A 45,299-nucleotide genomic window follows, 5' to 3' on the forward strand; every position below is an offset into this window, starting at 1 on the left:
CTTTAAATTAAACAGTGTGGATTACCTTTTGAAGCCAGTTACTTTTGATAGTCTTTATGATGCGCTTAAGAAGTATGAAAGCATGAAAGAATCTTTTGGTAAACAATCTATAAAAAGCATTGAGGAACTAAGTGCTGCATTGGCAAATATTCAAAAAGATTACAAGACTAGGTTCATGGTAAAGGTCGGAGAGAAGTTGAAATCTTTCAGAGCCGAAAGTATAGAACTTTTTTACTCAGAAGGAAGAGATGTTTTCATTTTATTGAATGAAGGAAAAAGGTACATTATCGATTATAAAATGGAAGAACTACAAGATCTTTTGGATCCGAAGCAATTTTATCGCATCAGTCGCTCTTTTATTGTAAATATTAATGCAATAAATGATGTATTGGTGCATTCAAATTCTCGCTTAAAAGTGGTTTTAAACGCAGAGTGCGATAAAGAGCTAATCGTTAGTAGAGAAAAGGTAGGTAGTTTTAAAAATTGGTTTAGCGGTAGTTGATTAAAGTTGTTTGATAATTAGTTGCTTTTTTTTGTGAATGATTATTCCCAACATCCACCCCCAAATTAAATAACACAATAGATAATACCCGCTTCCAGAAAATTTTACTCCAGTAAAAAAGCCAAGTAATAAGAGCAGTAGACCAATGATGCCACCAACTATTATGCCTTTGGTGGCATTAAAGTTGGTGATTCGAAATCCTATAAGCAGTGCTGCAGCCATTGAAAAGATGAATAAACAGGTCCAATCTATCATGAGTATTTTATTACGGAAACTAGTCCATGGTATTGCAAGTTCCTCGGCGAGGTAACTGGTAAATACAAATCCATATAGAAGACTCGTTAGAGTAATACTTGCTAGAGCTCCTCCAATTATTATGCGTATTGTTTTCTTTTTCATTATTTAAAAGATTCAAATCGATAGGCCTTTGCCTTTCCATTTACGATTATTCCTAAAACACGCTCTTTGGGATGTAATCTATCATCGGCAAAGTTGATTGGGAAATTAATGGTAGAGTTAGTTGGATAACTTCCATAAGGATTAATATCGTAGCTTCGGTTATGGCCTGTATTTGTAGAAAGAATTCTCCCGGCTGAGGATATTAGTGACCATGTCTCTAAAGAAGTTTCCAATACAAACAGATTGTCAGTTTTTGATTCGATAAGATCACCTTGTACACATGTTTGAAGCATTTGACTCCAATTGGAAGAAGTTTGTCTATCGTAAGGTACTACATTGCTATTGTACAAAAAACCTGATACACCATAGGTAGTAATTGAGCCATTGATAAGTCTGTTCCAAACAGTGGCAGTTCCGGTAAGGGGACAAAATACTACAGAGAAATAATTGTCACCAATTTCATCATTTACAATCTCATGCCAATTCAATATGGCATGGGGATAAGCTCTATAGGTATTATCCATACAAACACCAATTATCAATCCTTTTTCTCCAATTACATTAAGGAAAGTATCATCTTTGGGTTCATTAAATTCAGGAGAATCAATAGCAGGAATTGCATCACGTAAGGCTCCTACGTACACTTTTTCTCTGGGAATTAACCAACCGTCACTACCAGTAACTGATTCTCCTTCATTTTGAACAGGAAGATTGCTTTCGAAAATCTCCAGGCCAGGAAAGAAAGTTCCCCAAGAGAACCAATATCCAATGTATGCATTCATAGGTGTAAGTTGCTTCCCTTGATTTGGCCCACTTAAGGCGGTGCCAAATATATTGTATCTACTACCTTCATCATCTTGCATAATTGTTGGTAATTCACCATCTATAACTTCAAAATTCATTTCATTGCCGTCAAGTTCAGTTTTATAGGCGACCATAAAATTCCAACCTTCAGATCCGATTACAACAAAGTTTTCCTCCTCAAAACTATCGTTTATCAGGTTGATAGCATAAGATGTTGGATTAGTAGGAGGATTGTTATCATTATTTGGAGGATTATCTGCGCCTATGTCATCGCTTGAATTACTGCATGATATTATTGTCAATATAAGAATCAGGCTTAAATTTTTAAAAAGAGCTTTCATGATATGTATTTGTTTAGAATTGCTATTTTACATTTATTACATAGTTAATGCCGATGTTTGCACGGTAGCTTGTAACCAGTTGAGTGCCTTCAACATTATTACGAATAGGGATTTCAAACTTAGAGTGCAATTTTACCTTAGGAGAGACTTGTATTTCAAGGTTTGGCACCAAATACATCCAAGTGCCTCCGGTATTAGGAAAGTCACTTCCGTTATTTTCATCTTTTTGAGTGTGCCGTAGTTTGTATTGAATTCCACCATTTAGAATGGTATTTCCAATTAAAAAACTATCCGAAAGTCCAACGTTTAGAACCATTTCGTTTCCAAACCTATATTTCTGACCACCATCGTATCTTCCAACTTCGAAGCTGTAACGATAGCTCAATAGGGAATATAAGCTTAGGGTGGGACGAAGCAATCCATAATATGAGTATGAAATAGCCCCTATACCGTCCCATGAACCCGTCCCAACTTGCAAATCAGGGGGAAGTAGTATGTCAAATTCATTATCGCGTTTGTATACTGTCCCTGTTGGAAATTTTGGTCCGGCTGCTATTAAAACTTGATGCTTCTTACTTTGATGGAGTGTATACTGGCCAAGAAGTACGATATCACCAATACCACTTGCCGACTGTGTTGTATTGCCAAAATTTGAAAACACAGTTTGTTCTTGCCATACATATGGAAGTATGCTGGTAACTGTCCATTTATTTGTAATTGGATAGCTCAATCTAAGTAAAGTACTTCTTGTTATTCTTTCTCTATTTGCATCATCCAATTTGGAACTGCCGGCATAAAGTTTATCCATTTTGTTGTAGTCGTATGAAAAATCAACTATTAATGTATTTTCTGAATAGGATTTTATACCTAAACTACTTGATAATGGAGCGCCACCTGTACAACAAGCTTGAGAAAAAGATTTGTTTTGTACGATTATCAGACTGATAAGAAGTAATGACAAAGTTGTTATTGTGTTTACATTCATGGTGATATTTATTTATCAATCCTAAATTACGATAAGGCTAATGATTAAAATGTCAGCAGAATGACATTATAGCATTTTACAAGTACTATACAATGCTAAATGGTATTTGTAATATTCATTAATTAGATTAATTTTAAATAAGAATTTAATATTAATAAATAATATTAGTTGTTATGAGAAAATTAATTAGAACTGCAGGTTTAGGACTTGTATTTGTATTGTTTTTAATTGTTGGAAATCAGAAAAATACTTTTGCACATTGCGAGGTGCCATGTGGTATTTATGCCGATTCAGTTCGTGTTGTATTGATGAGTGAGCATATAACTACCATCGAGAAGAGTATGAAGAAAATTGTAGCATTATCAGCTGAAGAGAACGTGAATTACAATCAATTGGTTCGCTGGGTAAATAACAAAGAAGAGCATGCTAAGAAATTACAGGAGATTGCTACTCAATACTTCATGTTTCAGCGTGTAAAGCTTACTGATGATGCTGAAAAAATGAAAAAGAATCAGAAATTATTGGCGAAACTTCATGAAATTTGTGTTTATGCGATGAAAGCGAAACAGACTACCGATTTAAATGTGATTAAGAAATTGAACAATTCGGTTCATGACTTTTCACACTTGTATTTCGGTCCAGGAAAACATCACCACCATCATCATTAAGAATCAAAAATATTGCAGCCCTTTCATAAGGAATGAGAGGGCTGAATTCAATTACAAAATCAAAAAGCAATTTATAAAATGAATAACTCAATTTGGTGTTTCGAGAATGTAAATCTATTTCAAATTCTATGTCCACATAAATTAAAGCAATATCAAAAAGATCATTTTGAGGGATTTAAAAAAGGAGATGTTATTTACTTCCCTGATGATTCTTCCAAATCCATTTTTATGGTGAGTAAAGGGAAAGTTAAAATTGTTTCCTATAGTGATGAAGGTGAAGAAATTGTGAAAGCGATTTTAGGTAAAGGAGAGATTTTTGGAGAGAAAGCTTTATTGGGAGAAGAGAAAAGAGATGACTATGCATTGGCTTGTACTGAACCTACCGAGCTTTGCCCAATGAGACTTCCCGATATGTATGAATTGATGCGTCAGAATGAAAAGTTTGGTTTGTCGATTTATAAGTTAATAGGGTATAGAATTAAGAAGATGGAACGCAGGTTCGAAGCCCTTTTGCATAAAGATGTAAAGACTCGTTTGTGTGAATTCCTTAAAGAAATGGCAAATGAGAATGGAATTGAGAGTGGTTCAGAGGTAATTGTGAATCATTTTCTGACACAAAAAGACTTTGCAGATTTAATTGGAACAAAAAGAGAAACAGTAACCAGATTGTTTAATGAATTGAAACAGGATGGGATAATAGATTATACCAGAAAAGAAATTCGTATACGAGGTGTAGAAAATCTATAAAAAACCAACTTTCTGTCCTTTATGTGATGCAGCTTACATTTTTTGGATTGCGAAGGAAGTACTTTTGAATTAAAGTATTAATCCAAAAATTGTTCGATATGAGAAATTTACTATTATTTGCAGCTGCAAGTCTATTTCTATTTTCAGCTTGCGACGACGACGATAATGATGTGATGGTTCAGGATAAACTAAATCTTAATATTACAGGATTAGAAGATTTAGGAGATGACTATGCCTACGAAGGATGGCTTATTGTTAACGGGAAAGCAATTTCGGCTGGTATCTTTAATGTGAATGAATCAGGAGCCCTATCACAAACATCATTTCCCATTAATTCGGCTGATTTAAGTAATGCAGCAGCCTATGTATTAACGATTGAACCAAGTCCAGATAATGATCCGGCACCATCGAATATTCATATTCTTGCGGGTGATTTTTCAGGTTCAAAAGCGACATTATCGGTTGGACATTCCTCAGCACTAGGTTCAGATTTTTCAAGCTCGACAGGAAGTTACATTTTAGCAACTCCTACCGATGGAGCTGATAGTAATGAGAAGAGTGGAGTTTGGTGGCTTGATCCTTCGGGCGGACCAGGAGCAGGTTTATCTTTACCAACTTTGCCATCGGGTTGGAAATACGAAGGTTGGGCAGTAATTGATGGTGTTCCTGTTACCACAGGTAAATTTACTTCCGTTTCTGGTGCTGATGATAGTGCTCCATTTAGCGGAAATCAAGCGGGACCTCCATTCCCAGGCGAAGATTTTCTTATGAATGCGCCAACAGGAGTGATATTTCCAACAGATTTGGCAGGCAAAACAGTTGTTATTTCAGTAGAGCCAGAGCCAGATAACAGTGCAGCTCCATTTTTACTAAAGCCATTAGTAGGTATGGTACCAGCAGATGCTGATGATCATACACTTTACGACATGAGCAATAACTCACAAGCAACAAATCCTACAGGAAACGTAACAAGATAAAAAAGACTGATTAAGCTGGATAATATTTCAGATTAAAGCAACTATAAAAACAATAAGCTCGATTGGGGCTTATTGTTTTTCTTTGCATTCAAGTTGTAAGTAAGCACCAAACACCTTATTCTGATTAAAACTCACCAAAGGCAAATACCCTTCAAACCATTTGCCATCTTTCCATTTCAATGGATGATTCTTTGCCATTTCTTTATGGAACTGGTCAAAAGTAGATTTTGGTTGAAAATGTACTTTGAATATTCCTTTGGTCTCAGCGTGTAAATGCTCGTCAAGTTTAAGGGCAAGAATACCCATATTGTATCTCAAATTGATTTCAAGACAGGGTTGAAGTTTCATTTCTCCATACTGATCTCTAAAGAGCATACAATCAATACCCAAATAGCCATAGTAGTTTTGCGCAACACCACAGGTAATCAAAGCTTCCTTCAAGTCTTCCGATAGCTGTTGCATCTTATCATCAGAAAGAAATTCTTTTATTTCTGTAGGCATTCCACCTATTATATTACCATCGTACTGACCATTGCTGTTGGTAGCAAAGAAACCATTACCGATATAATTCACCTCACCTTTGGCATCAATGTAAAATTGAAGAGAGAAATCATATTTTTTATCCAACAAGGGTTCAACCATAACATAGCCCTGAATACCCAAGGTTCCATTGATCCACTGTATGATGGAATCATTTAAATGAGATTGACGAAGTACCTGCAGACCTCTACCCGAAGAACTCCAGGGAGCTTTAATTACAATTTGCTTCCACTGATTAATCAACTTTTCTATCTCAGAAACAGAAGTACATATTGTTGCAATTTGTTCTTTTTCGATATAGAGAGAATTGTTGGTATGATCCAGAAAAAAGTTCAAAACTTCCAATGCCTTTTTACGACTGTACAAATCTTTGTGATTCGCTTGCCATTCAGCATTGGGGCGATTCTTAAACTCTTGCTGACAAGAATCTTTCAGGTGTTTGAAAATGTGATGAATTCTTGGACTCCATCCCCAAGGTTCCAAACTCTCTTTGGCAGATTTTACAAACTCTTTATCCTGTATTGATGATTCGAACAGTTTGAATTCTGGCAAAGAAATACCAGCTTCCTTCATAACAGTTATAAATTCCTGATCAGGCAACTGATTGATCAAAACCACATCTTTTTCATCGGCAAAATGCATGGGCAAAACATCCAAATCCTTCTCAAATCGCGAAAGCGTTTTATTGGGCATATAGCTTGCTGTACCATTGGCAATGGCAATTTCGCATGTTGGGTTGTAGATAAATATTTTAGGAAGTATTTCGCTGCTCATGTTTAGATTCTTGGTTTTGATGAGGCAAAAGTAGCGCAAATCAACATATATTTGTCATTCGAGTAGAATTTTTACAAACATTAATTTATGATATTTCCTAAGCCTCTTGTTCATGGCAAATTCCTTCGCCGATACAAAAGATTTTTAACAGATATGGAACTGGATAATGGAGAAGTTGTGATTGCACATACCTCAAATTCCGGCAGTATGAAATCTTGCCTCGAGGAAGGAGCAGAGGTATACCTCACTCATGTTAATGATCCCAAACGCAAAACCAAGTATACCTGGGAGATGATCAGGATCAATGGAGCTTGGGTGGGTATCAATACTGCGGTTCCCAATGTGTTGGTGTACGAAGCTGTGCTGAATCAGGAGATAGAAGCATTAAAGGGGTATACTATCGTAAAGCGAGAAGTAAAATTCGAGGATAGCCGTTTTGATGTATTTGCCAGCAATGAGGATGAAGAATGTTTTATAGAGGTGAAGAACGTGAGCTTAAAGGATGGAAAATATGCTCGTTTCCCTGATGCCGTAACCACTAGAGGCAAGAAACATCTGGAAACTTTAATGAGAGTAAAAGCAGAAGGCAAACGCGCTGTAATGGTGTATGTAATTCAACGCAGCAATGTAGAAATCTTCACCCCGGCCTTTGATATCGATCCTGATTATGCAGCGACACTAAAAAAAGCTTACGAGAGCGGAGTAGAGGTGTATCCGATTCGTGCTGCTGTAAGTCCTGAGAAAATTGAATTGGCAGAAATTCTTCCTTTTCAGTTATCAGTGAGCATATGAAAGTTTGCACATACTAAAGTCCCCCTTTCAGGGGGGATTTAGGGAGGTGTTTTGACATTTTTTCTACATTTGCAAAAAATAGCAAAGGAAATGAACGAAATGGCAAGAGAAGGATTGGCAAAGTACCGCCAATTAAGAGATGAGGTAAGTGAATTGAGTGAGAAACTGGCCAATCTGCATAAAGATCAGATGGCATGTAAAAAAGCTTGTTCGGAGTGTTGTATGAATTTTCAGGTTTTGCCAGTGGAGTATTTTGCAATTTTGGATGAATTGAAGCAGAATCCTCCTGCACAATGCCGGGAACTTGACGATGAGGCAGAGGAATGTAATTTCCAGATTAATGATTTGTGTCAGATTTATGCATCTCGTCCGTTTATTTGTCGAACTCATGGGCTTCCGCTATTGTTTATGAATCAGGAAGGCGATGCCTGGGAGTTATCGGCTTGTCCGCTAAACTTTACTGATTTTGATGACTTTCATGCAGAGAATACCTATCCTCAGGATACCTACAATAGCAAAATCTTCATGATTAATCAAGAGTTTATCAAGCATTACGAGGCCGAACAATTCGGAGAGTTTGATTTGATTCCTGTTAATCGATTGGTAGCGGATTTGAAGAAATAAAGGGGTTTAAAGAAAAGTTTCGCGCAAAGAGCGCTAAGATTAAACATTTGATCTATGCGCTTTTTTGTTTTTAATATTCAGGTTCAAATATGCAGCAGCCAAAGTCCCCATCTTAGGGGGATTCAGAGGGTGTTGTATTTATGGGTTATGAGCTAAGGATTTTTTTCCATTCTAAAGTGAAATTAGAAATTTCAAGTTTGACAAACCTCAAATTACAAATCTGAGGTAGCTTGAGCCTTTCACGAAAAGAACTCAGCTTATTATACAAATAACTTGAAAATACAGGCAGTTAATTCAACTGCGGGTTCTTTGCTTTTCCTGATAAAAGAAGAAGAAGCACTACGATTGCCACACCAATGTATCCCGCAAGGAAATAATTGCCGGTAAGCGTATAAATTCTGCTAAAGAACAAAGGAGCAATTGCGCTGGCAAAAACAATAAGCGACATGGATAATCCGCTAATGGCACCCAAATGCTTTCGGCCAAAAAATCGAGGCCAGGTTAGCGATGCCAATACTGCAAATAAGCCTCCCATAACACCATTGCCGAATATTAAAATGTAATATCCCATAGGATAATTTAGAATTGCCACACCAAGTGCCGATAGCAAACATCCAAGTAAATACACCAATAAAAGCTTTTGCAATCGAGTATAATCGCTAAGAATGTTGCCAACAAAGGCTGTGATGATAGATACGATAGATGTTGGTATAAATACGCTTAGGGCTTTTTGTTCGGAATAACCACATGAATCGAAAATAGAGATCACATTAAATGTAAAACCTGTAACAAAGAAAGCGCTAAAGCATAAGGCAAGGGCAAAAATCCAGAATACCCATGTGCTGCGAGCTTCGGGTAAGGTATAGTCTCTTTTGGGGGTAAAAGAAGTGTTGTTTTTCGATTTTGCTTCAAGTACTTTTCCATCGGGAATTAAACCACATTCTTCAGGATTATCTCGGTAAACGATAAAGGCAAAAACCACGAACAAAAGTGTTAAGATTGCCAATATCTGGTATGCGGTTCTCCAATCGAATTCACCAATTAACATGGCGATAAACAAAGGTGCTACTGCAAAACCAAAGGATTGTATGGCACTGGAAATGCTATTGGCCAACCCTCTGCGTTTGTCGAACCATTTCATAATAAGGTTGCGCGAAGCAAGGGTTAATACCCCTTGTCCCGAAAAGCGCAATAGAAAGAAGAAGATGGATACCATTGCGAATGAAACCACAGAGTATTTAATGCTGAAGGTTTTTGACAAGCCGCTTGCTATACCTGTTGAAGCTGAAAACAGCATGAGTGTAATGGCAAGGGTTAATGCTGCGATAATGGCAGTAAATCTTGCTCCGAATTTGTCGTATATTTTACCAGCATAGGTCAATATGGTCGAGCTTGCCACGGTTCCGATTAAATAAGCAGTACTTAATGCATCTCTGTTTAATTGTAATTCGTCAATTAAATAATCGGTAAAGACAGAAACACCAATGGTTTGTCCGGGAATGCTGCAAAGTACACCAATGGTACCGGCAGCCATACTTATCCATCCGTAGAAAAATGGGATTTTTGCAGGTGCAAAAGGAAAATTCGGATTTCTTTTCATTCAAGTTTTGGTTGATAGCTATTGACCTGCAAAGGTAGTCGATTTTGTTTATCTTGTTAATTAAAATTAAATAACAGATTATTAACAGTTCACAAAAGAATTACTCTCTATTTTGATCCGCGAAAATTAAAAACCAATTAAAATGGAAAATTTAGGAAAATTACTACTTAGAGTAAGTGTTGCAGGTTTAATGTTGCCTCACGGTATTCACAAATTAATGAACGGAATTGGTGGTGTAAAATATTTGTTGGGACAGGCTGGTATGCCACAGTTTTTGTCCTATGGAGTTTATATTGGTGAAATTGTAGCTCCAATTTTAATGATATTGGGTTTGTACACCAGAGTTTCAGGACTATTGATTTCATTTACCATATTGGTAGCTACTGCGGCGGCTCATGCTCACGAAATATTTAAATTTACCGAGTATGGTGGCTTGGTTATAGAGTTAAATGCACTTTATATATTTGCCGCACTGGCTGTAGCACTTATCGGACCAGGTAAATTCCGATTGGGAAATCAGAGAGGATTCTGGAAAGAATAGTGATCAGTTAGCAGTTAGCAGTTATCGGTTATCGGTGTTGATTTGATATTATTTTTATCTTGCTGAGAAATATAGTGATATGAGTATTTTAGCTTATTAACAGATAATTTGAAAACAAAGAAGTTTGCCTGAAGGGCAAAAATATGAATAGCCCAGGGTAAAGAAGTGAAGGGACTGCTACCCTGGCTTAATTGTTTATAGCACAAATCGTCGCACTTAATGTCCTTAATTATTGAGATTTTATTGTTGCGACGAGAATAAATTATTGATTACTTCTTTTTTGGATTTAGGGGGTAATCATAGAAATTAACAATAGATTAAGAAATAGAACTCGAAATACATTGTACATTTGTACTTGTACTTCGAGTTTTTTTTATGATCAGACATTTTACTCGCTTTTTTCAGCGAGAACAACAATATTCAGCAGTAGGAAAAGATCTATTTAAATTGGCCATTCCAATTATTGGATCTTATTTATTGCATACAGCTTATAATCTTACCGATATGATATGGGTAGGATCATTGGGAAGTAATGCTGTAGCGGCGGTAGGATCGGCAGGTTTCTTTCTGCACCTGGGCTGGGCAATGGCTTCCATAGTTACGGTTGGAGCCAATATTAAGATTTCACATTCGGTAGGAGCAAAGGATGAGGAGGGAGCAGGTAGGTTTGCTACCTCGGCACTTTGGGGAATTGGAATTATTGCCGCCATATTTTCAATCATTTTCTGGGCATTTCCCGATAAATTTATCAATTTCTTTCAGATGCAGGATCCAGAGGTGAACGAAATGGCCACCTCTTATTTGGTGATTAGTACATTTGGCGTGATATTAAGTTATGCCAATCTCTTATTTATTAGCATGTTTAATGCTCATTCGGAAACCAAAATTTCTTTTAAAGCCAGTTTAATTGGAACTGCGGCCAATATCGTACTCGATCCCATATTGATTTTTGCTTTGTCGCTTGGTGTTGATGGAGCAGCATATGCAACCATTATAGGTCGCAGCTTAAGCTTGATTTATTTCTTTGTGATATACAAGAAAACTGCAAATATTAATTTCAGAGGACTATTGCCTAACCTGGACAAGTTTAAAACCATATTTGCTGTTGGAACACCAGCTGCCATTCAGAGAATATCATTTTCCATTATCTATATCTTTTTGGCAAGAATTATTGCAGAATGGGGACCTAATGCCATTGCCGTGCAAAAGATTGGAGTGCAGATAGAATCCATTACCTTTATGATTGTAGGAGGCTTTATGCAGGCAGTTACCATTATGGTAGGACAGAGCTATGGTGCTAAAAATCTGACCAAAGTTCCCAATATTTACAGGGCTGGTTGGAGAATGTCATTTGCTGTGGGATCGGTAACTACAATTATTTTTCTATTGTTGCCTGAAACCTTATTCTCCATATTTGTTCCTGAACAGGAAAGTATATTAATGGGTAAGGAATATTTAATGATTTTAGCAGTTTCTCAGCTGTTTATGTGCCTGGAGATGATTAATGCTGGGGTGTTTAATGGTTTGGGAAAAACAAATATATCGGCAGCCGTAAGCGTTGTTTTTACAACTTTACGTTTGCCGGGAGCATACTTCCTGGGTTTCTATACATTCTTAAGCTTAAATGGTGTATGGTGGAGTATTACAGGAAGTAGTATATTGAAGGGAATTGTAATGTATTTGCTGCTTAGGGCATATATGAAAAAAGATACTTTTGGAAAAATTTAATGGTATGAATCATTTAATCAATAATATTACAAAAACATTGACTTGCCCAGGTATTAAAGCAAGTATTACGGATGGTTTATTTGGAATCGAAAAAGAGAACGTTCGTGTTGATGAGATGGGGAAAATGGCCAATACGCCACATCCCGGGATTTTAGGCGATAAGTTTCGTCATCCATTTATTACTACTGATTTTTCTGAGAGTCAGGTGGAAATGATTACCCCACCATTGAAGAGTATTGCAGAGGTACATGGTTTCCTGGAAACACTAAACGATGTGATTTCGGAGAATTTAGGAGAGGAATTGTTATGGCCGCAAAGTTTGCCTCCATTATTGCCTGATGAGGAAGAAATTCCGATTGCAAAGTTTGGAGAAGAAGGAGTGCATAAGGAAAAATACAGAGAAGAACTGGCTATTAGGTATGGAAAAGAAAGACAGATGTTGACTGGAATTCATTTCAATTTTTCTTTATCAGATCGATTGGAACGAAAGCTTTGTAAAGCCATTAATTGGCAAGGAAATCAAACTAATTTTCGAGAGGTAGTGTATTTGAAAATGGTTCGCAACTTTATGCGTTACCGTTGGCTTTTGGTTTGGTTGTTTGGCGAAAGCCCGGAAGCTGACCCATCATTAAAGATGAAATCCTTGCGTACCGGCGAAAAAATGAGAATGGGCTGTAGAAAAGCGGTATCAATTCGTACCAGCTCAACGGGCTATAGAAATGCAGAGGAGTATTTTGTTGATTTCAACAGTCTGCTGTTGTTTAAAGAATCGATGAAGAACCTTGTTGGTTCTGGTAAACTACTTTTAGATGAGGAATTGTACCTGCCAATCCGTTTGAAATTTGCGAACGATGGCAAGAGTATCTCGCATCTTGAAGTTCGAATTCTTGATTTGGATCCTTTCGAAAAGTCGGGTGTATCAAAAAACAGGTTGTACTTTATTCATCTGTTTATGCTGTATTGTTTGTTCAAAGAGGAAGAGAATACTTACAGCGAAGCAGAGCAAAAAATAGCTGCAAAAAATCACGATTGGGTGGCTTGCAGTGGTATGAATCCTGATCTTTTGTTGAAAGATTTCGATGGAAATATGCTGAAGATTGAGGAAATGCTTCAAAATATCCTGTTTGAGGTCAAAGATTTTGCAAAAGCATCAGGAATTATTGATAATGAATGTTATCGACTGGCTTTGGAGGAAACCGAAGGTTTAATCCTTGATCCAGACACCCGTTCTTCGCTAAAGGTAAAGCAGCAAATAGAAGAGGAAGGCTTTATTAATTTCCATTTAAAGCTTGCAAAAAAATACAAAACCGAAAGTGAGATGAGTGGCTTCCGTTTTCACGGATTTGAAGACTTGGAATTGTCTTCTCAGCTGTTAATGAAAGCTGCATTGCGCCGTGGTGTGGAATTTAAAATTTTAGATCGAAGCGAGAATTTTATCAGCCTGCACAGAGGGGATAAAACCGAATATGTAATGCAGGCCACACGAACATCATTAGACAATTATTCAAGTGTTCTGATGATGGAAAACAAGTTGGTTACAAAGAAGATTCTGGAAAAATCGGATATTCGTGTTCCTGGTGGTTTGGATTATCGTGACGTGAGAGAAGCACAATCGGATTTTGATTTGTTTGAAGGAAAAGGAATTGTGATCAAACCCAAATCAACCAATTTTGGCTTGGGAATTACAATCTTGAAAGAAAATAATAGCGAAGAGGTATACAAACGCGCTGTTGAGATCGCTTTCGAGCATGACAATAGTATTTTGATAGAGGAATTCGTTTCCGGAAAGGAATATCGATTCTTTGTAATTAACGAACAAGTTACAGGTATTCTTCATCGTGTACCAGCCAATGTTAGAGGCGATGGGAGTAGTTCAATAAAACAATTGGTTGAGGAAAAGAATAAGGATTCATTGCGTGGTAGAGGATACCGAACACCTTTGGAAAAAATCAGACTGGAGGAAGCAGAAGCAATGTTTTTACAGGATCAGAGCTTGGATTTTGATAGCGTTCCTGCAAAAGATGAAATGGTATACCTGAGAGAGAATTCCAATATCAGCACAGGAGGCGATAGCATCGATTTTACAGATGATATTCATCTTTCCTATAAGGAAATTGCGGCAAAATCAGCAAAGGCTTTGGGTGTTAGAATTACAGGTTTGGATATGATGATTGAAGACATCACAAAACCAGCAACAAAAGACAACTATGCCATTATTGAAATGAATTTCAATCCGGCAATTCATATTCATTGTTATCCATACCAAGGGGAGAATCGCAAGTTGAACGAAAAAATATTGGATGCATTGGGTTTTTAAGTAAATTCAGGCAATAAATCTCAATTTGAACCCTTCTCTGCATGAACAAAACGAAATACATCCTTAAAAGTTTGTGGTATTATCGCAAGCAGCATTTGGCTGTTTTGCTAGGAACAATTGTTAGTACAGCCGTATTAACCGGAGCGCTAATTGTAGGCGATTCTGTAAGAAACAGCCTGCATGAATTGGTGAACCTACGTTTGGGCAAAGTAGAATATGCCATGACAACTGGCGATCGTTTTGTGCGTGCCGAATTGGCAAATGAAATTGCAAATGATCTGGATGCATATGTGGTTCCTCTTATACAGACTGATGGCATAGCTGTTCAGCCAGAGAGCAACACGAGAATCAATAACATTCAAGTTTATGGTGTTGATGCTTCTTTCAACAATTTATCCGATACGCAGCTTTACAATTTAAAAGCAGATGAAGCCTGTTTGAGTGCAAATCTTGCTGAAAGAATGAATGTAAAGCAAGGTGATACTTTCTTGTTGCGCTTAAAGAAGGCCAGTGTAATTCCTGCCAATGCGCCTTTTGTATCCGATGAAGATCAGAATGTTGCCTTAAGACTAAAGGTAAAGGCCATTTGTGATGATTTACAATTGGGTAGGTTTAGCTTAAAGAGCAATCAGGTTGCGCCTTACAACATATTTCTTTCAAGAAAATACTTAGCGAAAGAGTTGGAATTGGAATCGGTAGCCAATTTGATTTTAGTTGCTTCTAAAGGTGTAAAAGAGCTGGATTTACAACAATTGCAGGAAAGCTTATCCACAAACTGGAAACTGGAAGATGCCAGCTTGAAAATTCAAGATGTAAAAGGAAGCTCGCAAATAGAATTGATATCCGATCGAGTTTTTATTGATACTCCAATTACTGATTTGGTTCATGAAATTTCGGGTAAGAAAGAATATGTGTTGAGCTATTTTGTGAATAACTTAGGTGTAAATGATAAGGAAACGCCATATTCTTTTATTACTTCAGTTGATACATGTCAAATTAAAGAAAATGAAATTATTATTAACTCTTGGTTGGCCGATGATTTAAATGCTAAACTTAGCGATACACTTCAAATTAAATACTACAGAATTGGAGCTTTAAGGCAATTGGTTGAGGAGTCCAGAGCATTTATCATCAAGGATATTCTTCCAATTACTGATTCGCATTGGGATCAATCCATGATGCCATCATTTCCAGGTTTAACAGATGCTGGCTCATGTAGTGAATGGGAGGCAGGTGTTCCGGTTGATTTTTCAAAAATCAGACCGAAGGATGAAGATTACTGGAAAAAGTACAAAGGAACTCCTAAGGCTTATATTTCATCGAATACAGCCATTAACTTATGGAGTAACAAATACGGGACTTATACTGCTGTAAGGTTTGATACAAAAGATGATATCAGATCGAAAGTTCAGGAGCTGGTTACACCAGATGTATTGAATGTTGGATTTGAAGATGTTAGAAATGAAGGAAAAAGAGCAGCCAGTAACATGGTAGATTTTGGAGGTCTATTCCTAAGTTTAAGCTTCTTTATTATCGCGGCAGCAATTTTGCTTACTGTTTTAATCTATTCTTTGAACCTGGATAACAGGAATGAAGAAACAGGGATTCTTCTTGGTATAGGTTTTAGCAAGTCGAAAATCATTGCCATTCGAATTTACGAATCTATCATTACCGTAATTCTTGGTGGCATTTTAGGTGTATTGTTGGGCATCATTTACAACAAGTTGATCTTATCCGCATTGAATTCTGTTTGGCAAGACGTGGTACGAACCAATATGCTGGGAGTTCATTTGGATAGGAGTACATTGACAATTGGTTTTGCTTCAGGTGTGATCATTGCTATCATATGCATTGTATTTGTAACCCGAAAAAAGGTGAAGCAATCGGTTGTTGAGCTGATCAAAGATGTTCATCAAGAGAATCTTGCAGATAAAAGGTCAACTTACTCCATTTGTATCGCTTTGTTTTCATTATTGGTGAGTATTACCATTATAGCATATGCATTCTCATCTTCGCTGGAACAGAATGCCGAGTTATTGTTATCAGCAGGAGGTCTGTTTTTAGTATCTTTTTCTGCATTTGTGCATTATTATTTGAATAGGTTCAGTACAAAATTCAGCAAGCAAACTCCAAGTATAAAAGACTTATCGGTTAAAAATGCTGCGCGAAATGTAAAGCGCAGTCTGGCAATAGTTGTTTTGTTGGCATTGGGGACATTTTCGGTTTTAATCACCGGAGCGAATCGCAAAACATTTCAGGATTCGGAAAATTCCAATCAATCGGGAACAGGTGGATATGAATATTGGATTGAGGCTACGCTTCCTATTCTAAATGATTTAAATACAAGTGAGGGCCAGGAAAAAGTTGGATTCTGGGAAGGAGATTTGGATGAATCAGTAAGCTTTGTGCAGTTTAGAGCATTGGAAGGAGATGATGCGAGTTGCTTGAATTTGAATCAGGTAAGTAAACCAAGAATATTGGGATTTAATACTGCGGATTTTGAAGATAGAAAGTCCTTTAGTTTTGCAAAGTTACTTCCTGAGGTTGATAAAGAGAATCCTTGGAGTGCATTAAATCAAAACTTTGGTGAAGATGTGATACCTGCCGTTGCAGATCAGACTGTGATATTGTGGGGCTTGAAAAAAGCAGTAGGAGATACTTTGGTTTACCAGAACGAATATGGAAAAGATGTGAAGCTGTTGCTTGTTGGAGGTATGGCAAATTCTATTTTTCAAGGCAATATATTGATATCTGATAGCTTGTTCCAAAAGAACTTCCCATCGGTTAGTGGCTCTAAAATTATTTTGGCAGAATGTCCAAAAAAGGATTCTTTGTTTATGATCAATTTTGAAGATAACCTTCAGGACTTCGGTGTAAGAGGAAGTAAAAGTTCGGAAAGAATGGCTGCCTTCTATTCTGTTGAGAATACCTATTTAAGTATGTTTATGATACTGGGAGGTTTGGGTGTAATTATAGGAACAATTGGTTTAGGCATTGTTTTGTTGCGAAATGTTTGGGAACGCAAAAAGGAGTTGGCTGTGCTAAGGGCTATCGGTTATACCGAGAGCAATATCTTTAAACTCTTGTTTAGTGAGAATTTGTTTTTATTGGTACTTGGTTTGCTTGGAGGAATTTTATCAGCATTAATTGGCGTGCTGCCTTCTTTGTTTACGAATGCCTTCCAGATGCCATACTTGTATGTGTTGTTGCTTATATTGGCCATTACCATTAGTGGCTTGGCATGGATTTATATCCCTTTAAAGGTAATTCGCAGACAGAATATCATTGAGTCCTTACAAAACGATTAATTTGTAAAGCCAAAAGCTAATAGCTTTACTAACAAGAGGCTTAGTTTTAAATTATCAGTCTGGTTGGATGAGCTGCAAAGATGAAACAGACTTAATCGTATGTTTAAGGGCAATGTTTTAGAATAGCCTTTTTAATAGATTGAGGAAATCATTTTGTTTTATCTTTGTCTGTATACTTCATTAAATAGAAATAACACACAAAATTTAAATTATCATATCATGTCCGAATTTAAATATCAGAAACCATTTCCGATAACAAAGGATACTACAGAATATCGTTTGTTGACTAAGGATTATGTATCAACAATTGATGTTGATGGAAGAAAAATTCTTAAGGTTGATCCTAAGGGATTAGAGATGTTGTCGAAAGCTGCATTCTCTGATGTTTCTTTTTATTTACGTCCTGCACACCTTGAAAAGTTGCAGAACATCTTAAAAGATGAAGAAGCTTCAGATAACGATAAATTCGTTGCTCATACCATGTTGATGAACCAGGTAGTTTCGGCTGATGGACAGTTGCCAACTTGTCAGGATACTGGTACTGCAATTGTGGTAGCAAAAAAAGGTGAAGATGTTTACACTGGTGCAAATGATGCTGAGCATCTTTCAAGAGGTGTTTACGAAACTTATCAGGAAAGAAACTTAAGATATTCTCAAGTTGTTCCTTTCAGCATGTTCGAAGAAAAGAACACAGGAAATAACTTGCCAGCACAAATTGATATCTATGCAAATCAAGGAAGCGAATATGAATTCTTGTTCTTAACCAAAGGTGGTGGATCAGGAAACAAAACTTTCTTGTACCAGCAAACCAAGGCTCTTTTGAACGAAGAGAACTTGACCAAGTTTATCAAGGAAAAAATTAAAGATCTGGGTACTTCTGCATGTCCTCCATACCATTTGGCTTTGGTAATTGGTGGTACTTCTGCTGAAGCAAACCTTGCTACAGTTAAAAAAGCATCTACCGGTTATTTCGATCATTTGCCAACAGAAGGTAATGAAGGTGGTCAGGCTTTCCGCGATTTAGAGTGGGAAAAGAAAGTAGAGCAAATCTGTCGTGAAAGTGAAATTGGAGCTCAGTTTGGTGGTAAATATTTCGTTCACGATGTGAAAGTAATTCGTTTGCCTCGTCACGCTGCTTCTTGTCCGGTTGGCATAGGTGTAAGCTGTAGTGCAGATAGAAATATCAAAGCTAAAATCAACGAGGATGGTATCTTCCTAGAGCAATTGGAGAAAGATCCGGTAAAATACTTGCCAGAAGAAGCTCCTGCAATGAAGGAAGCTGTTGATATCGATTTGGATCAACCAATGGAAGACATCTTGAAGGAGTTGACCAAGTATCCAATCAAAACTCGTTTGAATCTTTCAGGAACTATGATTGTTGCCAGAGATATGGCACATATGAAAATTCAGGAAATCTTGGATGAAGGTAAAGAGATGCCTGAATACTTCAAGAATCACCCGGTATATTATGCAGGACCAGCTAAAACTCCGGAAGGAATGGCTTCAGGTAGTTTCGGACCAACTACTGCAGGTCGTATGGACCCATATGTTGACGTGTTCCAAAAAGTTGGTGGTTCAATGGTTATGGTGGCAAAAGGTAACCGTTACCAATCAGTAACCGATGCTTGTAAAGCAAATGGTGGATTCTATTTGGGATCAATTGGTGGACCAGCTGCAGTATTGGCTAAGAACAGCATTAAATCAATCGAAGTGATCGATTTCCCTGAATTGGGAATGGAAGCGGTTCGTAAGATTCGTGTAGAAAACTTCCCGGCATTTATTATTGTTGACGATAAAGGAAATGATTTCTTTGCAGATATGTAAAAAGAGAATCAATATAAAAATGAAAGCTTGCATCATTTGGTGCAAGCTTTTTTTATGAAAGTATATGGTTTATTGCTAACTGTTCATTGTTCACTGATCATTGTAAATCAGGTTTTCTTCTACTTTCCTTCTTTTTCGAAAGCTCTTGTTTATCAGTCTTTCGTTTTTCAATAGAAGCTCTTGTTGGACGAGTTTTCTTCCTTGGTTTTACTGGTTTTAAAGCCAATTCAATCCATTGATAAAATTTCTGAATTGCAATTTCTTTATTCAGAACTTGTGAGCGTTCGGTTTGAGCAGTTACAGACAATATTCCTTGACTATTGATATGGTGATATAGTTTTTTGAAAATGGTTTCTTTTTCTTCCTGTGAAAGAATGTTTGAATCAAACACGGAAAAACGCAATTCAACTTTTGAATTCACCTTGTTTACATTTTGTCCTCCCGGACCACTGCTTCGTGAAGTGATAAATTCAAATTCTTTGCTCAGATCTTTTGAAAATTTATAGTCATCTTTCATAGTAAGTAAAGATATATTCAATATTTGAAATAGAAAGGGATAGCATGAAAAATGCTGCCCATTTGCGCAGCATTTTGACATATTTAATGTTCTTTATTCAGGTAATCCATATTTTTCAACAACAAAGTCAAGATCTTTGTCGCCACGACCGCTCAAATTCAATAGGATGGATTGACGAGGATTTTTCTGGGCCAATTTCAATGCATAAGCAACTGCATGCGAGCTTTCCAAAGCAGGAATAATACCTTCCGAACGGCTAAGCTCAAAGAATGCATCAATACATTCTTTGTCTGTGACAGAATGGTATTCTACTTTATTCCAATCTTTAAGCATAGAGTGTTCTGGTCCAACTCCAGGATAATCCAATCCACTTGCAACAGAGTAGACAGGATCTGGTTGACCTTCTTCATCTTGCAAAAGATAACATTTAAAGCCATGAATCACTCCTGGTTTCCCAAATGTTAAAGTTGCAGCATGTTCTCCTTTATCGAATGATCTACCTGCAGGTTCAACACCATGTAATTTACATTCCTTATCCTCTAAAAATGCAGAGAAAATTCCCATTGCATTACTACCACCGCCAACACAGGCAACAACATTATCGGGAAGTTCACCTGTCATTTCCTGAAATTGATCTCTTGCTTCAATCCCTATAACTCTTTGGAACTCTCTTACCATCATAGGAAATGGGTGAGGACCAACAACAGAACCAATACAATAAATCGTATTAACAGGATCTTTAAGGTAGGATTGAAAAGCAGAATCAACAGCTTCTTTTAGCGTTTTTAAACCATGCGTAACAGGAATCACAGTGGCACCCAAGATTTTCATGCGCATCACATTGGGATGCTCTTTGGCAATATCCACTTCACCCATATGGATTTCACATTCTAAACCAAAATAAGCAGCTGCTGTTGCCAAAGCAACTCCATGCTGGCCAGCACCTGTTTCTGCAATCAATTTCTTTTTGCCCATGTATTTAGCAAGTAAGGCTTCTCCCATACAGTGGTTCAATTTATGGGCACCAGAGTGATTTAAATCTTCTCTTTTAAGATAGATTCTTCCTCCATATTTATTGGATAATCTGTTACAGTAGTATACAGGTGTTGGTCTACCTTGAAAATGCTTGCGAATACTTCTTAACTCAGAAATGAATTCATGAGATTTACTGATGGAATAATAGGCATCATTAATTTTCTGCATTTCTGCATTTAACTCTTCTGGAATATAACTTCCTCCATACTCACCAAAATACCCTTTCTCGTCAGGATATGTCTTAAAATAATTGCTCGACATGTATTAAAATTTGGTTAATAATCTTTTGTGGTTTTTAATTATCAGCTCAAATATAGCAATCGGAATTGGTTTTGTTTATCGTTGCTGATTGTTGTATAACAAAAATGCAATGTCCCTTAAAAACTTCCAGCCCGGAATGCCATTGGAAAAGATTATAGACTACTCGCACCCGGATAAGAAATCGCAGAAACATTGCATTGTTGACAAAGGTAAAAAAATAACGATTCATCACATTTATCTTGTAGTATTGATTTTAACTGAATTTTCTAAATAGTATTTAACTGCTTATTTACATTGCAATTGGATAGCGATATTTGTAATTTGTATAGATTCAATTTAAATAAAAACGGAGGTTGCGATGAGTGAATTAAAAGTATCCCCAAATGGGCGAGTTGCTTTTGTAAGTGGGGCAAATAGAGGAATTGGAAGGGCAATAACCATTGAATTGTTAGAAGCCGGAGCAAAAAAAGTTTATGCAGGTGTTAGAAATATCAAGTCTCTCGATGATTTAAAACCAGAATATGGAGAGAGATTGGTACCAATTTTATTAGATCTTAAAAATGATAAGACGATTATTAGAGCGGCAAGGCAAGTAAAAGATGTTGAAATTTTAATTAATAATGCAGGAGTATATGATGCAGGAGGTTTTTTTTCAGATGATACATTAGATAGTTTATCTGATAATTTTGAAGTGAATGTTTGGGGATTGGTAAAACTCAGTACTTCCTTAATTGATCATTTGTTGAATAAACCATTTTCGGCAATAGTAAATGTTGCTTCGGTGTTAGGTTTGGCAAGCATGCCCGTAGCTGGCACTTATTCTGCTTCAAAAGCGGCAGTTCATAGTATTACCCAAGGAATGCGAGGAGAGCTTCTAAATTCGAATGTACTGGTAATGGGTGTATATCCAGGTCCGATTGATACGGATATGACCAGAGATCTTGATATGGATAAAGATTCTCCTCAGAATGTGGCAAAGAATATCATAACAGGATTAAAGAAGGGACAGGAGTATGTATTCCCAGATATGATGTCGAAACAGGTTGGTGAATTGTACCTTACTGAACCAATTACAGTAGAAAAGCAGTTTGCTCACTTTGTTTCAGAAGAGCAAGAAGTCTAATCAAGAGTATATGATGTTAAAGGAGAGATCAGTATTGATCTCTTTTTTTGTGTTAAAAAATTTGCGAAATGAGAATATTCTCAATATGTTTGTTTTAAAATTATTGATATGCCACGACGTACAAGATTAAGAAAGGTTGTAGAACCTCCACGATTTAAAGGATATAGGCCTTATGGTGTAAATTCTAAAAGACGAGAATCTATTGAATTGCTTTATGAAGAATATGAAGCCATTAAGTTGGCGGATTACGATTTGATGAATCATAAGGAAGCGGCAGAAATTATGGGAATTTCACGTCCTACTTTTGCCAGAATTTATGAAGCTGCAAGAAGAAAAATTGCCCAGGCTTTAGTGGAAGCAAAAAATATCAAAACAGTATACGGCAATGCCATAATGGATAAAGATTGGTTTGTTTGTAATAAATGTCACGCTCGTTTTAATATCCCTAAAACAATGACAAGTGACAAATGTCCTGCATGCAATTCCAATGATATAGAATCTTTAAATAAATAAGATAGATGAAAACAATAATAACAGCAACAGGAAAAGGAGAAGAGAAACTATTTGATTTACGTTTTGGACGTGCAGCTTGGTTCTGCATTTACGACGATGAAACAGACAATATGGAATTCTTCGAAAACAAACATGTAGATGCTCCATCAGGTGCAGGAGGTAAAGTAGTAGAAGAAGTTGTAGAGTGGGGAGTATCAAGAGTAATTTCAGGTGATTTTGGACCTAAAGCGAAAGACTTATTGGAAAAGTTCGATATACAAATGGTGATCCTGAAAGATGATTGTAAAACCATTAAAGAGATCGTAGAGAATTTTAAATCATAAAACAATTTGTTATGCCACGAATGGATCGAACCGGCCCCGAAGGAAAAGGTTGTAGAACGGGTCGCGGATTAGGAAAATGCCGAAGTAAAGATGACCGAACATTACTAGATAAGCTAGGCACAGGTTTAGGCTTGAAAAGAAAGAGTGGCGGTGGATTAGGTAAGCAAAGAAGGAATAAAAGCGGAGAATAGATAATCTCTAAAAGAACTAAAATCATAAACAATGAATAAGAAAATCGCAATACCAGTAAAGGAAGGCGTATTAGATTCGCATTTTGGACATTGTAGCCATTTTGCATTAATTGAAGTTGAAGGAAAAGAAATAATTGCAGAGGAATTGGTAGAAGCACCGCCACATGTACCAGGAAAATTGCCTCCATTTTTGGCTAATCTTGGAGTAACTGATGTTCTTGCAGGAGGAATGGGAGCGAGAGCCATTGAAATATTTAATGCCAATAATGTGAATGTATTTGTAGGTGCTCCAGCATTACAAGCTAAAGAGTTGGTTACTGGTTTCTTAAATGAAACCATTGAATTTAATGCTAACTGTTGCAATCACTAATTACCTTAGTTTAATATGAATTCAGAATGTTTAGCTTGTCAGGCTAAAACAATAAATCATATTGCAAATAAATTCGGATCAGATCAAAAAGCGACTGCTAAATTCAAAGAGGAAGCAAATTACATTGTTGCCAATAGCCAGTCGCTTCCTACTCCTTATTCTGGTTTATTACTACATCGTCTGGCAAAGAGAATTTTTAAAACCGAGAATTTATATGCCAATGAAAAACTGAAGGCAAATAAACTTCTTCAACTGAATTATTCGCATTGGAAATCTCTTGTTTCAAAATCTGAAAACCCTTTGTATGTAGCGGCTAAGTTAGCTGTAATTGGCAATATTATTGATTATGGAGCTCATTCGGTTCCCGATGATATTGATTCAGAAATTAAGCATCTTTTGAAAAAGGAATTCGCATTAAATGAGAGCGAAGAGATGTTTGAGGCAATAAAAAATGCCAAAACTGTTCTTTACTTAGGCGATAATGCAGGAGAAATTGTTTTTGATAAACTCTTTATTGAGACTTTAAATCATCCCAACTTAATCTTTGTGGTAAGAGGTGAACCAATTATCAATGATGTTACTTTCGAAGACTCTCAGTTTGTAAAAATGGAGGAGGTGTGCAAGGTGATCTCCAATGGTCATGATGCCCCTTCAACGCTGTTGGAAAATTGTTCAAGCGAACTCCAAAACTTATACAAAAATGCTGATGTGGTGATATCCAAAGGACAAGGAAATTTGGAAGGTCTTTTGGATGAAAAAAGGGACAACTTGTTTTTCATGCTAATGGCAAAATGTGATTTAATAGCGGGTAGGCTTGGAGTTAAGAAAAGAGATTTAGTGATTAAGCAAAACAAGAAATAATACCGATTACGAAATAAGTAAGAGTCTTTTATTTTAAAAGGCTGACAGATTATATATCGGCATTATACCTAAATAATTTGAGAGCATTTAACAGCTCTCTATCTAAAAAAAATGGTATAAGATTATGAGCTATAAAATAGCCGTTTGTAGTGGAAAAGGAGGAACGGGTAAAACAACCCTTGCGGTTAATCTTTTTTCTACCATACAAACGAAGTGGACAAAAAGTGTACAGTTAATCGATTGTGATGTGGAAGAGCCTAACGATTTGCTGTTCTTTAAGGATGCCAAAATAATTAACCGCTCAACAGTAAATCAGCCTGTTCCTGTAATTGATGAATCGCAATGTACTTTTTGCCGCAAATGTGAAGAGTATTGTGAGTTTAATGCCATATCAATTATTCCATCGGTAAAGTATGCATCAGTTGATCCCAACATGTGCCATTCTTGTGGTGCCTGCTTGCATGCTTGCAAGTTTGGTGCAATTCAGGAACATCAGCATCCGATTGGAGAGTTAACCAATTATTCCAGAGGAAATCAAATAGATATTCTTGAAGGAAGTCTGAAAATTGGCTCTCCTATGCAGACAAAAATCATAAAGGAATTAAAGGCAAATGCAAGTGATGAATCGGATATTTTAATTTACGATGCACCTCCTGGAACAAGTTGTCCGGTAGTAGAAACTGTTTCCGCTGCAGACTTTGTCATTTTGGTAACTGAGCCTACACCTTTTGGACTATACGATTTGCGCCTGACTGTTAATTTGATAAAAGAAATGCAGAAAGATTTTGGGATTGTTGTAAACAAAGCAGGATTAGGCGATAGAGAGGTGTATGCTTACATTAAAGAGGAAGACATTGAGCTATTGGCTGAAATTCCATTTAATCGTGAGTATGCTGGTCAATATGCACAGGGTAAACTTCTTTCTGATGTTCCACCTCTGATTGAACAGGAATACCTAAAACTGGCAATTTATCTGAAAAACAGAATGAATCATGATTGAAATAACAATACTAAGTGGGAAGGGTGGAACAGGTAAAACTGGCATTACAGCGGCTTTTGCAAGTTTGGCAAAGAATACTGTTTTTGCTGATATCGATGTTGATGCACCAGATTTACATCTGATTTTGAAGCCGGAAGTTAAGGAAGAGAATCAATTTTTGGGCGCAAGAATTGCCACAATCGATAGACAAGTATGTACCAATTGTGGTTTGTGTAAAAAGGAATGTAGATTCGATGCAATTCACTATAGAGCAGAAGGAGGTTTGGAGGTAAATCCTTTCGAATGTGAAGGATGTCGCCTTTGTGAGAGGATTTGTCCTGTTCAGGCAATCAGTTCAGAACACAGTACCAACAATTATTGGTTCGTTTCCAATACTCGATTTGGAAGCATGTTACATGCTAAAATGGGGCCGGGAGAGGAGAACTCAGGAAAGCTGGTTACCACGGTAAGAAAAAATGCCAAGGAAATAGCACGTGAACAAAATGCTGCTTTTCTTCTGAATGATGGTCCTCCTGGAGTTGGTTGCTCTGCAATTGCTTCACTTACCGGAGTAGATAAGGTGATATTAGTAACTGAACCTAGTAAGTCTGGTTTTCATGATGCAGTAAGACTAATTGAATTGGTTCAGAAGTTTAATATCCCATTGTATGCCGTGATAAACAAATGTGATATCAATACGGAGATAGCGAAGCAAATGGAAAGCTTCTTTCTTACACAGGGCATTCAACTTTTAGGAAAAATTCCATTTAACGAAGAGATGGTGCATGCCATTGTAAATCAGAAATCAATCATTGAATATCGACCAGATTCGGAAATTGCCGGGAAGATTGAGGAAATGTGGAATAAAGTAACTGAACCAATTAAAGAATTAAAATGATAGAAGGAGAGTGTCGGATAAGACCAAGATATGGAGAGGTAGATCAGATGGGTTATGTGTACCATGCCAATTATGTAGATTATTGTCATTTTGCACGAACCGAGTTGATGCGATCATTTGGGATAAATGATAAAGTGTTGGAAGAGAATGGAATTATGATGCCGGTAATCGAAATGAATCTGAAGTATAAAAAACCAACTGCCTACGATGAAGAATTATTGGTGATTACAAGAATTCCAGAAATGCCTTTAACTCGATTTAAGTTTAATTTTGAGTTTAGAAATCAAAAAAACGAATTGGTTTGCAAGGCAAATTCAACTCTGGCTTTCGTTAAAAGTGATAGTCGTAAACCAATAAAAGTACCTGAAATGGTATTAAATAGTTTAAAAGAAGCCTTTGTAATGTAAGAGGTGTTTTATAATTCCTAAAAATACTTAGTATGAGCAAAATGAAATTAAATATTTGGATTGATTTACTGCTGCTATTATGCTTTTCGCTTGTAGTTGGAATCGGCTTTTTGATTAAGTATGTGTTAATTTCAGGCCAGGAAATATGGGCTAAGTATGGTACACAGGTGAATTTGGAATTTTTAGGGATGAACAGACATGAATGGGGTAATATTCACTTGATTTGTGGGGTAATTATGATATTTCTATTGGTTTTACATGTAGTTTATCATTGGAATCTGATAAAATCAATGTTTGCAAAGTTTATGGGCTTATCAGGAGGTGCTTTGGCTGGAATAAGTGTTTTCTTGCTAATTTGCTTGTCTTTTATTCTATTGCCATTTTTCATTAATCCTCAAGTATCGGAGCAAGCAAGAGGAAATAAACATTATCAAATTGAGAAAAGAATGCATAAACATCAATCTCAAGTTAAATAGCAAAGGATATACTATTTAAATATGTATTGATGCTAACGCAATTTAAAATAACAAGTAGTAGCGTGATCATGTCCTTAATATTTGGCTTATAGACATGATTAAAAAAGCAGGATCAATTGATCCTGCTTTTTACATTAGATACCAAATTGGCATTATATTTTTTCTTTAGCACGCTTTAGTGCTTCTTCAAAATTGTCACAAATGTCCTTCTCAGAAATAAAGTCGGCAATTTCACATCTTTTCAGCTCAAGTCTTACTTCTTTATTTACGCCAGACAATATGACCTTTGTTTTACGGTTGGAAAGATTTTTAATTATTTCTGTAAAATTTCTAATTCCCGTAGCATCTATAAAAGGAACGTGTCGCATTCTGATGATTAAAACTGAGGTAGAATGCTTAAGTTCTCGTAAAGTTTCCTGATATCTTTTGGCAGCAGCAAAAAAGAAAGGACCACTAATTTCATAAATCTCTATCTCTTTTGGGATAAGATTGTAATTCTGAATTTCATCGGTTTCAGTTTCAACAGGCATTACACCATTTATTTTTGACATGCGATACATGAAAATTAGCGCAGCCAAAACAATTCCAAATTCAATTGCTACAGTAAGGTCAACCAATACGGTTAGGAAGAATGTAGTTAGCAAAACGATGATGTCGAAGCGCGATCCTTTTAATATAGATCGGAACGAACGCCATTCGCTCATATTGTAGGAAACAACAATCAGAATACCTGCTAAACACGACATCGGAATCAGTTTGGCCCACTTACCAAATACCAACATGATTAACAGAAGTGTTAATGCATGAACAATTCCGGCAACAGGAGTACGTCCACCATTTTTTACATTGGTAGCAGTTCTGGCAATTGCACCGGTTGCAGGAATCCCACCAAAAATAGGAGAGAAGATATTGGCAATACCTTGAGCAATCAATTCAGTGTTGGAGCGATGATTACCACCAATCATACCATCGGCTACTACAGCTGAAAGCAATGACTCAATTGCACCCAAAATGGCAATGGTTAAAGCAGGTTGAAAATAGTTATGCACCAAACTCCAATCGATATTGGGCATGTCAAATGAAATGGAGTTAGGTATTTCTCCATATATCGATTCTATTGTATTTACAGGCAATTCTAAAACTTGAACCAATACAGTCATTGTAATAATGGCAATAAACGATCCAGGAATTTTTGGAATTAGTTTTCCTGCATATAAACTGATTAAAATGGTTCCAACACTAATGGCAATGGCATAAACATTAAGACTATCCAAATTCGTGAAATAACACATCCATTTCTCAATAAATTCAGAAGGAACAGAATCAATATCCAAACCAAATGCAGACTTGATTTGAGTAGAAAAAATTACCAAGGCAATACCAGATGTAAAACCAACAATTAAGGGATGCGGAATAAATTTAAGGATTGCACCCAAGCGCAGTAATCCAAAGAGAACGAGAATAATACCTGCTAGAAAGGTAGATATCATTAAGCCATCTAATCCATACTGATTCACAATACCATAAACAATAACGATAAAGGCTCCTGTAGGTCCTCCAATTTGAACCCTACTACCACCTATAAACGATATTAAAAATCCGGCAATAATTGCAGTAATCAAACCTTTTTCGGGCGAAACACCCGAAGCAACAGCGAAAGCAATTGCCAAAGGAAGTGCAACAATACCTACAATTATACCTGCGAATAAATCTTTTTGAAAAGATTGAGAATTATAGCCTTTTAAAACTGAGAACAGTTTAGGCTTGAAGATAGATTTCATTGAAATTTGATTTAGTTACCAAGTAAAACTCCAAATGATTGATATAAATCTCATCTTTTCTTCTGTAGCTGTACTAAAAAATACAACGTAACTCTGCTATGTTTTAATTTTTTAGATTTCGCCACAAAAGAAAATCCAGAAATTTCTATTTCAATCATTCAGAATTTTACATGGTATAATTAAGCTGCAAAAGTAATGCTAAACGGCTCTCGTTGTTCTCTGTTATTGATAAATTTTTGGATTCCTACTTATATTTTATTTAAGGACAAAATTGTCTGTAATTGTTTGATTATTAGGTAAAGGTTTTAGCCGTTTGATCTATTGTAAATTAGAGTGTAGAAAGGTGAATTCTTATAAATAAAAGCAAGTGTAAAATAAGATACCCAAATGAGATAGATAAATTGTATTTTTGTGCGATTTTAGGTTCCAATAGCAGTATAACTGTTTTTTAATTGTAAGAGAATAATGCATATACCTCAGAAATACAAATTCATTGTTCAGCTTGGAAAAGCGCTACATACTTATGGTGTTCCATCGTATAAATCCCAGGTATATTTAAACGAAATTGCCGAAAAGAAGGGGATCAAAGGCAGTTTTATGGATACGCCTACCTGGATCAACTACGTATTTTACGAGGAAGATGATCATACCTACAACTATGTGGAATGTGTGCCACCAGGCGAACTAAATTTGGGAGCATTATCCAAAATTGTGGAGATTACCAATAATGTATTGTCCAATAAAATTAGCTTCGCAGAAGCCAAACAGGCCATTGAGAATATAAAAACCGCTCCTCTGGGCTATGGCAAACTAACCGAACTGTTTGCTTTTATGACATCTGCTGGAGCTTTTAGTATTATTCTGGATACAAGTTGGGTTTCTTCTCTTCTTGCATTTTTACTTGGAGCAGTGGTATATGGAATTACATTATTAGCACAAAAATCAAGTTATGTGCGTAGTACATTGGAATCGCTTGTAGCATTTACTGTTACCATTATTACGGGTTTATTGGCCTTAAAATTCGAGCAGATTAATATCTCTATGACAATTTTGGCTTCAATTATTGTTTTTATCCCAGGATTATCCATCACCACTGCATTAGAGGAAATTACTTCCCGCAGTTTGGTTTCCGGAACGGCAAAACTGTTTGATGCATTGGTTTCCTTATTCAAGCAATTCTTTGGAGTTGTTCTTGGACTTGCAGTACTTTCCAGCTTTGTAGATCTGAAACCTAATGATGTTGTAAACGATGTGCCCAATTGGATAGATTATTTTGCGATAATCTTACTTGCCTTAAGTTTACTACCAGTATTTAAAGTACGTCCCAAAGACTTGTTGTTTTGTGTGATAGCAGGATTTGCAAGTTACTACACCACAACATTATTCGATTTTACAGGTATTCTGATTAGCATTTTTATTGGAACACTAGTAGCAGTAAGCTGTAGCAAACTATTTAGCAAGATTACAAAATCGCCAGAATTGGTTTATTTGGTTCCGGGAATAGTTATGCTGGTGCCAGGGAGTAAGGCATTTATAGGCTTGAGTAGTGTGTTTTTAAATGCAGGAAATACCTACAGCAATATGGGTGAACAAATCTTGTACATATTTATGGGAATTATTGGAGGTTTAATTTTCTCTGGTAGTTTTATTGATAGAAAAAACTCGCCAGTATCGAACATGAAATAAAAAAGGAGAAAGTTTACGCCTTTCTCCTTCTTTTAATCTTTATTTCTTCTCTGGAATCTTGTAGTAGATTTTATTTACCATTTTCCAGCCATTCGGAAACTTATACAATGAAATATAATCAACGTAAGTAAGTTTTGTGCCAACAAAAAACTGGATTTTAGCTATTGCGGCATTACCGGTAATGTCGATGTTCTCGAATTTGACACTTACCTTTTTGTCACCTGTTCGAGGAAACTTGCCATCAGCTTTTTTCTTTTTGGTTTTCTCTTTCCATTGATCGATAGGAAGGCTCCACATGCTATTTTCTTTACCAATTCCAATTAAACGGAAGTCAGGATGGATTCCTGAATCAATCTTCTCTAAATCACCTTCATTCTGAAGACCATCAACATAAGCGGTTTGAATTACATTTTTAATTGCTTCTTTTTCTTTTTTCAAATCTTTAGCAAAAACTCCTGAGCTTAGCACTACTGCTACTAACAAAAACAATACTTTTTTCATTTTTTTGACTTTTTAGGATGAGTAAAATAATTGGTGAAGTTTGAATGATGGTAAATAGCAGAATCATTTTGGATACCTAAATATATAACAATTCAAGATTTGTTACAAAGAATTTTTCTTAACTCTGAAATAAGTACAAGAATCAGCAAAAGGATTAATTAACGTGAGTTCGATGTAAATGTTTGCAGTTTGAATAATTAACGAATTAACAAGAGGAAACAAGAAATCAACGTAAGTAGGATATTGATGGTACGAAAACTCTTAATTGGAATGATCCCATTAAAATATTTGCCAACTATGGTTCCTGCTAACAAGATGGGAGAGAAGAGCAAAGATAATTTTAAGGCCTGAGGAGTAAGCCAGCCAACATGGTAGTAACCTGCAATTGCAATTACTGCTGTTACAACACTAAACCATGCAAATATCTCTCTAAATTGTTTGTTGTCAACATTTGCCCTGTTCAGAAAAAGGGCCAAAGGAGGTCCACTAATCGAGATAATTCCGGTTATTGTTCCAATAATAGCCCCAACAATTGGATACACATAAGCAGGCAAAACAGCATGTCTTTTATTGCCTTTGATAAAAGACAAGAAGGTGATCACCAAAAACACCACTCCCGAAAAGTGAACCAAACGATTGGCATTAACATGCTTTAAAACCAAAACTCCAATAAGCGTAAAAATTCCTCCTGATACGATTAAGGATATGGATGCCTTATCAATTAACGGTTGGTTTTTCTTCTGTAAGATGATAAATACTGAGGCAACAAGATTGCAAATCATGAGAACTGGGATAATTTCTTTGGGTGCGTACCATGTCAATAAAATCGGTAAAGAAATTAGTGCAAAACCAAAGCCGCTTACTCCCTTAATCAAACTCGAAATTATTACGGTAAGAAAGATATAGATATTTGGCATGACTTAATAAATTAAAAAGAACAATGAACCTACAGCTATCACACCCCAAAGAATAATGCCAAGCGCAAAACTTTTAACGCCCGATTTTCTAATTTCACCAACACTGATATTCGAACCGATTAGGAACAAAGCAATCAACATTCCACGTTTTCCCAACCAGCTAAAGTGTTCGTAGCTTGCCTGGTAAGTGGGAAATATATTGGCAAATACAATAGCAAGTACGAATAGCAGGATGAACCATGGAAAATGGATCGATTTCTTTTCCCCACTTCGATTCATAAATGCAACAATCAACGATAAAGGGATAATCCATAAAGCACGGATAAGTTTAACTGTGGTGGCAACTTGTAAGGCTTTTTCGCCGTAAATTGCACCTGCGCCAACTACCGAGCTGGTATCGTGAATGGCTATAGCAGCCCAATTGCCAAAAGTTTCCTGGCTTAAGCCCAACTGATGCCCAAGAAAAGGAAATAATAACAATGCGATTGCGTTTAACACAAAAACCACAATAAGCGCAAAAGAATTTTGGTAATTTTTACTATTAAGAATAGGGGCAACGGCCGCTATGGCACTACCTCCACAAATAGCGGTTCCACAAGCAATAAGCAGACTAATGTTTTTTTCAACCTTAAGCAGTTTTCCCAGAAAAATACCCAGTAGCATTACAACCGTTACCGAAATTGCTGTTTCGAGAAAACCATTTTTCGATGCTGAGATAACAGCAGTCAAGCTCATTCCAAAGCCCATTAAAACGATAGATGCCTGGAGTATTTTTGAGGTGTAGCAATGTATGCTTTCATGCTTAATTCCCAAAAATGAAAACATCAGGCCAACACATAGTGCTATAGCCGGAGACATAAAGGGCATAAAGCACAAACAAACAATAGTTAAATAAGGCCAATTGAAATACTTTGATTGATTTCCAAAGCCAATGCTACTTTTTACAGCTTTCAATACGATCATACGAATACTTTTTTGTTTACAAAAGTATCATCGAGCTATAACCAAAGCAAATACTAATTAGTTATCAGGTATAACTACAAATTATATCCCAGTAGGAAGTTTTCAAACAATTCAACTTGTCTGCTTTTGTGACCCATTTTATATGCAATTCGAAATTGACGAGGAATATGTACACCTGTAACCTTTATTTCTACGAGTGTTTTCAGATACAATTCTGTTTTAACTGCTTGTTCGGAAACAATTGCCAGTCCATCAAAATCAAGCAGGAAGTTCTTAATTGATTCGGTACTTCCTAAATGAATGGGCACATTAAGATCTTCAAAATCCAGGTTCTGTTTCAACAAAGCTTCTTTAATCACTTCAAGCGTACCCGATCCTTTTTCTCTCAGTACAATAGGAAACTGAAGCAAATCATTTTTGCTTATGGTTTTACGTTTTGAATAGATGCTATTGCCACCAGTTACCAAAATCAGTTCATCATCAAGAAAGCTTTTATATCGTATCCCTGACTGAGAGGAGTGATTTTCAACCAAGGCAATATCAACCTTATTGTTTAGTAAAAGCTGCTCCATGTCAAAAGAATTGCCATTTATAAGGTGAATATTCACTTTAGGATAGCGTTTGTGAAAGGAAGCAATGGTTTTGGGAATAAGATACTGCGATATGGTTGAACTGGCCCCAATGATAAAATCACCCGAGATATCATGGTTCAATTGACTGATTTCAAATTCAAGCTCCCGATATTGCTGTTCAATCTGTTTGTACGAATTGTATACAATCTTTCCTTTGCGGGTAAGGAAAATTTTATTCCCCTTACGCTCAAATAAATTCGTATTGAATTTGATCTCTAATTCCTTGATATGTTTGGTTACTGCAGGCTGACTAATGTTTAAATCATTGGCAGCCTTAGAAAAACTCAAGTTCTCAGCAACGGCAATAAATACAGTATCTCGATAATCCACTTGTGAATGCTTTAGCTTTTTTATTCTTCTTTAATTTCCATAAAACATCATATATTTTTCCATATTAGATTTAATGTACTCAACATTGTGATGTCCTTCGCAAATATGATTTTGAGATTCAACACCTCTTGATTTTAATATTTTATATAGAATAGAACAGCCCTTATAAAAATCTCCTTCATCCTGGCTTCCGGCATCAAGATAAACTTTAAAATCACAACATTTCATCTCTTCTGCAATTTTAATCGGGTCATATTTATCCCAATTCTCCTTTTTTTGAAAATATGCTTTATCTTCTTCCTCGAGTTGCAATTCTATGGCTGGCATATGTCCTCCAACTTTAGAAAATAAATGGGGATGACGAAAAGCGTTGTGAAGTGCAATGTACCCACCAACAGATGCTCCTCCAATATACCTTCCATTTCTATTTTTTATGGTTTTATATTTATTATCAATCTCTTTGATTACTTCATTTATAAAATAATCTTCATACATCCCATTATTTATTATTCTACCCAATGGGTCTTTCACTTCTTTGTATTCAAGTGATGAATTTAAACCTCTGGCATTGTCTAAATTCGGGCAGACAATAATCATTGAGTTTATCTTTTGTTTTGCAATTAATTTATCGGCAACTGTATTTAATTCAGCTTCTATTAAAATGTTCTCATTTCCATTTCTCCCATGATGAAAGTATAGTGTTGGAAAACTATCTTTCTCATTGTAATCACTTGGTAAGTAAACCGAAACATTCATTTTTTTCTTTAAATTCTTACTTCCGATTTTAATATTTTCAATGATAGATTTTGTCATATTCTAATTCAATTGGCAAGTCATTGGTCAGCTTGTTTTTGATGTCAAACAAAAATAAATTGTAATGGGTAGTGACCGATGATCTGCTGGTTTCTTCCAAAATGCTTGCGTTTATTACTTTTGTTGTAATAATTTTTAGTTATCTGATCCCGATTGGTTTTCGTTGTAGATGTTTCATTTTCTTTCCTGCCAATACTTTTCTTCCAACAAGTTTAAAGCCCAAATTTAAATATAGTTTTTCAGCTTTTGGGTTGTCTTCATCAACCAGTAAACCCAGTGTTTGTTGCTTGGAATCATACTTATGAATTACATGTTGTAATAATTTTGTTCCTATTCCTTTTCCTTGTTTATTTGCGCTTATCCCAAAAGAATCAATATAATATTCTCCTTGTTGAGTTTCATCATTAGGAGTAAATTCTGCATCGAAATGTTCTTTAATGTATTGCGCAACTGGATTTCTCAATTCATCCAGTTTGCCTCCATCGTAAATATTGATAGAGCCTTCAATTCCATCCGCGCTTTCTGCTACCAAACAATTCTGATAGGAGTACTGATTGCCTTCTCTCTCTACAAAGTAATGTAAAAATTCCTTTGCCACTTTAGCATCTTTTATCCCAATAAATTCATATAAAATATCTTCCATAGCAAGAAATAAGTGCTCTGAAATAATACTGGAATCTTCCTTTGTTGCTTTTCTAATTTTCATGATTATATAACGATCTTGCTAAATTTTGAGGGCTATTTACAACTACCGCCTTATCTACCGACCAACGGGAGATCACGATACGTAGTGAGTAACCCGCCACCGTTTAAAGTTTTGTTTTATTATCAACCCCGAAAGCTTTCGGGGGAGCGTCACGGCCTTTAAATTTTAACTTTTGTTAGCGTTTTGGCTTTTTATTTTGATTTGTCAGGAAGGCCTACTTCTGATACTGAATACTGTTAATTCTCCAGACCATATCTCCAATCTTCGTTTTTACGACAACTTCATCACCAATGCTCTTATTCATTAAAGACTTTGCCACAGGGGAATCCATTGAGATATAATCAGAATTGCCAATAAGTTCTTCATATCCAACAATTCGTAGCTTTTTCTTAATCCCTTTTTGCAGGTTTTCAATTTCTACCCATGCACCAAACATCACCTTTCCTTCCTGTGATGGATGATATTCTACTACTTTAAATTCATCTAAGCATACACGTAAGTATCGTATACGCCTATCAAGCTCCCTTAAGCGTTTCTTATTATAATGATAATCGGCATTCTCAGAACGGTCACCTAAACTTGCCGCCCATGATACTTTAGCTGTAACCTCTGGCCGTTCTACTTTCCATATATGATTCAACTCTTCCTTCAGTTTCTCGAAACCTTCAGGTGTAATCATTAGAGTGCGATTAGTCAACTTTATAGTTTCAGATTCTGGTATTTTACGGCGCATAATGAAATTTTATTTAAAAAAATTAATACTGAATTTGGGGTTTAGAGCATAATACTACGAACCCCTAATGCTAGTCAACAATTTCCCAAAGTAAGCAAAAATACCCTTTATACTCTTTCAAACATATAAAGTGTGTCAGATATTCTTTAATTAAATTCCTGATCTTCTAAATCTCTTAATTGCAGAGAATGTAAAGTCGATTTATTGTTATTAGAGCACAGCAAGGATAGCCCCCAATTGTAGAGTTAAAAGGGTACTTTTCGAACGTTTGCTAACGGATGGCGCTATGTAACGTAGGCGCCTTAGTTGATTTATGTTTTAAATTTCATAAAAAGGAAAGGTAGCTATTTTAGAATTATATTTAATTACAACTATTCTAAAATGACTACCTTGCCGTTGCTCTTTAAAAACACAAAACCTTTGAAAAACCGCTACTCGCCTATGTTATATGAGCGCATGTTATACGCTTTTATTTTAGTTGAACGAATCAACATTATCATTATTTAAACTGTGTTTATAATCGGATACAATGAGCATTTATTTTTGAATATCACTAATCATTGTTTTTATTTTAAACAGTATGAAATTCTGGTTATACCTTTTTTAGATTTAATTTTTCGAATGGTTATTTCTCCAATCTCCTTGGACGAATTAATATGAGTACCTCCACAGCCACAATATGGAAATCCAAAAAAGTTTACAATTCTAGCCGATTTACCTTCTGGGGCCCAAACTCCTTGCTGCTTGGCTTCCTCTGGTGATAACATTTGCTTTTCAATAGCTAGGTTTTTATCAACCAATTCATTCACTTTTTCTTCTAGTCCAGGTATCAAAGAGGCAGACTCATCAATTACACCATTATATTCTACATATGAGCCATTTGGGAAGTGATAACCTTTAGTCGGTTTGATGTTGGTTAACCCCATTTCGAGAACGGCACAATCTAATAAATGACCAGCTGAATGTAATCTTGTATTTAACAAGCGTTGTTTTGCATCTACTTTTAAAATAACATTCTCTTCTTGTTGAAACTCTCCTTGCTGAAATTCCCCAAAATGCCAAACTTGTCCATTTTCATCCATTCTGACACTTGTAACTAAGAATAGGTTATTTTCAAATGTTATACTACCAATATCAGTTGGTTGACCACCACCTTGAGGATAAAATATTGTTTGATCTAATATAACAGCCACACCTTTTTCATTAGTTATTATCTTTTGAACAGTAGCACTTGACTCTAACAAATATGAGTCGTCTAAATAATTTAATTTTGTCATACTTACTTTATATTATATGATTAATCTTGGTTTTAACTATACTATGTGACACTTGTACAATAAAAGTTATTAAGGAGTTCTTTTATAAAAGAAACAAAGCTCAATATATCTTCTTTGCGTGTGTCGAATGTACACATCCACCTTACTTCAGATTTATCTTCATTCCACAGGTAAAAAGAATATTGTTTTTGCAATTCAGCAATAATTTTTTTTGGCACAATGGCAAATACGCTGTTAGTTTCTACTTTCTGGGTTATTTTAATGGATGGGATTTCAGCTAACTCATTGGCCAAGAATGAAGCCATTTGATTTGAATGTTTAGCATTTTCTAACCACAAATCATTATTTAAGATGGCTTCAAATTGTGCTGAAATAAAGCGCATTTTAGAGTACAGTTGCATACCTTGCTTTCTAATGTATTGGAAGTTCTTTGATAATTCAGAGTTTCGAAACAAGATTGCTTCACCAAACATCAACCCATTTTTAGTACCTCCAAAGGAAAGAACATCTACTCCCAAATCAAAAGAAGCCTGTTTAAGAGATTGGTTTAAACTAGCCGCCGCATTTGAAAGACGTGCACCATCCATATGTAAATACATATTGTTATCATGCGCCAATTTAGCAAGTTCTTTAATTTCTTCTCCAGAATAAAGAACTCCTAATTCAGTCGGCTGTGTAATTGAAATCACTTTGGGTTGAGCATGGTGTTGATCACCTATGCCAACAATTTTTTGTTCTACTTGTCTCTTTGTAACTTTTCCATCTACAGTTTCAATAGGAAGTAATTTGCATCTGGTATAGTTTTCAGGAGCTCCACATTCATCAACATTAATATGTGATGAATTAGCACATATTATGGAGTTAAAAGAATTTGTAATAGCTTTTAAGGCTAAAACGTTAGCTGCGGTACCATTAAATACAAAATATGTGGCAATATTATTACCAAAATGCTCTTTTATCTTAATAATTGCCCTTTTTGTATATTCGTCATTACCATAAGCAATGGAATGATCATTATTTGTTTGTGCAATAGTTTTTAATATTTCAGAATGAATGCCTGAATAGTTGTCACTTGCAAAAGATCTTTTCATTTTTAAATACTTTATTAAATTCTTTTCAAAATTAGAATATAGTATAGAGTGCAAGAAATAGAATTAATGGATTTAATGTGTCCTTTTCGTGAAATTGTTTTTATTTTGCAATAAAATTCAAAAGATGTATGGTGGATCAAATAGATAAGGAAATAATTAAGATTTTGGAATTTAACTCCAGACTTTCTTTTGCTGAAATAGGTAGGAAAGTAAATTTATCAACTTCTACTGTTAGGGAACGAGTGATCAGGCTTGAAGAGACAGGAGTTATTGAAGCATATACAACTGTAATTAATTATAAAAAACTTGATAACGAAATTGAGGCTTTAATTTTATTTAAGGCACATAGAGGGAAACTTAAATCATTCACTAAGAATGTTGTTAATTATAAGGAGATTAAAGAGGTTCGAAGTGTTATGGGAGAATATAATCTATACATGAAGGCTTTTTTTAAGGACGTAGAACATATGCAATCCTTTTTATATTCATTATTGCCTTTTGGGGACACGGTAACCATGATCGCATCTAAAATCAACTTAAATCTTTTATAAGAAATAGGCGAGACGTTAGTCGAATTGCGTATAACGGTCTTGCTAAGTTTCGTGGGCGATTTAAAGAACCAACCTTTCAAACCGCACAAAAGCAAGCCGCTTAAATTTGTTTATATTTTTTAGCAAACCAATTTTGGTAGCTTGCTGGTGTTTCCTAAATGAGCTAACTCTCAAGCGACTCGCCACCGCCCATGAAATTTAGCTTTTGTGCCTGTTGCACAACTCTTGATAACTTGTTCATAAATCTAACAATAAAAACTTTACTTAGCAATAATAATGGCTTAACTTGAAAATAAAAATGCAAGGAAAGAAGCTTTATCAAGAGAAGTTGTTTTCCAGCTTTCAGCTCTCCAATCGAGTTCCGGAGAATAACTTCTATCGCCGATTAAAAGAGACTTTAAACTTATCCTTCCTTTACAAAAAAACACAATCTTACTATGGGAATTGCGGACAAAAAAGCATTGATCCTGTTGTTTTTTACAAATTGTGTTTGGTTGGTTACTTAGAAAATATCATTAGCGACAGAAAATTAATTGAGCATTGTTCCATGCGCTTGGATATTCTGTTTTTTCTGGGATTTGATATCGATGAGCAATTGCCTTGGCACAGTACATTAAGTCGTACCAGGCAATTGTTTCCTGAAAAGATATTTGAAGAGGTTTTTACGCATATTTTAAGCATGTGTGTAGACAAGGGAATGGTTGCCGGTCATACCCAGGCTATGGATTCTGCACCAATAAAAGCCAATGCCAGTATGGATAGCTTGGAACTGAAAGTTCCTGAAGAGCAACTGGAGGCCTATCTTCAAAAAGCTCGTTACCAGAGTAGGGAAGACAGGAAGCCTAAAAAGAATAAGGCTTCTTACGATCAGCAAATCATAACAGCCGATAAAAGAGAACTGCAAGAGATAAAATCTCGCAACCGAAACTGGCAAAGGAATCAGGATCAACGTCCGGGAGCTGCCAACAAAGGTGCCAAGTACACCAGTAACAAGACCCATTACAGTCCAACCGATCCCGATGCCAGAATCAGTGTAAAGCCTGGCAAAGCCAGAAAACTGAATTACCTAAACAATATCAGTGTTGATACAGCCAATCATGTAATAACAGATGTAAAAGCTTACCATGCCGATAAAAAAGACAATCAATACCTGCAGGATGCCACCAAGCGATTAAAACACAGACTGAAAAAACAAGGCCTTTTGTTTACCAACCTGTTAGCTGATGCTGGCTACAGCAGCGGAGAGAACTATGCTTTTCTGGAAAAGGAAAACATTATCAGCTACATTCCTCCACATGGGACATATAAGGGCGGTCCCGAAGGATTTACATTTTGCAAGGAAGAAAATTATTGGCTTTGTCCCAGGGGAAAGAAAGTTACTTTTCGAAAGCGGAAAATGGTAACCAACTCTTTGCAGGATCATTACTTAACCAAACGAAGCGATTGTAAAAATTGCCCTATCAAGAAAAAATGCCTGGGCAAAAGCCATGAAAAACGCATCGCAATAACCGTTTACGTTGAGCAGTATCAACGCAATAACAAAAGAGTGCGGAGCAAGTTCGGTAAATACATGAAAGGCAAACGGCAATCAACAGTCGAGCCTGTTTTCGGAACCTTAACCCAGTTTATGGGACTTCGCAAAATCAACACCATTGGAATTGCTCAGGCCAACAAGGTAATGCACATGTCTGCTACGGCCTACAATCTAAAAAAACTAATGAAATTCATGAGCAAAACAGCTGAAACAATGACCAGACAGGCCATTGTCTTATTTTCTTCTTTGAGAAGTTATCTTGACTCTCTTGAGCTTGTTTTAAGGTCTTGAAAATTTAAAACACAAACAAAACCAACTGTAAAAACAAAGCCTTAAAAGCTTGTGAACTCACATACTTTTAAGGCTTTTATCTTATTTTTTTGAAATATTACTTGGTTGTGCAACGGTTACTTTTGTTAGGTACTGGCTTTTTTACAGTTCCTTTTCTAATAAAATTTCATTACTACTATTAAGTAGCTTTGCCGTTTTTGTTTTTTCATCAAAAAATGCATGGAAAATGCTATCATCTTTCATAGTATAATAATTTTTTCTCTTTAAATATGGTACACATATTAAAGTACTTCCATAGTATTGGAGATTAGTTGTGTCATATTTATATGAAATAATCAGTTGTTCAAATAAATCACTCAGGTTTTTTGCTTTATAGGCCGTGTACGAAAATTGATATTTTTCTGATTTGATGTTGTCTCCTGAAATATCTACATCAAAATTTCTTATACAATTTATCCTTTTTCTAATATGTAAATTTTCACCTTTAATATTCTTCTCTTCAGTCGCTTCATTGTTTATAAAAACAATCATTTCATCTCCTTTACTTTTTGTGTATATATCTGTAGATGTAAAACTAAACTCTATTAAATCACTAGAAACAATCTTGCTTTTAGAATAAAGCTTGCTAAATAAGAATGACGAATATTCAAATGGTGGAATATGAGTATATTTTCTCTTAATATTTATCATTGTATTATGTCTAAGCTCTGAAATAGAATCCAATTTGTAGAGCTTCAATGTATACTCTGGGTACGTATAAGTTACTTGAAGAGATGAAACAGATTCATCACCATTGTTTATTATTGAAAAAGGAATAGCCCCCATGTATATTTGTTTTGAGTTATAAGGAAGTCCCACAACAATATTATTAATTGTGTCTGATTTAATTTTCCATAAACCAAGAGCTAAATCAATTTCTGCTTTCTTAAATACACCAGATTTCTCAGCAATATTATAAGATGTTTTTGATGCTTTATTGCCTATATGGTAACTAGCGAAAATCGTAAGAATTGCTATTATTAAAGTAAGAACAGAATATGTGGTCTTTTTAGATTGCATCTTTATTTATCTAAGAATTTTATTTTGTGATAAATTGTTCATATCAGGTTTCAAGCTTGTACCTAACGGATGGCTATATGAATAGTTTGGCATTTCATAGCTCTTTCGTATCAGTTTGCGACTAACTTACTTAAAAGCTAAAACCTTTGCAAACCACTGACCGCCAAATTATTTATTATAGCGTGTTGTGCCCTGTTATTACTAGTAAAGACTAATATTTGTTCTTGGTAAAGCAGGAGAGGCTGGAGTAAACCCCTTAGGAATTGTCCAATTAAAAGTTGAAAACCAATTATTAAAAGTATTTTTATCCTTTAGTTCTATTAATGATTTAGGTACACCTCCAGCTCCTAACTTGTTATTATCCCTTAAAAAATATGAATTAGTAATTGAAGTAGGAATAGGTGGAATTTGAGAATTAGTACACTTGTACTTCCATTTTTGATAATCTCCACCAATGTTGTATATAATATCATCATTCTTTACGCCAATTAGACCACCTAAATCTTTATCTCCAACCACATGACATAATGAATAGGAATTATCAACAGATGCATTGCTTATTTCACCAACTAATCCACCACCTGTATTTGAAGAATAAACCCTCCCCTCAGTGTAAGAATTTTTAATACTTGACATGCATTGTAATGATCCAACTAAACCTCCTGTTTTGAAATTACTTTTAATTTTCACAAAGGAATAAGCTTCATTTATTTCACAATCGCCAGAAAGCTCACCAGAAATACCTCCAGAGATATCTCCTATCAAATCTACACGCGTATGACAGCGTTTGATCTTAGCCCCTCTTGAACATTTACCAGATACACCTCCAACAAAACTATTTGCTAATAATTGTCCTTCATAGTAACCGTTATATACCCATCCTCCTTTTAGATCTCCTACCAAACCACCAACATTTCGATTACCTTTAACGACCCCTGTTACTTGTACATTATTAATTCCCCCCTCACATATAGCAGCAATTGAACCTACATTACCTTTTCCTTGAAGATAAACTCCTTCCATTTTTAAATTGATTACACGTCCCTGCTTACCAATATGTTTTATTAACCCAATTTCCTTTTCACTTTTCAATGAGAAGCCAAATATGGTATAGCCATCACCCCAAATTATGCCATTAAAAGGAATGTTTGAATTAAACCCAATCATATTAGTTTCTGAAGAAAGATTACCATGCCATACAAGATTTTTCACAAGTCTAAAATGTTTATTCATATCAACTTTTCTAATGTTTAATAGTTGCTCAATTGTACAAATTTCATAAGCAGTTTCATATGAATCTCCGTCTATGCCTTCATCTCCATAATTAGCATATGGATATCTATTACAACGAGGTTGACCTGAAACTAATTCATTACAAAAATCAGCTGTAACTTTTGGTTGATAAATCGCTCTATATATATTTAGTCTTCTACTTTGAGGAACTTTATTGTGTAGTGAACTTACAATATCAGCAGAGTTTAGTATTCTTAACCTTAATTCGTTTGGACTTTCATCCCAGTATATTCCTTTTAATAACGCAAAGGTTGCAGTCACTTGAGGGCAAGCCATGGAGGTGCCACTCATCAACTTAAAGCCACCTCCTGGGATAGTTGAGTATATATCAGTCCCAGGAGCAGCTATATCTATCACAGCATAATTCCAAGATGAATTATAACCTTGATAATTTGAAAAACTTGATAATTCGTCAAAACAATTAGTTGATGCAACAGTATTTACGAAAACAAAAGATGCTGGATAGTATGGTATTTCATATATATCTATTGCATCATTTCCTGCTGCAGCAACTAATACGATCTTATTTGTATAATAGGCAGATTTAACAGCATCATATAAAATATCAGATTTATCATATCCCCCAAATGACATGTTAATTATATCTACTTTTTTTTCTATACAATAATTAATTGCTTTAGTAATATTAAAAGTACTACCAATGCTACCATTTGTATACTTCGCAACAAGAAGCTTTGAGTTTGCTGAAATCCCAACAGGACAACCATGCCTATTCTCTTTAGAGCAAATTATTCCGGCTATATGAGTTCCATGTCCATTATAATCATAGACTGAATTATTATTTGATTGAAAATTCCAACCAAATACATCATCAACATACCCATTCCCATCATCATCAATGTTATTACCTTCAATTTCTTGCTTATTAATCCATATATTATCTTTTAGTGATGGGTGATTTATGTCAATACCACAATCAATTACAGCAACAATAACTTCTTTTAGTTTTTTTGGGTCACATCTAGACAAAACCTCTATACCATCAATATCTGCGTCAATTTTACTATTAAGAACGGTAGTGCCTGAATTATATAAATACCACTGCTTAGGTGAATAGTTTACTAAGTATTGATTGGTTTCTTGTGTTACTATATAATTTGGCTCAACAATATCAAATAAATTAAGGCTTTTCAATTCTTTAATTACCTCATGATGATTAACTACACGACTATTTGCTATTCTTAATCTGAATATTTTTGTTTTTGGTATGCTATCAATAATACTGATCTCATTGTTATAGAATTTTTTTTCATCTATAATATTTCTAAAATCAATTAATTTAAATTCACTTCTCAATTTCACAATCACTTCGTTGGCAATTTGTATTGATTTTCGGGGTATAATTTGGTTGTTTATTAAAGTGTCTTTGTTCTGTATTAATATTCTACTGGAATCTGAATTAAATTTAATAATCCAACTACTTTTCAATGATGAATCCATTTTGATCTCAGAAATATTATGACTAGGAAATTTGCTAGCTACAAACTTTCGCATATTAGTTTCATCATTTGACAAATTATTGCAGCCAATTAACAAAAAAATAAAGGCTATCATTATAAAATTTATCCATTTCATGTTCATATTTTTTATAATTGGGCACAACGTAAAAGTGTTTTATCCTTTCGTTTGATAAAATTAACAAAACATTATTAAGAGAGTTGAATTTTCTTCGCAGAATAATTCCAAATAAAGGAT

At 35.6% G+C, this 45,299-nt stretch carries 43 protein-coding genes (1 of these 43 cut by a window edge); 24 read left to right on the top strand and 19 right to left on the bottom strand.

The window, feature by feature from the left end; genetic code table 11:
* Positions 1–502 carry the 3' portion of a LytR/AlgR family response regulator transcription factor gene (locus BXY64_RS09675; RefSeq protein ID WP_120239668.1) on the top strand. 269 nt of this gene lie to the left of the window's left edge, so the window shows 502 of its 771 coding nt (coding positions 270–771); its start codon lies beyond the left edge, outside the window; the stop codon is at positions 500–502.
* Here BXY64_RS09675 and BXY64_RS09680 read toward each other — a convergent pair whose 3' ends face one another.
* The 3 genes from BXY64_RS09680 to BXY64_RS09690 are packed head-to-tail and all read right to left on the bottom strand — an operon-like array spanning position 503 to position 3,031.
* Positions 503–901 (bottom strand): hypothetical protein, encoded by a 399-nt coding sequence (locus tag BXY64_RS09680; protein WP_120239669.1) that lies wholly within the window; start codon positions 899–901, stop codon positions 503–505.
* Positions 901–2,046 carry a DUF3179 domain-containing (seleno)protein gene (locus BXY64_RS09685; protein ID WP_120239670.1) on the bottom strand — a complete coding sequence of 382 codons (1,146 nt, stop codon included), beginning with the start codon at positions 2,044–2,046 and terminating at the stop codon, positions 901–903. The genes BXY64_RS09680 and BXY64_RS09685 overlap by 1 nt, the downstream gene beginning before the upstream one ends.
* Before the next feature lie 22 nt (positions 2,047–2,068).
* Positions 2,069–3,031 (bottom strand): transporter, encoded by a 963-nt coding sequence (locus tag BXY64_RS09690; protein WP_120239671.1) that lies wholly within the window; start codon positions 3,029–3,031, stop codon positions 2,069–2,071.
* Between the two features lie 173 nt (positions 3,032–3,204).
* Between BXY64_RS09690 and BXY64_RS09695 the strand changes: the two genes are divergently transcribed.
* The 3 genes from BXY64_RS09695 to BXY64_RS09705 all read left to right on the top strand — a co-directional run bounded on the left by BXY64_RS09695 (position 3,205) and on the right by BXY64_RS09705 (position 5,423).
* Positions 3,205–3,699: a superoxide dismutase [Ni] gene (locus tag BXY64_RS09695; RefSeq protein ID WP_120239672.1), complete on the top strand. Its 495-nt coding sequence runs from the start codon at positions 3,205–3,207 to the stop codon at positions 3,697–3,699.
* Positions 3,700–3,777: 78 nt separating this feature from the next.
* Complete coding sequence (locus BXY64_RS09700; RefSeq protein WP_120239673.1) at positions 3,778–4,446, top strand: Crp/Fnr family transcriptional regulator; 669 nt, start codon at positions 3,778–3,780, stop codon at positions 4,444–4,446.
* A 98-nt stretch (positions 4,447–4,544) separates the two neighbouring features.
* Complete coding sequence (locus BXY64_RS09705) at positions 4,545–5,423, top strand: anti-sigma factor (protein ID WP_120239674.1); 879 nt, start codon at positions 4,545–4,547, stop codon at positions 5,421–5,423.
* Between the two features lie 69 nt (positions 5,424–5,492).
* On the opposite strand, the gene BXY64_RS09710 is transcribed toward BXY64_RS09705, so the two are convergent.
* A complete protein-coding gene (locus tag BXY64_RS09710; protein ID WP_120239675.1) occupies positions 5,493–6,737 on the bottom strand; it encodes a hypothetical protein in 1,245 nt (414 codons plus the stop codon).
* Between the two features lie 87 nt (positions 6,738–6,824).
* Between BXY64_RS09710 and sfsA the strand changes: the two genes are divergently transcribed.
* Together sfsA and BXY64_RS09720 are read left to right on the top strand one after the other, a co-directional pair.
* Positions 6,825–7,529 (top strand): DNA/RNA nuclease SfsA, encoded by a 705-nt coding sequence (gene sfsA, locus BXY64_RS09715; RefSeq protein WP_120239676.1) that lies wholly within the window; start codon positions 6,825–6,827, stop codon positions 7,527–7,529.
* Between the two features lie 90 nt (positions 7,530–7,619).
* Positions 7,620–8,153, top strand: coding sequence for a YkgJ family cysteine cluster protein (locus tag BXY64_RS09720; RefSeq protein WP_120239677.1), 534 nt, complete (start codon positions 7,620–7,622; stop codon positions 8,151–8,153).
* Positions 8,154–8,442: 289 nt separating this feature from the next.
* Here the strand turns inward: BXY64_RS09720 and BXY64_RS09725 are convergent, their stop codons facing one another.
* Entirely contained in the window at positions 8,443–9,753 is a 1,311-nt protein-coding gene (locus BXY64_RS09725; protein ID WP_120239678.1) for an MFS transporter, read from the bottom strand.
* A gap of 142 nt (positions 9,754–9,895) precedes the next feature.
* On the opposite strand from BXY64_RS09725, the gene BXY64_RS09730 reads away from it, so the two are divergent.
* From BXY64_RS09730 to BXY64_RS09750, 5 genes are all read left to right on the top strand, one after another.
* Entirely contained in the window at positions 9,896–10,294 is a 399-nt protein-coding gene (locus tag BXY64_RS09730) for a DoxX family protein (RefSeq protein ID WP_120239679.1), read from the top strand.
* Between the two features lie 375 nt (positions 10,295–10,669).
* Positions 10,670–12,022, top strand: a complete 1,353-nt coding sequence (locus tag BXY64_RS09735; RefSeq protein WP_120239680.1) for an MATE family efflux transporter — start codon at positions 10,670–10,672, stop codon at positions 12,020–12,022.
* A gap of 4 nt (positions 12,023–12,026) precedes the next feature.
* Positions 12,027–14,339, top strand: a complete 2,313-nt coding sequence (gene gshAB / locus BXY64_RS09740) for a bifunctional glutamate--cysteine ligase GshA/glutathione synthetase GshB (RefSeq protein ID WP_120239813.1) — start codon at positions 12,027–12,029, stop codon at positions 14,337–14,339.
* 41 nt (positions 14,340–14,380) lie between these two features.
* Positions 14,381–17,647: an ABC transporter permease gene (locus tag BXY64_RS09745; protein WP_120239681.1), complete on the top strand. Its 3,267-nt coding sequence runs from the start codon at positions 14,381–14,383 to the stop codon at positions 17,645–17,647.
* A gap of 219 nt (positions 17,648–17,866) precedes the next feature.
* Positions 17,867–19,471: a fumarate hydratase gene (locus BXY64_RS09750; RefSeq protein ID WP_120239682.1), complete on the top strand. Its 1,605-nt coding sequence runs from the start codon at positions 17,867–17,869 to the stop codon at positions 19,469–19,471.
* A gap of 97 nt (positions 19,472–19,568) precedes the next feature.
* Here BXY64_RS09750 and arfB read toward each other — a convergent pair whose 3' ends face one another.
* Positions 19,569–19,988: an alternative ribosome rescue aminoacyl-tRNA hydrolase ArfB gene (gene arfB, locus BXY64_RS09755; protein WP_120239683.1), complete on the bottom strand. Its 420-nt coding sequence runs from the start codon at positions 19,986–19,988 to the stop codon at positions 19,569–19,571.
* 93 nt (positions 19,989–20,081) lie between these two features.
* On the bottom strand, positions 20,082–21,284 hold the full coding sequence (gene trpB, locus BXY64_RS09760; protein ID WP_120239684.1) for a tryptophan synthase subunit beta: 1,203 nt from the start codon (positions 21,282–21,284) through the stop codon (positions 20,082–20,084).
* A gap of 358 nt (positions 21,285–21,642) precedes the next feature.
* Here trpB and BXY64_RS09765 point away from each other — a divergent pair, with 358 nt between their 5' ends.
* From BXY64_RS09765 to BXY64_RS09810, 10 genes are all read left to right on the top strand, one after another.
* Complete coding sequence (locus BXY64_RS09765; protein ID WP_120239685.1) at positions 21,643–22,407, top strand: SDR family oxidoreductase; 765 nt, start codon at positions 21,643–21,645, stop codon at positions 22,405–22,407.
* Between the two features lie 108 nt (positions 22,408–22,515).
* Positions 22,516–22,920, top strand: coding sequence for a DUF134 domain-containing protein (locus tag BXY64_RS09770; RefSeq protein ID WP_120239686.1), 405 nt, complete (start codon positions 22,516–22,518; stop codon positions 22,918–22,920).
* 5 nt (positions 22,921–22,925) lie between these two features.
* A complete protein-coding gene (locus BXY64_RS09775) occupies positions 22,926–23,243 on the top strand; it encodes a NifB/NifX family molybdenum-iron cluster-binding protein (protein WP_120239687.1) in 318 nt (105 codons plus the stop codon).
* An 11-nt stretch (positions 23,244–23,254) separates the two neighbouring features.
* A complete protein-coding gene (locus tag BXY64_RS09780; RefSeq protein WP_120239688.1) occupies positions 23,255–23,434 on the top strand; it encodes a DUF5320 domain-containing protein in 180 nt (59 codons plus the stop codon).
* Positions 23,435–23,465: 31 nt separating this feature from the next.
* On the top strand, positions 23,466–23,804 hold the full coding sequence (locus BXY64_RS09785; RefSeq protein WP_120239689.1) for a NifB/NifX family molybdenum-iron cluster-binding protein: 339 nt from the start codon (positions 23,466–23,468) through the stop codon (positions 23,802–23,804).
* A gap of 15 nt (positions 23,805–23,819) precedes the next feature.
* Complete coding sequence (locus BXY64_RS09790) at positions 23,820–24,665, top strand: damage-control phosphatase ARMT1 family protein (protein ID WP_120239690.1); 846 nt, start codon at positions 23,820–23,822, stop codon at positions 24,663–24,665.
* A 124-nt stretch (positions 24,666–24,789) separates the two neighbouring features.
* Positions 24,790–25,665 (top strand): P-loop NTPase, encoded by an 876-nt coding sequence (locus BXY64_RS09795; RefSeq protein ID WP_120239691.1) that lies wholly within the window; start codon positions 24,790–24,792, stop codon positions 25,663–25,665.
* On the top strand, positions 25,658–26,542 hold the full coding sequence (locus BXY64_RS09800) for a P-loop NTPase (protein WP_120239692.1): 885 nt from the start codon (positions 25,658–25,660) through the stop codon (positions 26,540–26,542). Before BXY64_RS09795 ends, BXY64_RS09800 begins: the two co-directional genes overlap by 8 nt.
* A complete protein-coding gene (locus BXY64_RS09805; protein WP_120239693.1) occupies positions 26,539–26,949 on the top strand; it encodes an acyl-CoA thioesterase in 411 nt (136 codons plus the stop codon). The genes BXY64_RS09800 and BXY64_RS09805 overlap by 4 nt, the downstream gene beginning before the upstream one ends.
* A 32-nt stretch (positions 26,950–26,981) precedes the next feature.
* A complete protein-coding gene (locus BXY64_RS09810) occupies positions 26,982–27,425 on the top strand; it encodes a DUF4405 domain-containing protein (RefSeq protein ID WP_120239694.1) in 444 nt (147 codons plus the stop codon).
* 152 nt (positions 27,426–27,577) lie between these two features.
* Here the strand turns inward: BXY64_RS09810 and BXY64_RS09815 are convergent, their stop codons facing one another.
* Positions 27,578–29,206, bottom strand: coding sequence for a SulP family inorganic anion transporter (locus BXY64_RS09815; protein WP_120239695.1), 1,629 nt, complete (start codon positions 29,204–29,206; stop codon positions 27,578–27,580).
* Positions 29,207–29,671: 465 nt separating this feature from the next.
* Here BXY64_RS09815 and BXY64_RS09820 point away from each other — a divergent pair, with 465 nt between their 5' ends.
* Positions 29,672–30,892, top strand: a complete 1,221-nt coding sequence (locus BXY64_RS09820; protein WP_120239696.1) for a threonine/serine exporter family protein — start codon at positions 29,672–29,674, stop codon at positions 30,890–30,892.
* Between the two features lie 39 nt (positions 30,893–30,931).
* On the opposite strand, the gene BXY64_RS09825 is transcribed toward BXY64_RS09820, so the two are convergent.
* From BXY64_RS09825 to BXY64_RS09865, 9 genes are all read right to left on the bottom strand, one after another.
* Entirely contained in the window at positions 30,932–31,393 is a 462-nt protein-coding gene (locus BXY64_RS09825; protein WP_120239697.1) for a nuclear transport factor 2 family protein, read from the bottom strand.
* A 197-nt stretch (positions 31,394–31,590) separates the two neighbouring features.
* On the bottom strand, positions 31,591–32,310 hold the full coding sequence (locus BXY64_RS09830; RefSeq protein ID WP_120239698.1) for a sulfite exporter TauE/SafE family protein: 720 nt from the start codon (positions 32,308–32,310) through the stop codon (positions 31,591–31,593).
* A gap of 3 nt (positions 32,311–32,313) precedes the next feature.
* A complete protein-coding gene (locus tag BXY64_RS09835) occupies positions 32,314–33,273 on the bottom strand; it encodes a YeiH family protein (RefSeq protein ID WP_120239699.1) in 960 nt (319 codons plus the stop codon).
* Between the two features lie 74 nt (positions 33,274–33,347).
* A complete protein-coding gene (locus BXY64_RS09840) occupies positions 33,348–34,235 on the bottom strand; it encodes a LysR substrate-binding domain-containing protein (RefSeq protein ID WP_120239700.1) in 888 nt (295 codons plus the stop codon).
* Positions 34,236–34,265: 30 nt separating this feature from the next.
* Complete coding sequence (locus BXY64_RS09845; protein WP_120239701.1) at positions 34,266–35,048, bottom strand: alpha/beta hydrolase; 783 nt, start codon at positions 35,046–35,048, stop codon at positions 34,266–34,268.
* Positions 35,049–35,187: 139 nt separating this feature from the next.
* Positions 35,188–35,754 carry a GNAT family N-acetyltransferase gene (locus BXY64_RS09850; RefSeq protein WP_120239702.1) on the bottom strand — a complete coding sequence of 189 codons (567 nt, stop codon included), beginning with the start codon at positions 35,752–35,754 and terminating at the stop codon, positions 35,188–35,190.
* A gap of 214 nt (positions 35,755–35,968) precedes the next feature.
* A complete protein-coding gene (gene greB, locus BXY64_RS09855; protein ID WP_245996631.1) occupies positions 35,969–36,433 on the bottom strand; it encodes a transcription elongation factor GreB in 465 nt (154 codons plus the stop codon).
* 620 nt (positions 36,434–37,053) lie between these two features.
* Positions 37,054–37,764, bottom strand: coding sequence for an alanine--tRNA ligase-related protein (locus BXY64_RS09860; RefSeq protein WP_120239704.1), 711 nt, complete (start codon positions 37,762–37,764; stop codon positions 37,054–37,056).
* 41 nt (positions 37,765–37,805) lie between these two features.
* The gene (locus BXY64_RS09865; protein WP_120239705.1) at positions 37,806–38,855 is read right to left on the bottom strand and encodes a threonine aldolase family protein; all 1,050 of its coding nucleotides are present in this window, start codon (positions 38,853–38,855) and stop codon (positions 37,806–37,808) included.
* Between the two features lie 128 nt (positions 38,856–38,983).
* On the opposite strand from BXY64_RS09865, the gene BXY64_RS09870 reads away from it, so the two are divergent.
* Positions 38,984–39,406: an Lrp/AsnC family transcriptional regulator gene (locus tag BXY64_RS09870; RefSeq protein ID WP_120239706.1), complete on the top strand. Its 423-nt coding sequence runs from the start codon at positions 38,984–38,986 to the stop codon at positions 39,404–39,406.
* A 298-nt stretch (positions 39,407–39,704) separates the two neighbouring features.
* Positions 39,705–41,231 (top strand): IS1182 family transposase, encoded by a 1,527-nt coding sequence (locus BXY64_RS09875; RefSeq protein ID WP_211334447.1) that lies wholly within the window; start codon positions 39,705–39,707, stop codon positions 41,229–41,231.
* A 141-nt stretch (positions 41,232–41,372) separates the two neighbouring features.
* On the opposite strand, the gene BXY64_RS09880 is transcribed toward BXY64_RS09875, so the two are convergent.
* Both BXY64_RS09880 and BXY64_RS09885 read right to left on the bottom strand, forming a co-directional pair.
* Positions 41,373–42,290, bottom strand: a complete 918-nt coding sequence (locus BXY64_RS09880) for a hypothetical protein (protein WP_120239707.1) — start codon at positions 42,288–42,290, stop codon at positions 41,373–41,375.
* A 201-nt stretch (positions 42,291–42,491) separates the two neighbouring features.
* Complete coding sequence (locus BXY64_RS09885; RefSeq protein WP_170150625.1) at positions 42,492–45,179, bottom strand: S8 family peptidase; 2,688 nt, start codon at positions 45,177–45,179, stop codon at positions 42,492–42,494.
* Positions 45,180–45,299 lie beyond the last annotated feature (120 nt).

Source organism: Marinifilum flexuosum, assembly GCF_003610555.1.
Taxonomy (GTDB): domain Bacteria; phylum Bacteroidota; class Bacteroidia; order Bacteroidales; family Marinifilaceae; genus Marinifilum; species Marinifilum flexuosum.

Coding starts and splice junctions, on each gene's coding strand:
- BXY64_RS09710 (WP_120239675.1), bottom strand. CDS start 6,737: ATGAGCAGCGAAATACTTCCTAAAATATTTATCTACAACCCAACATGC.
- BXY64_RS09745 (WP_120239681.1), top strand. CDS start 14,381: ATGAACAAAACGAAATACATCCTTAAAAGTTTGTGGTATTATCGCAAG.
- BXY64_RS09735 (WP_120239680.1), top strand. CDS start 10,670: ATGATCAGACATTTTACTCGCTTTTTTCAGCGAGAACAACAATATTCA.
- BXY64_RS09705 (WP_120239674.1), top strand. CDS start 4,545: ATGAGAAATTTACTATTATTTGCAGCTGCAAGTCTATTTCTATTTTCA.
- arfB (WP_120239683.1), bottom strand. CDS start 19,988: ATGAAAGATGACTATAAATTTTCAAAAGATCTGAGCAAAGAATTTGAA.
- BXY64_RS09850 (WP_120239702.1), bottom strand. CDS start 35,754: ATGAAAATTAGAAAAGCAACAAAGGAAGATTCCAGTATTATTTCAGAG.
- trpB (WP_120239684.1), bottom strand. CDS start 21,284: ATGTCGAGCAATTATTTTAAGACATATCCTGACGAGAAAGGGTATTTT.
- BXY64_RS09805 (WP_120239693.1), top strand. CDS start 26,539: ATGATAGAAGGAGAGTGTCGGATAAGACCAAGATATGGAGAGGTAGAT.
- BXY64_RS09845 (WP_120239701.1), bottom strand. CDS start 35,048: ATGACAAAATCTATCATTGAAAATATTAAAATCGGAAGTAAGAATTTA.
- BXY64_RS09690 (WP_120239671.1), bottom strand. CDS start 3,031: ATGAATGTAAACACAATAACAACTTTGTCATTACTTCTTATCAGTCTG.
- BXY64_RS09790 (WP_120239690.1), top strand. CDS start 23,820: ATGAATTCAGAATGTTTAGCTTGTCAGGCTAAAACAATAAATCATATT.
- BXY64_RS09730 (WP_120239679.1), top strand. CDS start 9,896: ATGGAAAATTTAGGAAAATTACTACTTAGAGTAAGTGTTGCAGGTTTA.
- BXY64_RS09795 (WP_120239691.1), top strand. CDS start 24,790: ATGAGCTATAAAATAGCCGTTTGTAGTGGAAAAGGAGGAACGGGTAAA.
- BXY64_RS09770 (WP_120239686.1), top strand. CDS start 22,516: ATGCCACGACGTACAAGATTAAGAAAGGTTGTAGAACCTCCACGATTT.
- BXY64_RS09815 (WP_120239695.1), bottom strand. CDS start 29,206: ATGAAATCTATCTTCAAGCCTAAACTGTTCTCAGTTTTAAAAGGCTAT.
- BXY64_RS09800 (WP_120239692.1), top strand. CDS start 25,658: ATGATTGAAATAACAATACTAAGTGGGAAGGGTGGAACAGGTAAAACT.
- BXY64_RS09780 (WP_120239688.1), top strand. CDS start 23,255: ATGCCACGAATGGATCGAACCGGCCCCGAAGGAAAAGGTTGTAGAACG.
- BXY64_RS09750 (WP_120239682.1), top strand. CDS start 17,867: ATGTCCGAATTTAAATATCAGAAACCATTTCCGATAACAAAGGATACT.
- BXY64_RS09865 (WP_120239705.1), bottom strand. CDS start 38,855: ATGAAAAGATCTTTTGCAAGTGACAACTATTCAGGCATTCATTCTGAA.
- BXY64_RS09885 (WP_170150625.1), bottom strand. CDS start 45,179: ATGAAATGGATAAATTTTATAATGATAGCCTTTATTTTTTTGTTAATT.
- BXY64_RS09720 (WP_120239677.1), top strand. CDS start 7,620: ATGAACGAAATGGCAAGAGAAGGATTGGCAAAGTACCGCCAATTAAGA.
- BXY64_RS09695 (WP_120239672.1), top strand. CDS start 3,205: ATGAGAAAATTAATTAGAACTGCAGGTTTAGGACTTGTATTTGTATTG.
- BXY64_RS09830 (WP_120239698.1), bottom strand. CDS start 32,310: ATGCCAAATATCTATATCTTTCTTACCGTAATAATTTCGAGTTTGATT.
- BXY64_RS09680 (WP_120239669.1), bottom strand. CDS start 901: ATGAAAAAGAAAACAATACGCATAATAATTGGAGGAGCTCTAGCAAGT.
- BXY64_RS09765 (WP_120239685.1), top strand. CDS start 21,643: ATGAGTGAATTAAAAGTATCCCCAAATGGGCGAGTTGCTTTTGTAAGT.
- BXY64_RS09785 (WP_120239689.1), top strand. CDS start 23,466: ATGAATAAGAAAATCGCAATACCAGTAAAGGAAGGCGTATTAGATTCG.
- BXY64_RS09835 (WP_120239699.1), bottom strand. CDS start 33,273: ATGATCGTATTGAAAGCTGTAAAAAGTAGCATTGGCTTTGGAAATCAA.
- BXY64_RS09860 (WP_120239704.1), bottom strand. CDS start 37,764: ATGACAAAATTAAATTATTTAGACGACTCATATTTGTTAGAGTCAAGT.
- BXY64_RS09870 (WP_120239706.1), top strand. CDS start 38,984: ATGGTGGATCAAATAGATAAGGAAATAATTAAGATTTTGGAATTTAAC.
- BXY64_RS09700 (WP_120239673.1), top strand. CDS start 3,778: ATGAATAACTCAATTTGGTGTTTCGAGAATGTAAATCTATTTCAAATT.
- BXY64_RS09880 (WP_120239707.1), bottom strand. CDS start 42,290: ATGCAATCTAAAAAGACCACATATTCTGTTCTTACTTTAATAATAGCA.
- BXY64_RS09810 (WP_120239694.1), top strand. CDS start 26,982: ATGAGCAAAATGAAATTAAATATTTGGATTGATTTACTGCTGCTATTA.
- gshAB (WP_120239813.1), top strand. CDS start 12,027: ATGAATCATTTAATCAATAATATTACAAAAACATTGACTTGCCCAGGT.
- greB (WP_245996631.1), bottom strand. CDS start 36,433: ATGATTACACCTGAAGGTTTCGAGAAACTGAAGGAAGAGTTGAATCAT.
- BXY64_RS09685 (WP_120239670.1), bottom strand. CDS start 2,046: ATGAAAGCTCTTTTTAAAAATTTAAGCCTGATTCTTATATTGACAATA.
- BXY64_RS09775 (WP_120239687.1), top strand. CDS start 22,926: ATGAAAACAATAATAACAGCAACAGGAAAAGGAGAAGAGAAACTATTT.
- BXY64_RS09875 (WP_211334447.1), top strand. CDS start 39,705: ATGCAAGGAAAGAAGCTTTATCAAGAGAAGTTGTTTTCCAGCTTTCAG.
- sfsA (WP_120239676.1), top strand. CDS start 6,825: ATGATATTTCCTAAGCCTCTTGTTCATGGCAAATTCCTTCGCCGATAC.
- BXY64_RS09825 (WP_120239697.1), bottom strand. CDS start 31,393: ATGAAAAAAGTATTGTTTTTGTTAGTAGCAGTAGTGCTAAGCTCAGGA.
- BXY64_RS09820 (WP_120239696.1), top strand. CDS start 29,672: ATGCATATACCTCAGAAATACAAATTCATTGTTCAGCTTGGAAAAGCG.
- BXY64_RS09725 (WP_120239678.1), bottom strand. CDS start 9,753: ATGAAAAGAAATCCGAATTTTCCTTTTGCACCTGCAAAAATCCCATTT.